Origin of the sequence: Rossellomorea sp. RS05 (assembly GCF_039822645.1) — a bacterium.
Lineage (GTDB): Bacteria > Bacillota > Bacilli > Bacillales > Bacillaceae_B > Rossellomorea > Rossellomorea marisflavi_B.
The window spans coordinates 230686-278264 of record NZ_JBDKWY010000005.1 but is presented as its reverse complement, the minus strand read 5'-3'; the positions used below and the strand labels follow the sequence as shown (position 1 = coordinate 278264).

Sequence of the window (47579 nt, the reverse complement as noted above, 5' to 3'; positions counted from 1 at the left end):
GCCGGAAAGCAGCCGCCGCAGCGAAATGGAACGGTCTGCTTACTAAGAAATACCTGTCCAATGGAATAATAAATCAAGTAGATATTGAGAGAATTTAGTATGGCTACTTAACCAAGCACTTGAGACCCTTACACCATCAAAGAGTGCAATGAAGCGGAGGCGGCTGACTCCTGCGTGGATCAGAGGCAAAATTGAGACCCTGGAGGCGTAAGCCGAAGCGGCTCAAATGTCTCCCCGCCGAAAAGCAGCCTACGCAGCGAAATGGAACGTCTTCCTACTATTACTATTACATACAGACTCCACTCACAGTTCTTAGTACAAAATAACCAACACCACTTTTGACTATCCCCCATCTTGGACAGAATAACACTAATCAAGCTATACTTTTCCTATCTAGATCACTCTCGAAAGGAACGACGCCATGACTGCCATCATCACCATCGTCCTCATCCTGCTCATCTCCACCATCGCCATCCTGCGCTTCTACCCACCACTGGGGAGAAAGCCTTCCAGGACACGCGTGGAATCTTCCACAGCATTCAAGGATGGATCATTTTATAATAAAGAAGAAATCAATATGAGCACCGGCTTCTCCTCCAGCATCGGAATGCTCAAAGACTTCATAAAAAAAGACACGGAGCGGAAGCCTACAGAGGCCATTCCCATGGTCCAAATCAAGCCGGGAACCCATATACACGAGACAGCCATCACGTGGTTCGGTCATTCAGCCACTCTCCTGGAACTGGAGGGAAAACGGCTTCTCCTGGACCCCATGTTTGGAAAAGCTCCCACTCCATTTCCATGGCTTGCCGGAAACCGGTTCAGCAAAGACCTTCCATTCTCCACCGAAGATCTTCTGCCCATCGATGCCATCCTTTTTACACACGATCATTACGATCATCTGGATTATGGCACCATCAAACGATTGAAAGACCACATCCCTCAATTCTTTGTTCCGATCGGGGTCGGAAGTCATTTGGAACGTTGGGGAGTCGAGGCCGGGAGAATAATGGAAGCAGATTGGTGGGATGAACTGGATTGGAAGGGGCTGAAGCTTGCCTTTACGCCGTCGAGGCATTTTTCAGGACGGAGCGTGAATGATCGCAACGCTACGCTTTGGGGTTCCTGGTGCATTATGGGGAAATCAAAGAAAGTGTTTTATTCGGGGGATGGCGGTTATGGGTCTCATTTCAAGAAAATCGGAGAGCACTACGGACCGTTCGATCTGACCATCATGGAGTGCGGCCAATATGATACCCGCTGGAAAGACGTCCACATGATGCCGGAAGAGACCGCTCAGGCCCACCTTGATGTGGGTGGTGATTTCATGCTTCCCGTCCACTGGGGAGCATTCGTCCTTTCATTCCATTCCTGGACTGATCCAATCGAACGTGTATCTGCCTCTGCCCAGCAATTGAATATCCCCCTCCTAACCCCCAAGATCGGGGAGCGACTGGTAGTCGAAAAAGGAGAGAGGGGCACACCCCACTGGTGGAAAGCATAAGGACCTGATCCTTATGCTTTATTTATAAGATGGCATCGGCCAAAAGTTCATACGACCTTTTCTTCGCCTCAAAGTCGGCTATGTTCGTGATGATCATGAACTCGTCCGTCCTGTATACTTCACTGAGCATATCCAGCTCTTCTTTCACCTTCTGGGGAGCTCCGATGAGCATCCGCTTTCGGTTTTCTTTGACCTTCTCTATTTCCGAAGGTCGTAGAATCCTGCTTTCCGCAGATGCATGCGTAGGAATGCGGGTGTCGATGCCCCTTTCAACTTCAAGCAGCCAATGATCCTGTGTCATGGCAAGGCGCTCGGCTTCTTCCTGTGTCGGGGCACAGACGACGAAAATGCACACGTTGCTCTTTGGATCCTGAAGTCCTGCTGATGGCCGGAACTGTTCATGATAAAGATCCATCGCCCTCTTCCCGTTGGCCGGTGAGATGAAATGACCGAAGGTGAACGCTGTCCCGAGCTCCGCCGCAAGCCTTGCTCCCCTGTGGGTGATGCCGAGGATCCACGGAAGCACACGTCCTTCTGTCATGGGGTATGCTCGGACCTTGGATTCTTCCAGGTTCCACAAGTAGGACTGAAGATTCTCTACTTGATGAGGGAATTCGTTCATGCTCTTTTTCACTCCATCCGTAAGGGCGATCCTGGTCTCATACGACCCACCCGGTGATTGACCGATTCCAAGGTCGATCCTGCCGGGAAAAAGCGTCTCGAGGACCTTGAAATCTTCCGCGATCTTCAACGGACTGTATTGAGGCAGGAGGACGCCTCCAGAACCGATCCGGATCCTCTCTGTAATGGACGCAAGATGTGAGATAAGCACCTGTGGAGCAGTCCCCGCCATGCCGTTTGTATTATGATGCTCTGCGACCCAGAACCTTGTATAGCCCCATTCTTCTGCCAGCCGCGCAAGCTCCCCTGTCTGTTTGAACGCCTCCCCCGCCTCTTCTCCTACGGTCCGGACCGTTTGATCCAATACGCTTAATTTCATGAGTCACGCCCCTTTCTTGTTGTATCATTATCCCACTTTCATGAGTGGTTTAACACGGAATTGCTCATATCAGTTCAACCAAAAAAAGGGGTCCCGTACAGTGCGGGAGACCCTTCTTCTTAGATGGTGATCAACTTGATTTTATTACCTGCCGGGTCTTCGGTCAGGAACCCATCTTCGGACACGTCTGCCTTCGCTCCGATTGCCCGGAGGTTCGCTGCCGCTTCATCGAGCGCGGACTGAGATGGATATATGAGCGTATAGGCATCCAGGCCAACCTGGTTCTCTGCCGGACGCGGCGCCCCTGTCCCGTTCCACGTGTTCAGTCCGATATGATGGTGATAGCGCCCTGTCGACATGAAGATCGCCTGGCCCCCGTAGCGGGTGACGACATCGAATCCGAGTCCGTCATGGTAGAACGCCTCGGCTGCCTTCAGGTCGTCTACATGGAGATGGATATGTCCCATGACCGTTTCGGCAGGAAGACCCGTCCACGGCTCGTCATTTGATTCAGCAAGGACGGCTCGTGCATCCACAGGCTCGGTACCCATCCTGACCTGATCGCCGTTCCATACCCAATCGGATGATGGGCGGTCGCGATAGATTTCGATTCCGTTGCCGTCCGGGTCAGAAAGATACAGGGCTTCGCTGACTTCATGATCCCCTGATCCGAGTTGGATGTTGGACGCGAGAAGATGATGGAGACTCTTGCCCAGTTCCTTCCGTGAAGGCAACAGGATGGCAAAATGATAGAGCCCTGTCGTTCTCCCCTGTTTTGCCTGCACTCCTTCCGGCTGGATGATCGTGAGAAGGGGCACCTTCCCATCAGCGGTCAGGACCACCTTATGGCCGCCGTGTTCCAAAACATCAAAACCGATGACCTCTTTGTAAAACGAGAGCGAGCGCTCCAGATCTGTCACCTTGATTGTCACATTCCCAACATACGTATTCGGAGATTCATGAAATCCCATTGCGCTGTTCCTCCTCTATGCTTTCTTCCAGCGATTATCTAATGCAAAAGCAGATTGACTTGATAAAATGAAGTAAACCGACATGGCCAGCAGGGCCACATCCAATTCATAGCCTCCCACAAAACCGGCAGAAAATTTAACCGTCACGATGGCACCGAGCATAACCAAGGTAAATAGGACGGCGATGATTCTTGTTCCAAGCCCGAGGATCATGGCCACGCCTCCCACTAGCTCGATGACTGCTACGATATAGGCCATGAATCCCGGGATTCCCATACTCGAGAAGAAGTCCGCAGTATTGGAGAGCCCTCCCTGAAATTTATCCAGCCCGTGGACAAAAAATGTAAATCCAAGAACGATACGTAAAATGAATGAAGCGATTGAGTGCATAAAGATCTGTTCCTCCTTGTTGTAATAAACCATAAGGTTACTTTATGTAACTTACTTTACTTAAATAACTAAGTTATGTCAAGTAAATAAATTACTAAAAAACTTCAAATGTGGTATACTAGGCATATAGAAGGAGGCGCAAGGCTGTGAAACAATCAGAAATTTGTCCTCGATTCGAGAAAGCGATCGGTATCCTCAGTCAGAGATGGACGACCTTGATCATCTATCAGCTATTGAACGGTCCTCAGCGGAACAGTGCCATCAAAGATGCTATCGGGATCAGCGGACGGCTGCTCTCAGAAAGATTGAAGGACCTTGAGGAAGAAGGAATCATCAAACGCACCGTTTACCCCGAGACACCCGTAAGGATCGAATACTCCCTCACGGATAAGGGGTATTCCCTTGAACCTTTGATAAAGGGGATCGAGGAATGGTCCCAGGATTGGATCCACCTATAAAAAGAGGCTGAGACAAATATGTTTTAGTCATAGTAAAACCCGAATCATTTGCCTACGATAAAGCAAATGATTCGGGTTTTAAATTCGTTTAATGAAAATTAAAATTTCATTGTTTCCAGCGGTTGATCGGAGTGCAAGACGAAGACTCCAGCGGGAAGAGTAGCTGATGTGAGACCCCGCAGGCGTGCCGAGGAGGCTCACGGGCTACCCGCGGAAAGCGAAGTCTTGCACGGAGATCATGAGCGGTAGTAAGATCCTATACTGATCGTGTTCGGCATTAAAGGGGCCTTTTTTAGTTTTGTCCCATCTTCATTGTTTGTCATACAGTTACATAAATTGAAAAGACTTGTTCCAAACATAGCCCTTCCAGTGTATATTTAGAGGAGCGAAATAACGGAAGGAGGTTGCGTATGTGGAAAAACAAAAACGTATGGATCCTGCTGAGCGGTGAGTTCATCGCAGGACTCGGGCTGTGGCTTGGGATCATCGGGAACCTCGAGTTCATGCAGGAAAAAGTACCGTCGGATTTCATGAAATCCCTGATTCTTGCTTCGGGATTGCTTGCCGGTCTCGCCGTCGGCCCCTATGCTGGGAAGCTGATTGACAGGATGAAGAAAAAAACGGTCATGCTGGCTGCAGGTTTCATCCGGGTGGTGAGCGTGGTGTTCATGCTGATCGCCATCCACACCGGGTCCGTCCTATGGATGGTCGTTTTCCTCATGGTGATCCAGCTCTCTGCTGCATTCTATTTCCCTGCGCTTCAGGCAGCGATCCCCATGGTCGTAAAGGGAAAAGAGCTCCTGCAGATGAACGGGGTCCACATGAATGTGTCCACTCTATCAAGGATTCTCGGGACGGCACTTGGAGGCGTGCTCCTGGTCATCATGCCACTCTACATGCTTTATATCCTTTCCCTTTTGGCGTATGCCATCCTATTCGGCCTCACCTGGTTCCTTTCATTCCAGGAAGAAGGGGCATCGACGGTGGCAAAAGGGAAATCAGGTGGATTCAAAGAAGTCTTCCCGGTGCTGAAGAATCTTCCCATCGTCTCCATGACGCTGATCATGACCCTCATCCCCCTCCTGTTCATAGGGGGATTCAACCTGATGGTCATCAACATCAGTGAAATCCAGGACAGTACCGCCATCAAGGGATGGATCTATACGGCTGAGGGCATCTCGTTCATGATAGGTGCCTTCGCCGTGAAGCGAATCGGAGAAAAGATTTCCCCTTACAGAATCCTGTTCACCTTCTCATTCATCATCGGGATTGCCCAACTGGTTCTGTACTTTGCCGGGAACCCGATACTTTCGGTGCTGTCGTTCATCATCTTCGGTTTTGCCGTCGGCTGCTTCTTCCCGACTGCGGCCACCATCTTCCAGACGAGGATGCCGAAAGACTATCACGGGAGGTTCTTCTCGTTCCGGAACATGCTCGACCGGATGGCCTTCCAGGTTGTCCTTCTCATGACAGGACTGCTTCTCGATCTTGTCGGGTTGCCTGTCATGACCGTCCTGTTCGGCGGATTCTCACTGATCATGACCACGATCTTCTACGTGAGATTCAAGGCACTGCAAGAGGAGAAGACTCAAGAAATCAACGTATAAAAAAAGACTGGAGACTCCTCTGTGGGGCTCCAGTCTTTCTTGTTTTTATGAAGCTTCAGATGTTTCCAACTGACGGCCACGGCGTTTCTTTGAGACCCATGCGTAGGCAGCGATTGTGATGATGATGATGCTTCCGCAAACCACGTAAAGGGATGAGTATCCCAGATGGGATGAAACAATTCCGAGAGCAAATGAACCAATGGCAATTCCAAGGTCATACATGATAAAGAATGTAGACGTGGCATGCCCGGTCCGTTCTTTCGGTGCTTTCTGGATGGCCATGGTCTGATAACTTGGGAGCAGTGCCCCATACCCAAGACCAATCAATCCTGCGGAAACCAACAGCAGTCCTGTTGTATGCGTCACGCTGAGCATGAACAACCCGATGGCAAAAATCACAAGGGACGGATAGATGACGGCACTTGGACCTGAGCGGTCGAACAGGCGGCCCGTGAACGGTCTTGATAGCAGCATGACCGCTGCAAATACAACAAAGAACAAGCTGACTGATTCGAACAAACCAAGGGCTTTCGCGTACACCGAGATGAACGACATGATCCCGGAGTATGCAAGGGACGTCAAGAATCCTACGAATGCAATCGGCAATGCCTTGAATTCAAAGATGTCTTCAAGGGTCATACGTCCTTTCGGCGATACCTTCGTTTTCTCCTCTTCTACCACTTCGATTCCGAACGAGCAGGCAAAGCCGATCAGCAATACGACAGCCAGACCAAGGAAAATCATTTTAAACGGAAGGATCTGAAGCAGAGCCAATGATAGGAATGGTCCTACAACGACAGCAAGGTTCATGGACATGGCGAAATAGCCAAGCCCTTCCCCTTTACGCTCTGCAGGTACCATATCTGCAGCAAGCGTCATGAGGACGGTGGAACACAGGGCGAAAAAGATCCCGTGTACAAAACGCAATACCATCAACAGGAAGAAGCTGTTGACGAACGGATAAACGAAGGTAAAGATACAAAATAAAAAAATGCCGGCGAGAAGTACTTTTCTCTTACCGAACACCTCAAGGATCTTACCTGCAAATAAACGGACGATGATAGCTGCAATCAAGAAAATCGTTGTCACAAGTCCTGCCTGTCCTTCATTTCCTTGAAGATCATCCAGCACATATACCGGCAGTATGGTCAACAACGAGTAAAAGACGAGGAACATAAAGAAGTTATTAATGACGGTCATGATGAATGGCCGCGTCCAGATTGGCTTATTCATAACATTTCTCCTAACTTTTATTTAATTTACTAACTTAATTAATGTCATGCTAATTATAACGCGGATTTGTGAATTTGTAAACATAGTTGCCATGACAACTACTTGCGTCTATGATAAAATTACCCTTCCTCATCCACATTTACGTTATGATAGAGGCAAGAATCTACTATTAGCAGGTGATGAAAAATGAACACGACTTTTGATGAATCCATCGGTTTGAATACGAGTCACACGATCCGGAACGTCATCCGGTATCTTACCGTCCATTTGAAGGAATTTGATCTTACGCCGGAGCAGTGGACCGTACTGAAGCGCCTGGCAGCCAACGATGGGATCAGCCAGAAAGCATTGGCTGAGCTTGCCGACAAGGACCAGCCTACCGTCACAAGAATCCTCGATATCCTTGAACGCAAAAATCTGATTACGAAGAAAAAGAATATCGACGATCGCCGCTCCTTCTTGATCCACATCACGGATAAAGGGAAGAACGTCAAGCAGGAACTAACTCCCTTCATTGAGGATGTATTTGAATATCAGATTTTAAAAGGGATTCCTGAAGAGAAGTTAGAAGTTTATAAGGAAGTCCTTCAACTCATCAATCAGAATATGAGGGACAGGACGGACTGAAGGAGGAGACGGAACCTTGAGGAAAATACCTGTTGCACTGCAGCTGTATACGCTGAGGGAGGAAGTGGACAAGGATTTCAAAGGTACATTGAGAAAAGTGGCTGAGATGGGGTTCGACGGAGTCGAGCTTGCAGGTCACGGCGGGCTGGATATCCTGGAGGTTAAGGAGGCACTTCAATCCTGTGGACTGCAGGTCATTTCCAGCCATGTGCCCCTCGCAGATCTGCGGAATGATCTGAAGAAGGTCTTGGAGGAGCAATTGGAGCTCGGTGTGAAATTCATTGTATGCCCATATCTGACTGAAGAAGAGCGTGACTATGCGCTTTTGATCTCAGACTTGAATGCCATTGGCAAACGCTGTCACGAAGCCGGCCTCACCCTTTGCTATCACCATCACGATTTCGAAGTGCTGACAGAATATAATGGACGCCCTGCCCTTTCTTCTATATTGGAAGAAACGAGCGTAAAGGCGGAGCTCGATCTATACTGGCTGACATATGCCGGGGAAAATCCGGCCAAGTGGATCGAACGCTACCATCCTCCCCTTGTTCACTTAAAGGATATGACCACTGATGGGGAACGCTTCTTCGCGGAACTGGGAACTGGTGGTGTTGACCTGAAGCCTGTCTTCGCCCTAGAGGAAAGCGCTAACATCCAGTGGTGGATCGTTGAACAGGATGCCTCGAAGACGAGCCCCATCGAAAGCGTGAGGAAAAGCATGGATTATTTAAAACAGATTGGATTTGCCTAACGAAGAAAGAATTCTGCTTGCACTTCGGCAGGATTCTTTTTCTTTGCCCAGATCCCGTACAATTAAAAAAAGACCCGCGCCTCGGGGGCCGGGTCAAACTTCCTGTCTGTATCTTACTTGATCACTGCCACGATTTTCCCTTTCACATGTCGTTCGGAAAGACGTTTGAGAGCGACTGGTACTTCTTCCAAGCCCACCGTTTCTCCTAGCATGGGATCGATCTTACCGCTTGCCACAAGGTCAAGCAGGGCATCGCCGATGACCGCGAAATCTTTTTCGGCGTGACGATCTCCTGCATGATGACCCGCCTGCAGGGCAATTTCATGGACAGACGGCACGATGGAGAATGGTGATACACCAGAAAGGTCGGGGGCCCCGGCGATGTAAGCGATATGCCCCATATAGGCAAGCATGTCCAATGATTCCGTGGCACTTTGCCTGCTGACGGAGTCCACTACTGCGTCAACTCCACGTCCATCGGTCAGTTCCCTCACCTTCTTCACGACATCTTCCTTTTTGTAGTCGACGACGTAATCCGCTCCAAGGGATTTCACATATTCATGGTTGTGCTCAGACGCCGTGGAGATGATCGTCTTTCCTTGAAGCTTCGCAAGCTGGACGCCGAATCCACCGACGCCGCCTGCTCCTCCGTGAATCAGGATCGTCTGGATGTGATCCAGTGGCAATTTCCGATGAATGGCCTGGTAAGCTGTGTATCCGGCAGTAGGCAATGCGGCTGCTTCTTCGAATGAAACCGAATCCGGAATGATAGATACCGAGTGAGCTTTTACCGTACTGAATTCAGCAAATGATCCTTTCTTGGTCCAATCTCCGTGATAAAGGACGCGGTCTCCTACTTTTGGATGGTCAACGCCTTCCCCAAGTTCAACCACAACCCCCGCCCCGTCAAGACCGAGGATATGAGGATAGCTCCAAGCGGCATTTCCATTGGTACCTGTTTTATAATCAACCGGATTCAATCCTGCCGCATGAATTTCAACCAGGACTTCTCCTTTTCCGGGTGAAGGACGATCCACTTCCTCAACCTTCATCTCTTCCCATTGATTCTTCCCTTTTAACAGCAGTGCTTTCATCTATATTTCCTCCTTTATTTTCATACTATGAACTGATAACTTCTAGGTATAGAATATATACTGTCTAACTATACCGCAAGTAGGCACTATTCTGTGCCCCAGTTACCGAATGGAAACCATACAGGGAGGAGAAACACCATGAAAGAACTTCAGCAAGACTACCACTGTGCCATTGATATGGTCATTGAGTTGATCGGAGGAAAGTGGAAAGTATTGATTTTATGGAATCTGAACGAAGGGGACAAACGCTTTAATGAGTTGAGGCGCTCCATCCCGGACATCACCCAGAAGATGCTCACCCAGCAATTACGGGAACTGGAGGCCCATGGTCTTGTGTCCCGCACTGTATTCCAGGAAGTCCCTCCCAGAGTGGAATATGCCACGACTACCCTCGGCAAAAAGCTTCAGAAAACCCTCTTTGAAATGTGCAGATGGGGAGATGATTATGCAGAGGAAAAGGGCGTCAACATGAACCGCTGCTGGACGACGTATGACTTCATGGAGAAACAGACCTGATTCCAGGCTCGAATACATGACAGCATTCAACACTATTTCCCGGGAAACGGGTTGAATGCTGTTGAAACTAGGCGCGTATGAATGGCAAGGTCATACAGCGGATCCCTCCGCCCCCTTTTTCCAATTCATTCACGTCCACTTCGATGATGCGTAATTGCTTCCGTTTCGGGTGTTCCTTCAGGATGTGCCTGTTCATTTTCGTGGAGACAAGCAAGGTTTCCGGATTCAGATTCAGGAAATTGATATCCGCTACCGTATGGGACACGTCGTCGGTCCAAAGGATGTCATAACCATGCCGCCTCAGGAAATCCCCAAGCATATAATAATGTGATCCCCCCTCATGGACGACCTGTACAGGCAGGAAACGCATATATCCTTTAGCCAGGATCACGCCTTCACCCACCGCATTGAGATTCATATCCAGATGAAGGGTATCGCCTCTCCTCGGGAGATCGATGATGGCGATTTCACTATAGCCTGCGGCAAACATCTTCCCCTGCACGGCTTCGATGCTTTCGATACTTGTCCTTAGACCCGTATTGACGAGGATTGCGTCTTTATTTAACAGCATAAGATCCCCGTACTCCAGTGCCTTCAGTTCATTGTTATCCTCAATCCGGAAAATATCAGGTTCGAACCATTCACTGAAGAGACGGTGGGAATGCGCATACTCTGGTGCCCTCATTGATGTCCCGGCATCTCCGGGGATCAGACGGTCACGAAACACACAAGCAAGATCCCTCACAAAGATCCTGTTGATGAGTTGACGGCTCAGCGCAGCATCATCCTCCTTCAGATAGTCCGCATAATCAATGACCTTGACACCTTCCGACTCCATCGCTGCCTTCATCGCCTGGAAGTTTTCCAACGCGATCTCGTGATCAACAGGTTTTTCCCACTGCACGTAATCGGCTGTTTTTTGATCGGGAACGTCCAGGGTGGAAGGGGAACATACCAGTACGGTCTTCAATTCACCAAATTCATTTTCACATCTCGGCTGTATCTTATCCATGTCTTTGCCTCCATCATTTCATATGCTCATTAGAATCCCCCTTGCATCATCCGAGCATACAAAAAAAGAGACAAGGAACCCTCATCTCTTAGCGGCTTTCAAGCTATTCAAAAATGGACATTTACTAATGGAGGCATCATCATCTCCCAGATAGTATTGTTGCCATTCAAAATTATCTTCCTGACCGTACCACTTCAAACTAGGATGAACCTCTACCTCATCGTACTTCTCAAGGCGATATCTGATGATTTTTTTCATTTTCTGACCAATGGGTGTTCCTGAATTGATTTCTTCGAACACCCATCGCGGCTGAAAGGCCATCATGAAGTAAGGGAAGTGCCGGCTCTTCCGCTTTTGATGAGCAGGGGTCGCACAGAATGCAAAGTACGACTCTCCGTGATGACAGAATTCCCATGAATGATGGGAGGGATCTTTAGAAATGCCTTCAGGCCATGGTACGGGGTCATCTGCGTGAAGCTGATTCAGCAGCGCCCAGAATCGATCCCTGAATCCATCGACTGTTCCTTCCTTCCATTCAAAGAATACGACCAAGGAGGTAAATGTGCCGGCTGACCTCGACATGCGTGTATATTCTGACAGCATAGAAGCAAGTTTTCCACCTGCGGCTTCCGGTTCGCCTGAAGCGAAGCCGTACCTTACCATATCTTTTTGAAAGCCTTGAACTCCTGGAACGCAAGGGTATGGCTGATCACGATTTTCCATCATACCCTTGAAATAGTCGTATGCCTCTTGCTCCCATTCTTTCATCGCGTCCCTGTTTCCTTCGATCCATTCACGATTCAGAATCATTGGTGTCCCCCCTCGGAAATACACCACATGATATGTAACGGTCATGAACTGGGTGTCTGTCTAGGAGAACAATACATCCGCTGCACGGATGGCAAAGTAAATGCCGAAGCCGAACATGACCACTCCAGAGAGTATCGAGATGAGACGCAATGCACCCGGACGGACATATTTCTTGGCGCCCGTGGCAATGAAGGCCATGGTGATATCCCAAATCGTGATTCCGATAAAAATCCCCAGGCTATATAGGAGGACATGACCTGTTCCGTAGGAGGAAGTCGTTTGAGCCAGGATCGAGCCGTAAATCCCAAGCCAAAAAATGATGCTGAGGGGATTGGATAGTGCCATGATAAAACCTGTCCATAGCGATTTTCTCTTGGACTCTCCTTCAGCCCCCTGTTGCGGTTGCATCAGTTCATGGGATTTCGCAATACTTTCAATACCCGTGAAGATCAGGATGAACGCACCCGACATCCACAGGATCAATTGGATGATCGGCGTGTCGATGAACGGTGCGAGCCCAAAGTAAATGGCAAGCATGAAGATGGCGTCGGCTCCCATGCCTCCGACGCCTACGAGCCATGAATGCCAAAACCCATAGCGTATCCCCTTGTCCAACTGAGCCGCATTGATTGGCCCCATCGGTGCAGACAAAGATAATCCCAGGAAGATATAACTGAAGAAAATACTCATGAATGCCCACCTTTACCACGTCTTTCTTCCATTGTATTCAGGCTTGTCTTGAAATAGTCGTGGATATTGTAGTGGGGACCTTCTGCTTTGCATGTAATCCTGCGCAGTGTACATACTAAATGGCGAATGACAGTTTCCAGGAGGGATACACAATGGACCAACAGCCTTTCAACCAGCAACACATGCAGGCACCGCCGAATCATGGCGGGCATGAACTATTTGATGCCCACGAAGTGATTGCAGGAATCATCTCCATGCTTGATCAGTATCAAATGTATGAGCCCCATATTCAGGATCCGGCCCTGAAGGACATCCTTCATCGCCAGTCCTCATTTGTGACAACGCTATATAATACCATTGTCGAAAGCTTCTCAACAGGCAGCAAGCCTCAGGTTCCGACACAGGTTTACGAGATGACGCAGGAGCATCAAACCGTTTATGGCATCAAAGCAGGAGCGCCCAAAAAGCCGAATGCGTCTGTACAGGACCTATCGGACAATGGCTTATCCGCTTACATGCTCGGTCAGACCAAGTCACTCGCCTCCCTTCTTGCCATGACGGCCCTTGAAATGACCAATCCCGTCCTGAGAAGAGTGGTGGCAGACAGCGTGCCGAACTTCATCGAGATGAGCTACGAAACCTTCCTTTATCAGAATAAACATGGGTACTATCAGGTTCCTCAGCTGCAGGCTCAGGACATGGCCCTCATGCTTCAAAGCTATGCCCCTTCCAATCAAACTAAGCATTGATCAAAAAATCCCGTCCTTCGTTTTGAAGGACGGGATTTTTCACATGCCCACCCATCCAGACATATGATGGTTGATAAAAAGGCATGGAGGTGTATTTCGTTGATCCATATTGTCAAGACAGGAGAAACGCTGTATCAGATTGCCACCGATTTCCGTAAGCCCCTTAAGACCATCATCGATGCCAATCCCGGTGTGAGCCCGGGAGCGATTTATCCAGGGCAGCCCATTGTCATTCCTGGCATCCCGAATACCCATACCATCCCGTACAGGATCGAGGTTTCAGTGAATAAACGGTGGCTCCGCCTTTATAAAAATGGAACACTGGTGAAGCAATATCCCATAGCAGTAGGAAGGATGCTCCATGAAACCCCGATCGGTGAGTTCATCGTGATCAACAAATCTCCCAATCCAGGTGGTCCATATGGGACGATGTGGATGAGCTTGTCGAAGCAAGGTTATGGCATCCATGGAACCAACGATCCAAGCTCGATTGGAAAAGCGGTATCGGCTGGATGCATCCGGATGCAGAATAAGGACGTGGAGGAGCTGGCAGGAATCATCCCGGTGGGAACACCTGTCATGATCACCCCTTGATCACCTCACGACCCTTTTGGCCCCGGAAGCATCGAGACCGGCAAACGTGTGGAGCACGTCAGCAGCTCTGTAAATATCCTCCGACCCGATAAGGGCCGTTACCTTTTCCGGATCTTCATGGATGGAAGATACATCGATTCCGGAATCACCAAGAGCGGACCTCACCCCGAACCTCAGAATGTCTGAACCTGGTGATTTCACGATGGTCACTTTTGCCTGCTCCACCTTCTTCGAGAATTCCTGGCCAAGATCGCGCAACAGATGCTCGACGTCGCTGCGGTCAGACGCATCCACCGTCAGGGTCAGATCCTGCCCCTTCCAGTGCAAATCGGGTTTCACGTGGATGACTTCGAGGGATTCCTTGAGAAGGGATTCCAACCCGTAAGCGGCATCCTTCATACTGATGGAGGCGACCTCATCTTTGAACGCAACTCCGACAGGGCCCCGATCAGTGATATGAATGTGGTCATCCACGAGTGTTCCCTCGCCTTTGATCAAGCCTGGAAGGATACGGAATGGAATCCTGCTCTTTTTTGAATGAAAGACGGCCCTGGGATGGATGACAGCTGCCCCGGAATCAGCGAGACAGAGAACCTCACGGTAGGTAAGATGTGGGATTCTCGTCGCAGCAGGGACAACCCGGGGATCGGTCGTATAGATCCCATCTACGTCCGTATAGATATCACAGCGCTCCGCACCAAGGGCTGCAGCAAGGGCCGTCGCCGTCGTATCGGAACCTCCCCTTCCAAGGGTCGTGATTTCACAGGCATCTGTGAATCCCTGGAATCCCGCCACCACAGGGATGATTCCTTTACGGAGCTCATCCTGCACCCGGGATGGGTCGATCCCTTTTATCCTGGCCTTCCCATGGACGCCATCTGTTCTGATGCCCGCTTGTCGCCCAGTAAGGGAGACGGCTTTGAATCCCGCCTCTTGAATCGACAGGGTCAACAGGGCAATGGTGATTTGTTCACCAGTGGATAACAGGAGGTCCATTTCCCGTTTCGGTGGATGGGCCGTGATTTCCCCCGCGAGCTTCGTCAAATGGTCGGTCGTGTCACCCATAGCGGACACGACGACGGCCACTTCTTTCCCCTTTTGCTTCTCACGGATGACATGCTGGGCCATCCGTTTGATTCTTTCCACCGATCCCACTGAGGTGCCTCCGAATTTCTGTACGATGATCTCCACCATGTCCCCTTCTTTCGTAAATAGTTAACGTACCGATGCTTCCCTTTTCAGTCTGGACTCGAGGGGAAGTTCCTTCAAGACAGGATAGGGCTGCAGCCTCTCATCTGCTTGCTGCACTGCGTTCAACTCTTCTTCACTACCTCTGATGAAGAGATACAGGTGGCCACTCAGTGTGATGCGGTCCAACAGATCAAAGCGGTCGACCCATTCCGGCAATGCCTCATCCGGAGTCCTCACCACCCATTCACCATCACGGCCGGAAAGGGATTCGACTCCTATTCTGGCACGCGTCTCGGAAGATGCGTATCTTCCTTCGATCAGTGAGAGAAAATCCTCCACCATCGCACTTCCTGTAGGTAATTTACCCGCTCCCGGTCCTGAAAGAGTGACCCTTCCCACCAGGCTCCCTTTTACAGACACAACGTTTTCAACATTCTCCACTCCATAAAAAGGATGGGATTCCTTCACCAATACGGGTTCCACTACCCCGCTTATGCTTTCCCTGTCCCTTTGAATTGACCCGACATGCTTGAACCGGAGGGAGAAGGATTCAGCGGCCTGCAACCAATCGCTGGTTAGATCCGTGATCCCTTTTTTCGGGACCGCTTCCCAGTCGGGCTGACAATGGAAGGCTGCTCGACTGAGGATCATGAGCTTATAGAAGGCATCCTGTCCTCCAACATCACTGGTGGGATCTGCTTCTGCGTATCCTTTTTCCTGAGCAATAGAAAGGGCCCGCTCGAAGGACAAGCCTTCTTTCCTCATCTGGGAAAGGATGAAATTGGAGGTCCCATTCAATATGCCTTGAATATGTGTGATTTCATTCACATTCAGAAGTTGCCTGATGGCACCGATAATGGGAAGTCCTCCTGCCGTAGTCGCTTCAAATCCGACTGCGACTGCCCGTTCACGCGCACGTGTCAAAAGGTCCTCACCCTTCGAGGCAAACATCGCCTTATTGGCCGTTACAACATGGATCCCCCGTTCGATGGCCTTGGTGAGATAGGTGTAACCAGGTTCTTCCCCGACAATCGCTTCAAACAAGACATCGATGCCCTCATCTTCCAGGATTTCGTCAAAGTCCGTCGTGACCTTGATGCTTGGATCAATCTCTCTTTCCTTTAATGGGTCTTTGATCAAGATGGCACGGATCCGCACCTCTTTTCCCGTGATATCCTTGATCCTTTCGCGATGTGTGTCCAGGGCTTCGTATACTCCCTGACCGACGGTTCCGAATCCGAGTAGTGCTACGTGCAATTCTGACATGTTTCTTCCTCCTAAAGGGTTGAATGACTTGGTTGAAAGATGGCAGGGGAAACAAAAAAGTCCCCTTCTTATGGTTAAGAAGAGGGCTTATCAGGCAGGCTCCTCCCCTTATCTTCCAGATCACCATCGATCTGTAGGAATTGGCACCTTTCATGATTGCAGGTTGCCGGGCTTCATCGGGCCTATTCCCTCCGCCGCTCTAGATAAGAGTGTGTGTTTTTCTGGTTTGTTCAGTCAATAAGTATGAGTAGGATTATATAGGGGATCAGGGCTTTACGTCAATAGGTTTTTTATCTTTTCTGATAATTAGACTCTTTTCGACCCCTTAAAAACAGGGCTAAAAAAGATTTATTTAAAATACCTCAAAATACGTTTTAACCCGCACATGGAGGGAAACAAATGACTACTCAACACCATTCAGAAAGGATCGGGTTACACCATGTTTAAGAAATTCCTGCCAAATGACGTCCAAAAGTACCTGCTCATGTCCAAAAGACAGCGGGCTCACGAAATCCAGCTCACCATCTGGTTCATGCCCTTCCTTTACATCTGCCTGTCCCTGCTGCTTGTGGCATGCACCTTGTTCCTAGATCTGAAAGTAGAGCTGTCTCATTATGTACCAAAGCTCTTCAGCATGAATGCATCGGTCACAAGGACGCTTGTCAGCACCCTGATCGGCGGGGTCCTCACTCTGAGCGCCTTTACCTTGAACTCCCTTCTCGTCGTCCTTACGACATTCAGTGGACAGTTCTCGCCCCGCATGCTGCTGAATTTCATTTCCGATAAAAAGACTCAGCATGCTCTCGGCATCTTCAATGGGAGCTTTGTCTTTGTACTATTCATCTTCCTCTTCATCGGAAGTTCAAAGAAAGAAATGTTCACCGCCGCACCCGTCTTGACCGTCATCGTTGCCTTCATTGCGGCCATCACCTTCATCTTCTTCATCAACCACGCCTCTACGTGGATGCAGGTCCATAATATCACCTACAACATGAAGAAGGTATCCGAAGTCATGATCAATCAAACACTGAAAAAAGATCTGGAATGCCACCGGACAAAGGATGATCATCCCCAGTTCGATCTGGATGAAAGCAAGTGCCTGAATGTCAAAGCAAAGGCTTCTGGCTACGTACAGATTATCGACTTTCATTCCATGATTGAGAAAGCTCGGGAGGATGGGATCATCGTACGTCTGCACTTCAAGATCGGCGATTTCGTCCTCTGCGGCAACGACATTATCTGCCTTTACGGTGCGGATGAAAAAAAAGTCGATATGGAAAAATATCTAGCTCTAATTGAAATCGGACATAAAGAAACGGAAATTCAGGATCTTCAAATGGGAATGCATAAACTGGCAGAGGTGGCCATTAAATCTCTAGGCAATGATGATCCAAAAACAGCATCCAATACCATTCACCAGATTACGGATCTGATGCTCACCATCAATCATCATCTGTCATTCTCTCCTTATTTAATTGACGATGATGAGGATGTTAGGGTCATTCTCGAGATTGAAGACTTTGATTATTACCTGTATCGCGGATTCGGATACGTCAGGCATTATGCCAGGGGCAACCACCTGATCATCACTGATATCGTCAAGGCTCTTTCACGTCTTTCAGAAACCCTTCCGCGCGAACGGCATCAATGCCTGTGGGACTTCGCCGCCAACACCATCGATCATATAGAAGAATCCGTGATCTATGAACTGGATAAAACCTTCTTGCTCACCGAACTGAAAATCCTTGCCAAAATCACCGGTCATACTGATGAGTACCAACACATCCACCATAGATTTTATCCCGATGCCAATCGGAACGTATAACTGATGTTTCTCGTACGAATACAAAAAGAGCCCATTGGAAGCCGTAAAGCCCGCATCCGATGGGTTCTTTTTGTTATGAATTCTTCACGATGGATCCTTCAAGTTCATCAATCTCTTTTTCCACGAACGCCACAAGCCCCTTGATCATATCAGCGGAAAAATCAAAAGATAGTCCTGCCGCTTCATACACATCGGATAGAGAAGCCGTATTCCCGAGACGGAGCGCTTCCTTGTACCCTTCGATTGCCCGAGCGGGGTCTTCTTTGTAGATCCGGTAGAGTTGCAATGCCCCAAGCTGGGCGATGACATACTCGATGTAATAGAAAGGGACCTCAAAAATATGAAGGACAAAGAGCCACTGCTTCTTCTTCACCTCTTCATACCCACTCCAATCCTCTTCCGACGACAGATAGCTGTCTACGATCCTTCCGTACGCCTCTGATCGCTCCTCCTTGGAATGACCAGGGTTCTCGTACATCCAGTGCTGGAACTCATCGACCCTTATTCCTGACGGGAAGAATTGGATGATGTCCCTCAGCATATCAAGTTTGGCCTGACGCACCTGCTCTTCGGAATAAAAATGATCCCAGTGATCCATGGACAATAACTCCATTCCCATGCTCGCAAGCTCAGCCGATTCCATCGGGGTCGCCCGGTCAAAAGCAAGGGGGAGAGTCCGTTTGAAATCATTGTGGATGCAGTGCCCCATTTCATGGATCAGAGTCGTCACATCCCCATGGGTGCCCGAGGCATTCATGAAAATGAACGATAGACCGGAAACAGGTAGCGATTCACAGAAACCTCCCGGGGACTTATTCTTCCTCGTCTCAAGATCCAACAGCCCCTTCGTATCCATCAGGTGGAGAAGTTCAGAAAATCGAGGAGAAATCTCTCCCAATACGCGTCCGGTCTTCTCCACCAGTTCGTCACCTGTCTTGAATGGTCGCAGGGGCTCTTCATCCAGCGGCACGGCCCTATGATCATATGGACGGATGGATTCCACGCCCAACTCTTCTGTTTTTTTGGACAAGATCCTTCCGATTGCCGGCACAACATGCTCACGGATCGAATCCGCCAGCTCCTTGCAGTCTTCCGGTGTATAGTCGAAACGATTATATTTCTTGAACATATAATCCCGGTAGTTCGCCAGACCGCTGTTGGCAGCCTTCTGCTCGCGGATCACCATGAGCTCATCCATGATTTCTTGTAGTTCCTCTTCCACCCCACCGAGGGCTCCGAATAGTTGATCGTAGACCTTTTTCCGTTTCGTCCGGTCCGGATCTTCGAGCAGGGGAAACAGCTGGGGAATCGTCAGTTGCTCTCCTTCCCACTCTGCCGTCAGAGCCCCCGTCAGTTCAAAGTATCGCGTGGCAAGCCGGTCCTCCTTTACTTCAAGATCAATATTTTCTTCCCTGTAGAGTTCTGCAGCCGTTTGTTTACTCCTGATAAGGCGTCCATATACGTTTTTATCCAATTCATGTGGACTCGATAACAACTTTTGATCCAGCTGCGCTTCATACCTCTTAAGGAGGGGCAGCACATGCTCCTGATCGAACTGATACGTTTCCTGAACCTCTGTATCCTGATTGTGGGTCTGGAAATCGATGTAATGGCCATCAAGGGCTTCCCGAAGTTCATCCTGATAATCCGATACCTGTTTCAGCCAGTCTTCCACCTCTTCGGCGTTATGAAACGGAGCCGCCAGAAACTCTTCGAATCTCGTTTTCATCGCTTCTATATTTCTCATATCATGGGTTTCTACATACACCTTTGACATCTTCTCTCCCCCTTTTAACTCTCTTAATTTTACCATTAAAATCCATACACACTCAACTTTTCGGCCGTCCTGGTTTACAAAATGACAGATATGGGAAAAAACAGATCGAAAGAACCAAGTAAAGGTAGTAAAAGGGAAATCATCTTCACTATCACATTTATTCCATTATTAGGATTTATATGGAATCGTTATCCTTATTGATTCCATCTCTCTTCCAAAATCCCAACTTCTTCTTCCTTTTGATGATAAGGACTTTTTTCCTCAATCAAGATCAAGGTGATAGTACCTATTCTTTCATGAGAGAGCAAGCAAAGAATGAATAATGGTGATTGATAGAATTTGGAGATTTCCCTTATACTGTTAAAGGTTCAAACTAGAAAGGAAGTCATAGCATGCAGAAGAAATGGATCTTGGCAGGAACGATCGCCGGTATGCTCGCATTGACCACCGCATGTGGAAACAGCGACACGGCAGCAAAGAAAACAGATGAGGATAAAAAATCCGAACAAAAAGCAGAAAAGAAGGAACAAACCGAGAAAGAGACTTCAGGAGCAAAACTCGAGAAAAAGGATTCCTCTTCCACCCAATCACAATCAGGCTTGATCAATCCTGATCTCGAAGCAAATCTTCCAGACGCCACCCTGGACGTCGTCTATGAAAACGATGAGCCCGGCATAGAATTGAAATCAAATAATATGTCCTTCATGGTAGACCGTTATCAAGTGGTTCACGTCAGTAATGCACCTGCTGGTGAGTTCGATGGAGATGAAGCGTATATCGTATCCATGAATGGAAGCATCGATAATCAAACCAATGGAGATCTCTACTTCAACAACCCGGATATCCTCGGAACGGATCAGTTCGATACGCATATGATGAAGCTCGACTACTCAAGGGAAGTCAGGCTGCACCCGGAGATGGACGGAACCGTTGATGATCCCGCCCACTACCAAAAGGGCGAGAAGCAAGAAGGCATACTCGAATACATATTGACGAAAGAGGAATACGAGACCCTCAAGGATGCCAATGTGAAGTTCCGCGTCGCCCAAAGCTCTGCCGATAAGGACTTCTCGGAGAAAGTCAGCGATGAAAAAGTCTTTGATCTTCCCCTATCGGGAGAAAATGCCGAAAAGCAAACGGCTGTTTCAAAGGAATTCTACCCTGACAGCATCCTGAAAGATAATGTGGCAGAAAAAGAGATGCTAGCAAAAAATGAATCCATCGGTAAAACCGAAACCGGTGAGAAGGTGGACGTCACACTCGATGGCGTGCAGTTCACGAAGCTGACGCCTACGGAAAGCTACCAAGATGCCTTCACAGGATTCGGTGACGAAAACATCGTGGCTGCCACGGTCAAAGTGACAGTGAAAAACAACACAGATGCCGACATTACACTCGACCAGTTCAGCACGTTCCTATCAACCGACAAGGTACAATACCTCGATGAAGGTTCCCTTGCGTTTGATACAGGAAGCATCAAGCCTGGTGAAACCGGTGAGAAGTACCTCGTTTACCTCATGAAGGAAAAGAGCGACTACGGAGAAGCGAAAGATTTCACCTTCCGACTGACCCACCTCACCAATCAAGATGGAAAAGACCTGTTGAAGAAAGAACTTTCATTTGATGTGCCAAAGTAATGAAAAAAGTCACAAAACGAAAAGGGACCATTTACGGACCAACACGATCAGTATAGGTTCTTAATAGCGCTCATGATTTCCGTGCAAGCGCTGGAAACGAAGAACCCGAATTCACTTGCCAGATCCTAAGCAAATGAATTCGGGTTTTTCTATGACAAAAACACTTTTGTCCCAACCTCTTCTTTTCATATCCACTCCACACCCGCCATGGTATAATCATTTTTGTAAGCGTTATCTACCATTTTCAATGAGGAGTGTTTACATGTCGATCAACATTTATCTCAACTTTAATGGAAACTGTCGCGAAGCCGTCTTATTCTATGCAGATGTCTTCCGCACGGAACCCCCACACATCATGACCTTCAAAGAAGCCCCGCCAAGCCCTGATTTCCCCCTCCCGGAAGAAGCAAAGGAATTGATCCTCCATGCCAATATCGTCATCGACGGCGAAAAGATCATGTTCTCAGACACCTTCCCCGGCACACCCTTCATGGAAGGAAATAATATCACGTTAGCCATCGTCAAAGACAATAAGGACGTACTAACAGAACTCTTTGATCGCCTAAAAGAAGATGGCCATGTGGATATGCCTCTGCAGGAAACGTTCTGGAGCCCCCTCTACGGCGGGGTTACGGACAAGTTCGGCATCCAGTGGCAGTTCAACTACGAAGAATGATAGAAGCCTGCTGGCCGATCGGCCAGCAGGCTTTTGATTACCTTATATTCTTTTCATGGACGGAATCTTTTGATGCTTTCACCTTTGAAGCCGATTTAGGCTTCGGACCTTGGTGGTCAGGACGAGCCTGCTCATATACCGCGGCCCCTACAATTTCGGCTACATCCTGCAGCTTCTCTTTGCTGATTTTATCGATTGTATCCTCGGGAGTATGGTACCATGGCTCAAACGGACTGTGGATGAAGGCTCCCGCTGGGATTCCCGCTTCAGCAAACGGAACATGATCGCTCCTACCGCCTTCACCGATCGGCGTCGGGAATCCGTTCAATCGCTCGCTTGCAGCCTGGGATAGCTCCGTTACGAGGTTCGGGCTTCCATCGAGTGTGCGGAGGACCAGATCACCTGCGTCCCTGCTACCCACCATGTCGAGATTGAAGTACCCGATAATCCGGTCACGTTCTGTTTGCGGCAGGGAATCTACATAGTGATAGGACCCCAGCAGACCCAATTCTTCAGCCCCGAATGTAATGAAGCGTATCTCTGTATCTGTCGGTACATTTTTGAACACCTTTGCGAGTTCCAAGGTAACAGCTGTTCCCGACGCATCATCGTTCGCGCCAGGAGCCCCTTCTACTGAATCATGATGGGCCCCGATGATAAGCACATCATCCGTTGCTTTTTTCTTATTGACCGGAGCTTTCGAGGCAATGACATTTTGAGAGGTGCGCTCCGATGTTTCCGCTCCCTCGATCGTCAGCCGGACGGTCTCTCCGATATGTCGGCGCAGCTCTTCTCCTTCGGCCTTGGAAAGGGTGATGGCCGGTATGTAGCGATCATCCGGTTCTCCCAATGTCCCGCTCAGCGAGCCATCCGTATTGTTGTAGATGATGACCCCTGCGGCTCCTGCTTCAGAAGCATTGACGATCTTCTGTGCAAACGTGATTTCCCCTCGCTGGATAAGAACGATCTTCCCGTCTACATCTACTCCATCAAAGTCTCCTACTCTTCCAAGCCCTGCAGAAACGAGCTCGCCTGACACATCACCACTAACCGAGTAAGTGAATGCATCCGGGTTCCACTCGCCTTGCACCCCTGACAGTTCGATTGCAGTAGGTGCCGTGTACCCTATAAAGGTAAAGGGTTGAAGGGTCACGTCATACCCGTACGATTCAAATTGTCGTTTTACATACCTGATGGCATTTGCCTCGGATTCTGTCCCGGCTACCCTCGGTGTTTGTTGAAGATGGTCGATCGTCTGATAGATTCGCTCCGAATCGATTTTCTTGATCAGGTTCCGCTCATGCGGATTTTGCATGAGCTCCTTTCCTGGTTCAGGTGCCCCTGCAATGGCTGGTTGAAGTCCAACAGCACCAAACGATAGGGTCGTCGCAAGAGCAATGGATACGACAGATTTTTTCAAACGGTTTCCTCCTCTACTCATTTGATAGAATAGTAACAATATTTTGTAATTTAATGAAAGAGTAGGAATAACCGGTAAGAAACTACCATTTATAGACCATTGGCATGATCATAGCCGGTGGATTGAACCTGTAAAAGCCAGCTCCGAGTGAAATCAAGGAGTTGTTGAAAGGCCCCTGAAGTTGAGTAAGTATGGGAACCTTTCGGAATGATTGCCTTTTCTACCTCTCCCGAACGCCGATTGGAGAAGCTTGAATGATAGAGGGAGCAGTAATCGACTGAGATTTCTTCATCCTGGTCACCGTGGGCAAGCAAGACATTCCCCTTATACTCATTTGCCCGCCGTATCGGGTCCCACCCTTGAAGGGTCGTGAGAAACTCTCGCTTCAGCTCATAGCCCAAATAATCTGCCTTCCCGTCCCGCAAGATGGCTTCTTCCACATCATCTCCGATAATGCGTCCAAGATCATGCCGGGGAGAGCCGACCGCCGACCAGAGGGCAAGGTGGCGAACTTCTTCTTCGATGGCTGCTTCAAGGGCCACTGCCCCCCCAAGGCTGTGGCCGATCAAGGCAATGCTCTCCGGGTCCACCCCTTTCATCTGCTTCACAAATCCGATGACCGCCTTCGTCTGTGCAATGAAGCGATCTTTTGTATTCAAGCCGTACTCCCCCAGACTTTCTCCGCAACCGTCGTAATCGAAACGTACGACGATGTGTGAGCTGAGTTCATGTGCAGCCTTCACGAATAATCGGTCCACGCCTTCTTTTGAACCGACGAAACCATGACAGATGATGACGGCCGGATGGACGCCGAGACGTGTAGCAGGATACTGTATGGCTGCAGGAAGGTGGGTACCCTCCCATGGAATGGATGTATACCAGCTCATCTTACCCTCTCCTTTTATCTTAGTAGATCTTCCTTACAGTTTGTCCGTGCCTTCGAACACTGTTTCCCCTATGACTAGGCCTCTACATGCGCGCCTTTTAAAATGTATAAATCTGCGCCTCAGCGTTATGACTAATTAATCCAATCGTTTTAATCGGATTTATATACAAAAAAAATCTCCCATAAGGAGATGTACATTACTCTCTCCCCTTATCTGCCAGGCTGAAGTTGCCTGCTGGAATGAGCACCTTCCATTTGGAGGTTGCTGCGGGATCGTTGGACCAGATTCCTTCCCCGACTCTTTATAAGGTAGTATAGATTAAATTATCTTACAATTCACTCTTTGTCAACCATAATTCCTACATTGATACTATGAATTAAAACCCCACTTGACAGGTTGGTTTTGACGCTGTAAGATTGGCTCAACATCTTTACCCCCAATGATCCATATCGACCGAAGGCATATCAACTGCCTCCGGTCCTTTTTTTCGAGAAGTCAGTCTTCCATCTCATATCGCCCGTCTTCATAGATCCTGAATGCCCCGACTTCCCCTGTTCCTCCTTCATCTTTGAGGGTTTGTGATATGAGACGGAGGGTATAATAGGTCCCTTCTTCATCGGTCTGAGGCTTGCCGTCACCCTCATCAATCAGGATATCTCCGTCAGATGCTACGTTCAGCTCATCCTTCAAGAACTCAATGGCGGTTTCCACATCCGTAATGCCTGCAGTAGACCCGGATTCCCCGACTGGTCGTTGCGGTTCAGGAGCATTCCTTGCCGATGATTCGCCATCCTCTGCAGGCCCCTCCGTTTCCTGACTGTCCTGATCTTCCCCGGAAGAGTCCGATGCTTCTTGATCCTCTTCACCGAGTGATACTTGTTCGGATGTTTCATCAGGCTGTTCCGGGGCATCCTTCGTTCCCGCTTCCTCTGCATCCGTTGTATCTGTTGCATTCGCTTCCACCGGAGCCGTATTTCTTGGGGATTGTCCACATGCACTCATCAACAACATGATGGGAATCAACGCGCTTAACAGTTTCCAGCCGTTCATTGCCGTCTCCCCTTCCTCATTTTTCCTCATACCATTATTATTTCAGAAACAGGGTGGCGGGACAACTCTCAACGACAGGAGACGGTCATTCATCATCAGGGCAGACAGACTGAGTATAATCATTGGCTCAACGAGCATCCTATGCCTTACAATCAGCTTATAACCTAATCGAGGAGGAAGTACCATGAAATATACCGTCATTACAGGAGCAAGCTCCGGGATTGGCTATGAGGCCGCTCTGGCATTTGCAGCACGGGGGAAGAACCTGATTCTTGCTGCCAGAAGGAAAGAGAACCTTGAGGAGTTGAAGGACCGCATCCTGAAGGCCCATCCTGATCTGGATATCAAACTTTTCTCCACCGACCTGTCCGTTACCTCCAACGCTCATTCCTTCTATGAAGAGATCAAGTTATTTGAGCTGGAGACGTTTGTGAATAATGCCGGTTTCGGTAATTTTGATCCCGTTGGCGAACAAAATCTGAACAAGATCGAACAGATGATGAGGCTCAATATCGAAGCCCTCACGATCCTCTCCACCCTCTACGTCCGCGACTTCTCACAAGTGGAAGGAACGCAGCTCATCAATATTTCATCAGGCGGCGGCTATACGATCGTTGCCGATGCTGTCACCTATTGTGCGACAAAATTCTATGTGAGTGCCTTCACGGAAGGACTTGCGAGAGAGCTATCCGAATCTGGCGCGAAGATGACAGCGAAGGTTCTTGCTCCTGCTGCTACAGAAACGGAATTCGCCCAGCGCTCCATTGATTCCGATCAGTTTGATTATGAAAAATCCCTGCCGAAATTCCATACAGCGAAGGAAATGGCACAGTTCCTCCTTGATCTGTATGATGGGGATCATGTTGTTGGGATCGTGAATGGTGAAACCTATGAATTTCTCCTTCGTGATCCGGTCTATCCATATGTATCAAGAACAAGAAACTAACATCAATATAGAAAGGGTGTCCCGAAACGTCGGGACACCCTTTTGTTGATTTATGCGCCTGCTTCCACCGGTACTGCCACCCAGTGGCCACTCGACACTTCGACAAGCTCAGATGATTGCAGCCCGTAGCGATCTGCATCCGTTTGTTCCTCCAGAAGGACGCGCTCCTTCTTCTTCTCGATCGTTGGATCAGGAATCGGGATGGCAGATAGCAGGGACTGAGTATACGGATGTTGAGGGTTGGTATAGAGCTCCTCGCTTTCGGCAAGCTCGACGATCTTCCCGGCATACATCACGGCCACCCGGTCACTGATATGCTTCACCATAGATAAATCATGAGCGATGAAGAGGTATGTGAGCCCCAGACGCTTCTGAAGATCCTGAAGAAGCTCCACGATCTGTGCCTGAATCGATACATCAAGGGCCGACAAAGGCTCATCGCACACGATGAACTTCGGTTCCACGGCAAGTGCCCGAGCAATGCCGATCCGCTGGCGCTGTCCACCGGAGAACTCATGGGGATAGCGCTTCGCGTGACCCGGCTGAAGCCCAACCAACTCAAGAAGTTCCTCCACTCGTCGCTTCCGGTCCTGCTTCGTTTTGCACAGTCCGTGGATATCAAGTGCCTGGCCGATGATGTCCATTACTTTGAACCGTGGATTGAGTGATGCATAGGGATCCTGGAAGATCATCTGCATATGCCGCCTCATCGCTTTCATCTCACGCTTCGTCATGCCGTTGACCGACATTCCTTCATATGTGACGACGCCTCCTGTCGGTTCATTCAACCGCAAGATCGCCCGACCCGTCGTCGACTTGCCTGAACCAGATTCTCCCACAAGCCCCAATGTTTCGCCTTCACGGATAAAGAAGGAGATATCATCCACCGCCTTCAAGGTATGGCCTTTTCCAAGGTCAAAATGCTGACGCAGGGACGATACATCAAGGAGTGGCGGCTTGTCTGGTGAACGATCCTTTTTAGATTTTTTCGGTTCATCGAGACGCGGGAGGGCATTCAGGAGCTTCTTTGTATACGGATGCCTTGGTGAGGCGAAGATTTCTTCTGTTGTCCCCCGTTCCACGATTTCTCCTTCTTTCATGACCACGACAGCGTCACACATACCGGCCACCACCCCAAGGTCATGGGTGATGAGGATGATGGACGTTCCGAACCTCTCCTGCATATGTTTCATGACATTCAGGATCTGCTTCTGGATGGTGACATCGAGGGCCGTCGTCGGCTCGTCGGCAATCAGGAGGGTCGGTCTGCAGGCAAGGGCGATGGCGATCATCACGCGCTGACGCATCCCCCCGGAGAACTCATGGGGATATTGACTATACCGCTCCTCGCTGTTGCGGATGCCCACCTGTTTCAGGATATCGATGGCTTCCTTCTTCGCCTGTTCCCGTGTCAGGTCCTGATGTTTCACGAGGCTCTCGGCAATCTGGTTCCCGATCCGGATCGTCGGATTCAGGGATGTCATAGGGTCCTGAAAGATCATGCCGATGTCACGACCGCGTATGGACTCCATCTCCTTCTCGGTCTTCTCCGCGAGATTCTCGCCGAGGAACGTGATCTCCCCTTCCTTCATATACGAGGGTGGCGATGGTAGCAGCCTCATGATCGACCGTGCCGTCACGCTTTTCCCGCTGCCCGATTCCCCTACGATGCCCAGGGTCTCGCCTTTTTTCACTTCAAAACTTACACCGCGCACTGCATCGAATTTCTCTTCCTTTGATTGGAATGAGATATGCAAATTGTCTACTTTAAGAATTGATTCCACTTTTTCCACCTGCCAGGACGATTTGTTAAATTTTCTAAAGTTTACATTGATTTTTCAAGAATGTGTATTTAAAATATACTAAACAGATCGGAATTATGCAATTTGTATTTTAGCAAAGGAGGGCAACGCTTCACATGGAAACGGCGAAAGCTACTGGCACCTATGCACAAACCCCGATGTTCCAAGATACCTATCAAAAGATGCAGCGACGGAATCTTTATCACATCTTCATTCTGATTCTCGGATTACCGGTCCATCTCGCCGTCTTTTTCATCTACCTTCACAGGAAGAGGAACGACCCCTATCAGAAACTCCTTCACGAAATGAAACAGGGACTGATCGAAGAAGGAGTGAAAGCCACTTACGTAACACGCGCCGAAGAAGAACTTCAAAAAAAGAACATCTTCTTCAATCAACAGGCATCATCCTCAGCCATCAAGGCAAAAGCCGAACGACTCGCTCAGGAAAGATTGGATGAAACGGCTGAGGAGAGGACGGTCAAACAGCTCACCCTGCAGGACGAACGGAAGATCACGTATAAAGAAACCTTCGGGTCCCTACTCCAGAACCCGACGTTCTTGATCCTGTCTGCTCTGCCTGCTCTCCCTATGTATCTACTACTGCTCTTATACAGCAATCATTTTGTAAAATACATATTCGAACGCCTTGTCATGAGCTTATTCGTCATCATAGGGGTCGCATTCCTTGTCTTCACCATCCTGTACCTATCCCCGTTCAATCCGGCAGCGAACATACTCGGGGAGACCGCGACAAAGGATCAGATCGCTGCATTCAATGCCATTCACGGTTTGGATCAGCCTTATCTCGTCCAGCTTTGGAATACGATCAAAGGGATTGCCACCTTTGACCTCGGCTCTTCCTTTACGGGAAATGAAGAAGTCGCATCAAGCATCGGGAGGAAGTTCCCCATCACCCTGACACTGGCCATCATTTCACTGGTCATGGCGATTGTGATCGCCATCCCGATCGGCATCGTTTCTGCCACGAAGCCAAGGTCATTCTTTGACTATACGTTTATGTTCGTGGCTCTGATCGGCCTGTCCATCCCGAACTTCTGGCAGGGGCTGATCTTCATCCTGAACTTCTCGATCAAGTTGAAATGGTTCCCGGCAACCTACTCCCCGGGCAACTGGCTGTCGATCGTGATGCCGGCCGTCGTCCTCGGAACCGCTTTGACTGCATCGATTGCCCGGATGATGAGATCATCCACCCTGGAAGTGATCAATGAGGACTATATCCTGACGGCCAAGGCGAAAGGATTGAACAAGCGGCAGGTGCTCTGGAAGCACGCAGTGAGTAACGCCATGATCCCCGTCATCACGGTCATCGGCCTCCTTTTCGGCGGAATGCTCGGAGGCGCCGCCGTGACGGAGAAAGTATTCAACATCAGCGGGATCGGAAGCTACATCGTCGATAAGCAGTTCATCCCTGATATTCCCGCCATCATGGGAGGGGTCGTCTATATTGCCATCACGATCTCCCTCGTCAATCTATTGATCGATATCCTGTATGCGTTCTTCGATCCGAGGATCCGCTCCAAGATGAAACAATATTAAAGCAGGTGCATGTATGACAACCAACGTGGAAGTACCGCATTACAAAAAGAAATTCGCACTGAAAATATCATCTGAATATACACAGTCCACCTTCACATGGGTGCTGTCCCTGGCCATCACGCTCATCTTCCTATTCAACAGTTTCGACCTGTCGGATGGGTCCATGAAGCCGGGTGCATTCACGTTCTTCGCGGCCTATGCATTCTTCACCATCGTACAGCTGGTGATCACGCGGCTGATCAAACGGGACCTGAACAGGGACGGGGTCATCCGAAAGAGCACGAGGCGCCTTGGCTATCTTCAACTTCTCAGCCTGTTGACGGCCAATGTCTTCACCGTCAGTGCCGCCTTTCTACTGATCAAAGAAAAGAAAACGCCCGAATACACATTCTCGGTTTATATGATTCTGACGCAGATCTTCGTCATTGCCGTATCCGCTCTTAATCTATTCAAACCGTACGTATCGGATACGTTCCTGCTGGGGATTTTCCTGCTCCTCGCCATCACGATGTTCCACCTCGCCGTTCTATGGATGGTGATCACGTTCGGTGAACGCCTGCCGAAATGGACCGGCATTGTGGCGGTTCTATTGATGCTCACGGGATTGACGGGCAATCTTTTCGCCATATTCCTCGGGTGGAACCTCCTCATGAAGTCACGGGGAGAACATCATCCCGTCACCGGCACATGGTACCGGGTGTGGGATAAGGTGACCGGCAATATGACATCCATGCTCGGATTGTTCTTCATTGTCTTCCTGTTCTCGATTTCCGTTTGCAGCTACCTGACGTTCGATTATGCCCTCGCCGTAGAGAATAATTACTCGGCGATCCTGCAGACGCCGAACCCTGCCTACCCCCTCGGAACCGATGATTACGGGCGGGACCTATTCTCCCGGATCATCTTCGGAGCACGGATTTCCCTCATCGTCGGGTTCCTCTCAACGTTGATCCCGTTCATCATCGGCGGCATCCTCGGGGCGATTTCGGGCTATTACGGTCAGCGGACCGACAATATCATCATGAGGCTACTGGATGTGCTCTACGCAATTCCAGGAATCCTCCTCGCCATCGTCATCATCGCAGCATTCGGGTCCAACACAACGACCCTTGTCCTCGCACTGAGTGTCGGATCGATCCCGACCTATGCCAGGACAATGAGAGCCAATGTGCTCATGGTATCAAACTATGAATATGTCGATTCCGCCCGCGCACTGGGCACAGGGAATTTCGAAATCATCTTCCGGCATGTGGTGCCGAACTCACTGGCACCGATGATCGTCAAATCGACCCTCACCATCGGGGGGGCAGTGATCGCCACCAGCAGTCTGAGCTATCTCGGACTCGGTATCGAGCCTCATATACCCGAGTGGGGAAACATCCTGAAAATCGGCAGCACGTATCTTGAAACACATTCCTATCTCGCCATCTACCCGGGTCTTGCCATCATCCTCCTAGTCCTCTCCTTCAATTTCCTTGGAGACGGCCTGCGGGATGCCCTTGATCCGAAGTTAGACTAAAACCAACACCTTAGGAGGTCATTCATTTTGAAGAAATCCATTTTCGCCGTGTTCCTTGCGCTTGTCCTGTTTGCTGCAGGCTGCGTGAACACAAAATCAGATGTAGCAGAAGACAGCAAGAACGATGGGAAGAAGCCGACCATTGAAATCCTCGGCATGAGTTCAAGCGAGTCCGATATCAATATCCTTCGCGACCAGCTTGTGAAAAACGGCTTCGATGTGAAGCTGAATGTTCAATCGGACTACGGAAGCTTCAAATCACAGCAGGATGCAGGAAACTATGACGTCGCCCTCTCCAGTTGGACGACGGTGACAGGTAACCCTGACTATGCCGTTCGCTCCGTCTTCAAATCCGGCGGAGATTACAGCACCATCGCCGATGAGAAGGTCGACAAACTGATTGATGAAGCAAGTACGCAAACGCCTGAAGAATTCACCAAAACGTACAAAGCACTGGAAGACCGCCTTGTATTCGAAAAAGCGTACATCGCACCGCTCTATATCTCATACAAAGCACAGGGAATCAACAAGGATGTGCTGAACACCGATACCGTCCGCCTCTCCAAATCCCGTGCCCTTGCGTGGGAAACAATCGACTTCAATGACGAAGCGAAACGCGCTAACGATCCACTGATCATGCAGCAAAGCATCCCGACCCTGACGTCCCTTGACCCGATCAAAGGGAATGATGGTTCCATCAATACGATCAACACGAATATGTATGTAAGGCTTGTGAATCTGACCGATGATGACAATGTCACCGCTGACGGTTCCCTCTCCCGCAACTACACGATCGGCGAAGGAAATTCAGAGTACTATTTCCTACTTCGCGATGATATCAATTTTGCCCAAGTGACAGACAAAAAGGCCGTCGATTCTGGTGAGCGCGTCGGTGCCGACGATGTCATCTTCTCCCTGAACCGTGCAAAGGATAAGGATTCCGTTCCTGATCACCGTACGTACACCCTCCATGAGCATATCAAGGATGCAGAAGTCGTGACCGACCTGAAGGAACTCGACGGGAAGACCAATGACGGAAAAACCATCCGTGAAAGCCTGGAGAATGGCCTTGATCAAAAAATCTCAAGCCTTGTGGACGATAAAAATGACGCCGATAACGGCAGCGGGAAGTACCAGGTCGTGAAAATGACCACGACTGAACCATTCCCTCAAGTATTGAACTACCTTGCCCACCAATCAGCAGGGATCGTATCGAAGAAACAAGTGGAGAGCATCAACACCTATGATGTCGCATCCTTCGACGTGAAGAAAGACATCCCGTACGGTGACCAAAACACCGTCACGGAAGGCGATAAATACGATAACAGCCTTTACGCAAGCGGACCATACATCATGACGTACAAAAACGATTATGAAGCCGTCTTCCAGAAGAACCCTGCCTACATGAAAGGCACTGAAAACGAAGCGAAGATCAGCAACATCAATGTCCGCTTCATTGCAGAAGCCGACAGCGCCCTGTCCGCCCTGCGTAACGGGGAAATCCATTTCTACTACGGAGTCCCTGAAACGAAATACGAAACCGTCGAAAAAGACGACAAACTGAAGCTGCAGCGGATCGAAAGCAACGGCGTATCGTACCTGCTCTTCAATTCCAAAGGCCGTGACGTTTCCAAAAGCGAAGACCTAAGAAAAGCCGTCCTGTACTCCATCAACCAAGATGAGTTCATCGACTACTACCAAGGCAACAAAATCAAAGCCGTCTCCACCGTCAGCCCCCTTGTCGACACTGGCAACGAGCTGAAGGCCGACAGTGATAAAGTGAAGGAATTCCTGAAGAAATATCAAGAGAATAAGTAATCGGAAAGAGCCTGCCGGACGAGATCCGGCAGGCTCTTTAATTGCTTCATTTCTGTTTCCGGTACAGCAGGATAAAGTAAATACATATGAGGATGACGCTATATAAAAGGATCCACCCATAGTTTGCGTAAACAGACGCCGATATGGAAGACAGATCGTCGCCCATACCCATGATATCCAGCGAGCGATAGAGGGGAGGAAGGAACCACATCACCACTGGGGCAATCCATTTCCCCATGGATGCCAACGCCAGGGTGAGGATGAGCACCGAGAGCGTCCCCCACCATGTGTTTAACGGATTCCTCATCCATTCCCTTGTGAAGAGGGCCGACAAGGAGATGGACAAGACGCTCAGTGAGAAATGGGCAAGCACCCCCATTATGACATGATATTGATTCACCCCTTCCCCGAACCCTCCGATGACCAAGGGATACCCGACCGACAGGATGCTGAGGACGAAGCCATTAAGCAGGGCAATAGTATAAAGGGATGCATGATAGCGCCATACCGGCCTCGCATGCATGAGCGTCACTTCTTTTTGACCCTTGTCCTCCGCATGGAAGATGGTGATCGTGATCCACCCCATGATGAAGAACAGGGCGATGGACGTAAAGGAATAGCTGTCCAAAATGGGATTGGGGGTATATGTGTAATTCAGCATCAGGACGAATAGGTATACGAATAAGGGCGGTATAGATTTAAAGGTACGCAGATGAACAAGGAAGGAATAGCGGAACAGCGCCATCATGACTGAACCACCCCTCTTCCCTCGATCATTGAAGCGTCGACTCCTACTTCTTTGATGGACGCTCCTCTTTGCAGAAGTGCCAGGAGCACCCCGTCCATTTCATCCTCACCCAGCATCGCTTCCATGCGCAACCGGTCATCGGTTAGTTCGAGTGATTTTTTCATTTCAAGAAGAGGAGTTACATGATCCAGTTTTTTTGAATGGATATCAAAGACAATTCTGAATTTTTCCTTGAGTAAACGCTCCTCTTTCACCAGTCCCTTGTCTTTTATAACAAAGATCTGATCGGCAAGCCTGCTCAGCCTTCTGGATTCATGACAGGTGAAGACGATTCCCACCCCGGTTCCTTTCAACTTCCCAAACAATTCCTCTAACTCCTGCTGTGCACGGGCATCAAGTCCGGACATAGGCTCATCCATGATAAGAAGATGCGGCTTTTCCAACATGGCCTGCATGATGAGGACCTTTTGCTTCATCCCTTTGGAAAAAGTGGAAATGCGCTGATCATTGACGGACTCCAGCCGGAAATCTTCCAGGAGCCTGGTTATCCGCATTTGAAGCAATCCATCTTCCATCCCGCGGATCTTCCCCATATGAGTCAAGTATTCTTCCGGAGTAAATGGAATGCTCCCCGGCGTAACTTCCGGTACATAACTAATAGTCAAGGGCATCACGTCATGTTTGATGGTTCCATCATCCACCTTGCTCATGCCAGCTATCAATTTCAATAATGTACTCTTACCTGCCCCATTGTCTCCCCGGAGCATGACGATTTGATTGCTGTACAAAGAGAACGATATCCCTCTTAATACTTGGTGTTGTTTATATTTTTTTGAGATATTCACAGCTGTTAGCAGTAGCGACACGCTTCCTACCCTCTTTCATATAAATGGAAATATATTCTTGCTCATTATTACAGAAAACCCGAAAAATTTCCATGAAAAAGAGGACTGCCCTTACATACTGGGCAAGTCTCCTTCATTGCAATTTCAATTATCTATACTGATCATGCGCTGGTCGGAACAAATCCTCTTCCGATTTCCTGACCATGGCGAAATGCTCGACATTATAATGGCCGTGCAGGGTCGCATTGTGATGCGCAATGATTTTTTCCGCAGGCAGTGCCTTAGAGTCGGAGGTCGTGTGCCCATCCTCTACGAGCGTCACGTCAAATCCACTGACCGTCGCCGTTCTTACAGCCGTATCGATGCAGTACTCTGTTTTGCACCCCATCATAACAAGATGACCGATGCCGGCATCCTTCAAATGGGCGAGAAGAGGAGTGCCATGGAAGGCATTCGTCGCTGCTTTATCAAAAATCACGGCGTCCTCCGGGACATGGATATCTCTATGGATTTCAAATCCAGGGCCCTTCCCCTCGGCTACATCCACATCGCGGATGAAGACCATATCGATCTGTTCCTTTTGCGCTTTGGCAATCACCTGATTGATTGTGGAGATGACCCTCTCCTTTTCCCAAACCGGCACCTCGGTTTCGCTTCCGTCCATGAGATCCTGCTGACAATCAATGATCACTAGTGTCTGTTTCAATTTATCTACCCCTTTATGTATGCCATGTTAATCCCTTCTATAATATCACATTATTCAGATATCATTCTTTTTTATCAGACTCGGGATAAACAGGAGGGGATAGAGTAATAGATACAGATTAAATCCCCACCACGCCGCATCAAAGTCCTTCATCCATGCCCAGAAGGCGACCGCCTGCAGACCGGAGCAGCTGGTGAGTACAAGGGAAATCAGGGCAAGGCCCTTCCAAGATGGATTGCCTCTCTTCAGCAGGTAGAGACTGGTTAATCCGGATACAGAAATCAGAAGATCCAGAGGGAGGAACGACCAGTTCCAGGCCACGATATGGGGATCATCATAATCCTTGAACGCCCAATCCTGGGGAATCCACCCCATGAATGTCACGATCCAATAGAGGATGAATCCAATGTCTGTGACGAGAAAAAAACCTTTCATGGCCCTCACCTGTTCGTCTCCTCCCCAATCTGCGGAGCATCTTCCGTACCGTGACCACCAGCCACATTCAGGATCACCACTCCCGCAATGATCAAGATGATCGCCACCGCCTTCAGCCAGGTGATGGTCTCACCGAAGTAAAACACCCCGATGAAAGTGATGATCACAATGCCCATCCCTGACCACACGGCATACGCAAGGGATACGTCCAACCCCTTCAAGGCTAGCGTCAAAAATGACAAACTCGCTATATAGAAAACCATCAATAAGATACTCGGTCCCACTTTCGTAAAGCCCTCCGACGCCTTCATGCTCGACGTCCCCGCGACCTCGAACAATATGGCCGCGATGAGATAGATCCAGTGCATGATAGATCACTCCTTTTTAATGGGTGGGGTGTTTGTGCCTGGCACCTTTCGCTACTTTTGTGCCTGGCACCTTTTCCTCTTTTTGTGCCTGGCACCTATAAGGAAGCTCTTTTGAGTACGAATTACGGAAGTTAAAATTCCCGCTTCAGTAGCTTAATGCATTTTAAAGGGATGACATCTCGATCTCATCATATAAACTCGTAAGGAATGGAAGATCCTCAGGATACTGATGATCGAGTATGCTGAGCTCATCAAACGAAAACCAGGCGGCTTCTTCCACTAACTGATCGGGGTCGTTCAGGGGCCTCGGGCTGTCATTCACCGCTACAAGGAAGTAATGAATGCAGACGTCGTAGCCTTTGACTACGGTCGTTTTCATCTTCAGTTTCTTCAGGATCTTCACGGGGTATCCCGTCTCCTCCATCATTTCCCTTACGCAGCAGCCTTCAGGCGTTTCCCCTTTTTCGATTCCGCCTGACGGGATCTCCCACTTGGTGGATTTGAATCCTCTTACGAGAAGGACCTCATTTTTATCATTGAAGCAGACACCTGCCGAACCATTCCATGTTTGCGTCATTTTACATTTCCTCCGTTTTCAGTATGACTTCTTTCGATGCAGCTCCCGACATCCTGGAGGTAAGGATGCCATAACACAGTGATCCACCAAGACCGATCAGGAGCAAGACGCCGCCCATGTAGACCGGTGACAGCCACTCGCCGACGACGATGAGAAGGGAAGCAATGATCATGGCTCCGTAACCAGTGAGGCTATAGAAGGCCATGTAGGTACTCCTCCCGTTCTCCGGGGCCAAGTCGCCGATCATGGCCTGTTTGATCGGTACATACATCAGCTCTCCGACGGTGCCGAAGAACATGAGGATGAAGAGGAACAGGATATTGTCGGTGACCGCAAAAGCACTGAAGCAGATTGTAAAGACTATAAGGCCAGTAAGCAGGGTGGTCCGGTCTTTCCACTTCCTGAACACGAGCAGAACGAGGGCTGATAGTGCCACGACCAGGAGTGTATTTTCCGTCCGGAGAAAACCAAGGAGCCGGGTCCCGTCGAGTTCAAAGCTTAAACCGAATACGCTTCCTGTCTGCTGCGGAATATCCCGCTCAAAACGGATGCCGATGTAGTTTGTGAGGGACTGTTCCAACGTAAGGATCAAAATGCCCCCCACGATGAAATACATGAACAGCTTATCTTTCAGCACGCTGCTGTAACTGATGGATACAGGAGGTATATCTTCATGGGAATCCTGAGGTGAATAGCTTTCCGAGATGAACAGGATCGTGACCAGTAAAGAAATAAACGTGATGGACGTGACGCCGATGAAGAGTTGAAACAAGTAGTCTTTGAAGAGAAAGGCCCCGACAATACCTCCGATGGCATTGGCAAGATTGGCAAGCCAATAGCTGATGGTGAAGACGGTTTTCCGCGAAGCGGAGTCTGTGACGTCGATGATCATAGCCTGGGCGGCGGGACTGAACAGACCACCAAAGAACATATTGAAGATGAAGAGAAAGGCTGTTAAATAGGGGAGATCGAACCATGGTGAGTTACACAGGGTGATGAAGACATAGGAGACCAGGAGCCCGAGCTCCCCGTACACCATGATCTTCTTCCTCCCAAGCTTATCGGACAAGGTACCGCCGAGGAAACCTCCGGCAATGCCACTCAGGATCACGACCACCAGGACGATACCCGTGATCGCAGCCCCGAGCTTACCGGCAAAATAGATTGCCAGGAACGGCATGACGGCCATGGAGACAAGTCCGCCTAAAAACTGCATCACCAGCCTGAATTTGATGTTGGGATGGATCTCCTTCAGTTTTACCATTTCAACGGACCATCAGTGCGATGATACGGACCGAAGAGGCGTATGGCTTGTATCTTCAATGCTTCCCAGAGTCTGTGATTACTTGGGTCGTCTATGTAGGTGAGGCGCATTCCATTCAACGTGGACATATAGGAGTGGGCCAGTAGGTCATGCGGGTCGGGATAGAACACCCCCATCTTCTGTCCTTCCTCCAATACGGGACTCACCGACTCAATAAAATCGGACACAAAGCCATCCAGCTCCTCGAACAAGGCCGGATAGCGATCGAGCCTAGCCAACACCTGTTGAACAAGGCGGAGGAATTCACTTTTTTCTGAAAAGATCGTGACATGGCGGTCGACCATGGCCGTAATGATTTCCATGGGGTCACCGGTAAACGTCCCCTGGATGTCGAGGAAATGCGGTTTGATCTCCTCAAGCTGTTCCAGAATCACGGTCTCATAGAGCATTTCCTTCGTCTCGAAATAAGTGAAGACCGTTCCGAAGCTTACACCTGCTTCCTTTGCGATATCCGCTACAGTCGTCTCGAAATAGCCCTTTTCGCTGAAGATTTTGCTTGCAGCACGAAAGATCCGGTCGCGTTTAAGCCTCTTCTTTTCCTCCATCGATGGTTTCATGGCGTATCTCCCTTAAAATTGATTGATTGATCAATCAATAATATACACCCAAAGATTTCCACCGTCAACACCTATTTTCAAAAATTCAGAATCAAGAAGACACCAGCCATTCTTCCTTGGTCAATGCATAAATCGCCTGCCTCGCCCCGAATCGCTCCACTTCTTCTTCCACTTTCATCCCGAGATTTTCCAATAGCCTGCATGATCGGTCATTCAACACTTGAGTTTCAGCCACGATGCGTTGGAGCTCGAGCTTCTGAAAGCCATGAGTCAACACTGCAGCCACGGCTTCCTTGGCATATCCCTTTCCCCAGTGCTCCGGTAAAAACTGATAGGACACCTCCGTATCCTGGCCATTATGATGGGTCGAAAGGGATACTCCTCCAAGAAATGTACCGTCCTTCAAATCGCGAACAGCCCAGTGGAGCTGCTGTCCCATCACCGCCATCAACCCTTCAACATCAAGATCAGTCCTGACTCCCCCAAGGTATCGCCTGACACCTTCGTCTGCATATAACCTCCTGATGGACGGAATATCTTCACCTGTCATACGCTCGATTGCACATCTCTCAGCTCTCATCATCTTTCTTACCCCAGCTTTCCCTGATTTCGTTCACGATAACATCCGGACGATTCCAATGAATCAAATGGGATGCCTGAGGGATATCCTTCACAATCGCCTTGGCACCATCTTTAAACAACGTAGCCATATGAATCCGGTTTTCCTCACGATGAGGCGGCAGTGTTGCACGCAAAAGGACGATCCCCCGTGGCAAGCGATGATAATGCTCAAGGACTTCATGCCGGTGCATGGCCATGACGTATGCTACACCCGTTCCCCCCCGTGCGTGCCAGTAATATCGCCCATCCTTCATCAAAGCAAGATCTTCTCCTGCACGGTCAAGAGCATCCGACCTCCGGCTTCCACTGTATACCGCTTCATTCAGAAACTCATCCCATGTACTCCACGAATCCTCAAAATCCTTGCGGTAATACGCGACTTCATCCGCTTCACTTATATTCCCAAGGCTCTTTGCCTGATAGCCTCCGTCAATCAGGATGGAGCCCCCCACCTTGTCACGGTTCTCCAACAGATAGAACAAATGGGCGAAACTTCCCCAGGAGTGGGAGAGAAAATAGAAGTCTTCCAGTTTCAGTGCTTGGATGACCCCCTCCAGCCACTCAGCCATCCTTGGCATTTCATAGTCTGCCGGGTTTGCGAATGGAGCAGACCGGCCATGACCGGGTGCATCAACGGCTATGATCCTGAATTCACCTTTCTAATTCTTCTGCAATTTCAATGAAACTGAGAGCCGTACTGCCCAGGCCGTGCAGGCAGAAAATCACGGGGTGATCTTGTTGCCCCCATTCCGTGATATGTATGGTCTTGTCTATCCAATAATCTTTCATTCCGAACCTCCGATGGCAATATTCTATTATATTTTACCAAAAAAGAATCCAAAAGGAAGGACCTTTTGGACACTCTGGACTTTATACATTTGCATTGATGGTTTCCACGTTTTTCAAGATGAACTCTTTGCTTTTTCCTAGGTAGTGGATACGGCTTCTCTCATTAAAGAAGGACCAAATCGCAATGATCTGGCCCTTCTCACTATCATGGTTTCTTTTTTATTTATTTCTTGAACACCTTATCAATGATCTCATCCGTCGTCATGCCGCTCTCGACTTCGAATGTTCCTGGACGAAGATTGTTCTCGAGTTTACGCTTTTCGACGCGCTTGTAGAAATCGAGTCCGTCTTTGATGATATTAGCTTTTTCAAGGGCGTTCCCTACATCGATGCTGGTCATCCCATCTGAAACAGTCAGGACGGTTTTATATACGATCTTTTCTTTTGCAGGCTGATCGTCAGCTTTTTCTGCTTCCTGCTTCTCTTCATCACCCTTATGGATGGCGAATCCTTTTGAGGTCAGATGCTGGATCATTTCGTCATCCGTCATCTTTTCCTTGACGGTCTTGGTCTCGGGTTTCGCTGTCGTCGTTTTTGCTTCCGGCTGATCGGTGAAAAAGTAGACCCCGCCGGTCACGGTTGCGGCGACAAGAAGGCCAGAGGCAAAACTGCGCAATGTATTGGGTCTCATTGGGCAACCATGCTCCTTTCAGCCTTTTTTGTCATATATGGTGTAAGCATGTGCTCGACTTCTATGGTCGGGAGCTGTTGCTCTGATGCGATGCTTTCAATGGAGTATCCACGCTTATGAAGATCTAACATTTCCCGGAGCACGCGGCGTTCATCGGATGTTGCCGGTACTGCACCTGCCTGCTGTGCGGTAATTTCCGCGTCCAGCTGCATGGCGCGCATCTGCTTTTCCAATTCGTGCACCTCATTCATCACCGAAATCGACATGTGCTCAACCTGTTGTTCGAGCTGAGATTTCGACTGGCTCGTCTTTACAAACGATAAAATGAGCAGCACAACAGCCGCACCAAACAAAATGGCGATTATCCATCCCATCTTATGTTCCTCCTTCTATGTAACAATTTATCAACCTAAATTATACCCTGAACCCTGTCACAATTCGATTTTTATCGACAAAACACGACTTTGATCCTGTACCTATACCATTATATAACAACCTCATTGGGATTTGTATCCTGTTTTTCTTTACAAGTTTATGACGATTCTTTTCCTTATTTCACGAATAGATCATAACAAAATGAAGAACGGCTTCGGTTTCTTCCAGGTTCGAATAGCCATGGGGTTGATCCGCAGGGAATTGGATGGAATCGTATTGTTCGAGGGAATAAAGCCGGTCGCCCACCCTCACCTCCACGCGCCCTTCCATGACGGTGACATATTCCTTCACTCCCGTCTGATGGGCGTCGGCCATATAATGACTGTGCGGCTTAAGGAAAGCCCTGTGGGTTTCAAGTGAACCATAATGAGAGGTGGAAAACATCGGTTCAAGGGTCAAGGAGCCATCAGCACTCAATACCTTGCTTCCTTCATTCTTTCTCGACACCTTCACTTGCTCCTTTTCCATCAGTAAAGAGGAAATCGGGATCGATAGACCATTGGCGATCTTCCAGATGATCGTCAGTGACGGATTGGCCTCCCCACGCTCGATGTTCCCGAGGGTCAGCTTGCTGACGCCGGTCAAATCGGCAAGTGCCTGCAAACTTAAATTCTGTTCCCCGCGTACGTCCCTCAGGATGGTACCGATATGTTTGGCAAGAGATTCAGGATCTTCCCATGTGTTCATACTCATTTCTCCTTCCATTGTCGGAAAATTAATTCAATCAGCCTGTTGTAGGTTCGTGTTCGGTATATTATATTTATCTTATAGTTTACTATACTTAACCGAAGGGTGAATGACTTATGAAAGAACTTCTTCTTGGCATTGTCTCGTCCATGTTCTTTGCCGTTACATTCATTTTGAATCGTTCCATGGAGCTGTCCGGGGGGAGCTGGATGTGGAGTGCTTCCCTTCGTTTCCTGTTCATGCTTCCGTTTTTCCTTCTCATTGTACTTGCAAGGAAGAACATGAAACAAGTCTTTCTTGAACTCAAAGCGAATCCTGGTGGATGGCTGCTTTGGAGCTTTTTCGGTTTCGTCCTGTTCTACGCCCCACTGACCTATGCCGCCACTTATGGACCGGGCTGGCTCGTAGCGGGCACTTGGCAGTTCACGATTGTAGCGGGGATCCTGCTCGCGCCGCTCTTTTTCACCACCGGGCCAGACGGAAGCAAACAGCGCCACCCCATCCAAAAGAAAGCGCTGATCATCTCCCTTCTCATCCTCACAGGTGTAATCTTTATCCAGCAGCAGCAAGCTGCCGAGCTGACACCCATCCAGATGTTGATGGGCATCCTGCCGGTTCTCGTAGCGACCTTTGCCTATCCACTCGGTAACCGTAAAATGATGAGCTTATGCAACGGAAGGCTCGATACGTTCCAGCGGATCCTTGGCATGACGATTGCAAGCCTCCCCTTCTGGCTGGGCCTGAGCGCGATCGCCATATGGAAAGCGGGAGTGCCGAGTGGTGGGCAGGTGACCCAATCCTTTGTTGTAGCGGTATGCTCAGGCGTGATTGCCACCACCCTGTTCTTCATCGCCACGAACCGGGTCCGTCATCATCAAGGGAAGCTCGCCTCAGTTGAAGCGACGCAGTCGACCCAGGTCCTGTTCGTCATGGCCGGTGAAGCCCTCTTCCTGTCAAGCCCGCTTCCGACCGGCATTGCAGCCGTCGGGATCCTGTTGATCATCGCCGGGATCATCGGTCATACGTTAAATATGAAAAAGATGAATGCCCCCCGATCCGTCACCCTTCAGAAGAGCACTCCATAAGAAAAAGCGTCCTTCCCGGGACGCTTTTCTTCATGATGACTCCATATTCTTCTGCACTTTCTTCAGTAAACCCAGCAGCTGTTGCTGCTCCTCGCGATCGAGACCATGAAACTGGGTGGCTTGGACCTGCTCCTGTTGTGGAACCACTTCGTCGTAGAGCTCCCGCCCGCTTGCTGTAAGGGTGATGGTTTTCGTCTTCCACTGCTGTTCACGCTGCACGTATCCGAGCTTCTCCATCTTCGTGATGAGCTGCGTGATATTGCCCTTGGTGACGAACAATTTCTCACCGAGCTCCTTCTGTGTGAGCTTCCCTTGCACCCCCACTTGGGTCAAGCAGTCGAACTGGGCACTGGTGAGTCCCCATTTCTTGAGGTGATCATTGTTTTCCTTGATGCTATGATTGTATACCCGCGAGAGACGGAACCACAGCATCAGGCCAAGGCGCTTTTCCTTCCTGGATAGTGGATTGCTCATTTTCCTTCCTCCCTTCGTGCCTCTGGAAGTGGCTTGATCTTTGATTCGATTTCCTCTCTTCTTTCTTCGAGGAACGGCGGCAGGGAAAGATTCCTGCCGAGACGGTCACGGGTCTCATCGGTTTCGAAGCCCGGTCCGTCAGTGGCCAGTTCAAAGAGGATGCCGCTCGGATCGTTAAAATAGGTGGAGCTGAAGTAATGGCGATCAATCGATCCCGACGTTTTGATCCCTTGATTCTCCAGATGATCGATCCACTCATCGAGCTCCTCCTCATCGCTCACACGGAATGCGACATGATGGACCCCACCGCGCCCTTGGCGTTCTTTCGGTCCATCTTGTTGAAGAAGATGAACCTCGGAGCCTCTCCCTCCAAGACCAGTTGTGAAAGTCTTGTTTTCTCCTTCGGTTCCCGTGTCCTTTTTCACAAACCCCAGAATCTCTTCCAGGAAGCGTTCGGTCGCTTCCGTATCTTTTACCGTCAACTGCACAGGACCGAGGCCACTGATGGAATTCGCTTGAGGAACCGTACTCCCTGACCACGTATTCCTCTCAGCACCCGGATCCGCCAGCAGCTGCATCCGGTGACCGTCGCGGTCCCTGAACCCGAGGACGCTATATCCAGACCGATAGGAAATCCCGTCATGCTCAACTCCGAATTCTTGGAACCGGCTTCGCCAATAGCCCAGTGCTTCTTCTGACGGCACTAACAATGACACAAGGGATATGCTATCCGTACCGGCATGATTCTTAGCCAGATTGGGGATTTCAAAAAAGGTCAGTTCCGATCCCGGACTTCCCGTTTCGTCCCCATAGAATAGATGGTAATAGAACGGATTGTCCTGGTTCACCGTCGTCTTTACGAGGCGCATGCCGAGGATGTCACGATAAAAGGGCAGGTTTACTGCCGCATTGGCTGTAAGTGATGAGATGTGATGGATTCCTTTGAGTTCCATGATGCGTCCTCCCTGAACGTTTCTTGCTTGCATCTTTTCATGTGATTATGTATTATCAGTTTAGTACTAAACTCAAAAACCGTCAAGCATGTGGCCCAGCTACAAACGATACGAAAAAAAAGGAGAGATCTGCTTTGAACCATTTAAAAGGAATCCATCACGTGACCGCCATCACGAGCAGTGCGGAAAAGAATTATGAATTCTTCACCTACGTCCTCGGGATGCGCCTTGTGAAAAAGACCGTCAATCAGGATGATATCCAGACATACCATCTTTTCTTTGCCGATGACAAAGGAAGTGCAGGAACCGATATGACGTTCTTTGACTTCCCTAACATTCCACGTGGGGTACACGGAACGAATGAAATCGCGAAAACATCCTTCCGTGTACCGAGTGATGAAGCCCTTGACTACTGGGTCAAACGCTTCGATCGCCTGAAGATCGACCACAGTGGCATCACGACACGCTTCGGGAAAAAGACCCTTTCTTTCACCGACTTCGATGATCAGCAGTACCAATTGATCTCGGATGAAAAGAATGAAGGCGTCCCTGCCGGCACCCCATGGCAGGATGGACCGGTTCCATTGGAATATGCCATCACCGGTCTAGGACCGATCTTCATCCGCATCCAAGACTTCGACTACTTCAAAAAATTGATGGAAATGGTCCTTCAATTCAAAGAAATCGGTCATGAAGGAAGCTTCCACCTGTTCGAAGTCGGAGAAGGCGGAAACGGGGCACAGGTCGTCGTCGAGCACAACACCGTTCTTCCGAGCGCCCAACAAGGCTTCGGTACCGTCCACCACGTGGCCTTCCGCGTTGAGGACCGTGCCGTACTTGATGAATGGACAAAACGCATGGAAGAGTTCGGATTCCGTACGTCCGGATATGTGAACCGCCACTTCTTCGAATCACTCTATGCCCCTGTGGCTCCACAGATCCTGTTCGAGTTTGCAACAGATGGACCCGGATTCATGGGAGACGAGCCGTACGAAACCCTCGGGGAGAAGTTATCCCTGCCTCCATTCCTCGAGCCAAAGCGCGAGCAGATCGAAGCGCTCGTTCGACCGATCGATACGGTCAGGAGTACGAGAGATATCCAGAAAGAGTATGAGTGACCAAATCTTCATCTGGGATAGATTGTTTTAATCATGGTAAAACCCGAATTCATTTGCCTCCGATATGTATGGCAAGTGAATTCGGGTTTTTAGTTTGTTTCATGACCAAGTTTATAGTGGTTGATTGGAGTGCAAGACGAAGACTCCTACGAGAAGAGTAGCTGATGTGAGAAGGTCTGCCGAGGAGGCTCACGGGCTACCCCCGGAAAGCGTAGTCTTGCACGGAAATCATGAGCGGTATATAGAATTGATACTGATGATGTTTGTATGTAAATCGTACCTTCAGAATGTCACTTCAATCGCTTCATCCTTATAAGGGGAATGAAAGATCACCTTATGGTCGCCGATCCATTCAACATCGTTGATCCCCAGAACGGTCAAATCGTCTTCAAGTCCATCGGTATGCCTGGTCATGATCGACACTGAGTCTCCTTTTTGTTTTTGCACCACCATTGGAATGCTGGTCGACCGGTAAAACGTATAAAAATGAGATGTTTCACCATGTGTAGCATTCCGATATTCGATTGTGACCGTCGCACCTCCATCTGGGGATTGGATATCATGATAGGAATGTTTTAAAAGGAGATGCAGGAAGATGACTACCACTGAAAAAACAAGGAATATAACCGACACAGTAATCATCACATACCTATTGATCTTATACGCCCAGGCTACGATGTATAACGCCACGATCGTAAGGAACCACGGCACCAATAGCCCTGTCGGCTTAAAAAAACGCACGTAATAATTGTACTTGTATAAAAAGATAAGAAGAATATCGATTCCGACGATGGCTAAAAACAGGATCATGGCTATGGTTTTCTTTTTCATTGAATTTGCCCCCCTCCATGTGTGAGCCATCCTTATTTTAACATATCGATCCCACTCAGATTCAAAAGTCTGAAGAATAAAAAATACCTACCAGTTCATACTGATAGGCTCGCAAATTCATGCTTAATCGGCCGGTCTTGGACCAGGCTTTTTACCAGTCGATTCCACTGTCAGGACCGGACGGACAATGGAATCACCTTCGACTCTGATCTGGCAGGACAAGCGAAGGCGATCCTCATACGTCATCTCTGTCTCACCCCACGAAAGCTCACAGAAATCTCCGTCATGAATTTCGACCCTGCACGTGGTACAGCGTGCGTTGCCGCCACATCGATGCAGGATGTCCACTCCGTTGTCCTCCAGGGCCAGAACCAGCTTCGTACCCTTTTCAACCGTATATTTCCCGTAACCGATCACTGTCAACTTTGGCATGGATCCGACCTCCTCATTTTATATAGTGTAACCATTCGCTATTCAATCTTTCCTGTTTTGTATGATGACTGTTAAATTTTATTAATTTTCAAATAATTATTTGACTTCCACATATCAGACGATTATAATTACCCTATGTTTAAAATGTTTTAATTCGAGATATTTAGGAGGAAATCCAATGTCAGTAGATTTTTATGAAAGCCTACAGTCCCGCCGTACGTATTATGGAATCGATAAGCAGGTAAGTGTCTCAGACGAACGGGTAAAGGAAATCGTTGAGTTTGCAGTCAAACATACGCCTTCTGCTTTCAATTCACAGACTGCTCGCGTTGTCGTCCTTACAGGAGACGCTCATGACAAGCTATGGGATCTAACCACTTCCGCCCTGAAAAAAGCAGTGGGAGACGGAGATTTCACTGGAACCCAGCAGAAGATGGATTCCTTCAAAGCAGGCTACGGCACGGTCCTATTCTTCGAAGAGGAAAGCATCGTCAAGTCCCTTCAGGAACAATTCGCCCTCTATG

49 protein-coding genes, 1 pseudogene and 2 riboswitches (1 of these 52 running past the window's edge) are annotated in these 47579 nt (G+C 49.1%); of the genes and pseudogenes, 18 read left to right on the top strand and 32 right to left on the bottom strand.

The annotated features are described in order from the left end of the window. Positions 1-421: 421 nt before the first annotated feature. On the top strand, positions 422-1504 hold the full coding sequence (locus ABJ225_RS15050; RefSeq protein ID WP_347320954.1) for an MBL fold metallo-hydrolase: 1083 nt from the start codon (positions 422-424) through the stop codon (positions 1502-1504). Between the two features lie 22 nt (positions 1505-1526). Here the strand turns inward: ABJ225_RS15050 and ABJ225_RS15045 are convergent, their stop codons facing one another. The 3 genes from ABJ225_RS15045 to ABJ225_RS15035 all read right to left on the bottom strand — a co-directional run bounded on the left by ABJ225_RS15045 (position 1527) and on the right by ABJ225_RS15035 (position 3865). Then, on the bottom strand, positions 1527-2504 hold the full coding sequence (locus tag ABJ225_RS15045) for an LLM class flavin-dependent oxidoreductase (RefSeq protein ID WP_347320953.1): 978 nt from the start codon (positions 2502-2504) through the stop codon (positions 1527-1529). Between the two features lie 119 nt (positions 2505-2623). Further along, positions 2624-3475: a VOC family protein gene (locus ABJ225_RS15040; protein WP_048013311.1), complete on the bottom strand. Its 852-nt coding sequence runs from the start codon at positions 3473-3475 to the stop codon at positions 2624-2626. A 15-nt stretch (positions 3476-3490) separates the two neighbouring features. Beyond that, a complete protein-coding gene (locus ABJ225_RS15035) occupies positions 3491-3865 on the bottom strand; it encodes a DoxX family protein (RefSeq protein ID WP_048013312.1) in 375 nt (124 codons plus the stop codon). Positions 3866-4011: 146 nt separating this feature from the next. Here ABJ225_RS15035 and ABJ225_RS15030 point away from each other — a divergent pair, with 146 nt between their 5' ends. After that, on the top strand, positions 4012-4323 hold the full coding sequence (locus ABJ225_RS15030) for a winged helix-turn-helix transcriptional regulator (protein WP_238282099.1): 312 nt from the start codon (positions 4012-4014) through the stop codon (positions 4321-4323). A gap of 410 nt (positions 4324-4733) precedes the next feature. Further along, a complete protein-coding gene (locus ABJ225_RS15025; protein WP_347320952.1) occupies positions 4734-5930 on the top strand; it encodes an MFS transporter in 1197 nt (398 codons plus the stop codon). Between the two features lie 45 nt (positions 5931-5975). Here ABJ225_RS15025 and ABJ225_RS15020 read toward each other — a convergent pair whose 3' ends face one another. Continuing rightward, positions 5976-7163: an MFS transporter gene (locus ABJ225_RS15020; RefSeq protein ID WP_218246562.1), complete on the bottom strand. Its 1188-nt coding sequence runs from the start codon at positions 7161-7163 to the stop codon at positions 5976-5978. Positions 7164-7349: 186 nt separating this feature from the next. On the opposite strand from ABJ225_RS15020, the gene ABJ225_RS15015 reads away from it, so the two are divergent. Together ABJ225_RS15015 and ABJ225_RS15010 are read left to right on the top strand one after the other, a co-directional pair. Next, complete coding sequence (locus tag ABJ225_RS15015; RefSeq protein WP_347320951.1) at positions 7350-7790, top strand: MarR family winged helix-turn-helix transcriptional regulator; 441 nt, start codon at positions 7350-7352, stop codon at positions 7788-7790. A gap of 16 nt (positions 7791-7806) precedes the next feature. Next, positions 7807-8541, top strand: a complete 735-nt coding sequence (locus tag ABJ225_RS15010) for a sugar phosphate isomerase/epimerase family protein (protein WP_347320950.1) — start codon at positions 7807-7809, stop codon at positions 8539-8541. Positions 8542-8654: 113 nt separating this feature from the next. On the opposite strand, the gene ABJ225_RS15005 is transcribed toward ABJ225_RS15010, so the two are convergent. Next, positions 8655-9635 (bottom strand): zinc-binding dehydrogenase, encoded by a 981-nt coding sequence (locus tag ABJ225_RS15005; RefSeq protein WP_347320949.1) that lies wholly within the window; start codon positions 9633-9635, stop codon positions 8655-8657. A 138-nt stretch (positions 9636-9773) separates the two neighbouring features. On the opposite strand from ABJ225_RS15005, the gene ABJ225_RS15000 reads away from it, so the two are divergent. Further along, on the top strand, positions 9774-10151 hold the full coding sequence (locus ABJ225_RS15000; RefSeq protein WP_347320948.1) for a winged helix-turn-helix transcriptional regulator: 378 nt from the start codon (positions 9774-9776) through the stop codon (positions 10149-10151). 67 nt (positions 10152-10218) lie between these two features. On the opposite strand, the gene ABJ225_RS14995 is transcribed toward ABJ225_RS15000, so the two are convergent. The 3 genes from ABJ225_RS14995 to ABJ225_RS14985 all read right to left on the bottom strand — a co-directional run bounded on the left by ABJ225_RS14995 (position 10219) and on the right by ABJ225_RS14985 (position 12663). Further along, positions 10219-11163, bottom strand: coding sequence for an arginine deiminase family protein (locus tag ABJ225_RS14995; RefSeq protein ID WP_218246557.1), 945 nt, complete (start codon positions 11161-11163; stop codon positions 10219-10221). An 81-nt stretch (positions 11164-11244) separates the two neighbouring features. Continuing rightward, positions 11245-11973: a YqcI/YcgG family protein gene (locus tag ABJ225_RS14990; protein WP_347320947.1), complete on the bottom strand. Its 729-nt coding sequence runs from the start codon at positions 11971-11973 to the stop codon at positions 11245-11247. 60 nt (positions 11974-12033) lie between these two features. Continuing rightward, positions 12034-12663, bottom strand: a complete 630-nt coding sequence (locus ABJ225_RS14985) for a LysE family transporter (protein ID WP_079515621.1) — start codon at positions 12661-12663, stop codon at positions 12034-12036. A gap of 152 nt (positions 12664-12815) precedes the next feature. On the opposite strand from ABJ225_RS14985, the gene ABJ225_RS14980 reads away from it, so the two are divergent. Continuing rightward, positions 12816-13412: a spore coat protein gene (locus ABJ225_RS14980; RefSeq protein WP_056540914.1), complete on the top strand. Its 597-nt coding sequence runs from the start codon at positions 12816-12818 to the stop codon at positions 13410-13412. Positions 13413-13511: 99 nt separating this feature from the next. Beyond that, positions 13512-14006: a L,D-transpeptidase family protein gene (locus ABJ225_RS14975; RefSeq protein WP_053429252.1), complete on the top strand. Its 495-nt coding sequence runs from the start codon at positions 13512-13514 to the stop codon at positions 14004-14006. Here the strand turns inward: ABJ225_RS14975 and ABJ225_RS14970 are convergent, their stop codons facing one another. Further along, the gene (locus ABJ225_RS14970) at positions 14007-15197 is read right to left on the bottom strand and encodes an aspartate kinase (RefSeq protein ID WP_347320946.1); all 1191 of its coding nucleotides are present in this window, start codon (positions 15195-15197) and stop codon (positions 14007-14009) included. A gap of 24 nt (positions 15198-15221) precedes the next feature. Beyond that, on the bottom strand, positions 15222-16463 hold the full coding sequence (locus ABJ225_RS14965) for a homoserine dehydrogenase (protein WP_347320945.1): 1242 nt from the start codon (positions 16461-16463) through the stop codon (positions 15222-15224). A gap of 105 nt (positions 16464-16568) precedes the next feature. Beyond that, positions 16569-16673, bottom strand: a riboswitch (SAM riboswitch). Between the two features lie 229 nt (positions 16674-16902). Between ABJ225_RS14965 and ABJ225_RS14960 the strand changes: the two genes are divergently transcribed. Beyond that, complete coding sequence (locus ABJ225_RS14960) at positions 16903-18288, top strand: DUF2254 domain-containing protein (protein WP_218246552.1); 1386 nt, start codon at positions 16903-16905, stop codon at positions 18286-18288. 73 nt (positions 18289-18361) lie between these two features. Here ABJ225_RS14960 and ABJ225_RS14955 read toward each other — a convergent pair whose 3' ends face one another. Then, positions 18362-20065: a M3 family oligoendopeptidase gene (locus tag ABJ225_RS14955; RefSeq protein ID WP_347320944.1), complete on the bottom strand. Its 1704-nt coding sequence runs from the start codon at positions 20063-20065 to the stop codon at positions 18362-18364. Positions 20066-20457: 392 nt separating this feature from the next. On the opposite strand from ABJ225_RS14955, the gene ABJ225_RS14950 reads away from it, so the two are divergent. After that, on the top strand, positions 20458-21702 hold the full coding sequence (locus ABJ225_RS14950; protein ID WP_218246550.1) for a DUF5068 domain-containing protein: 1245 nt from the start codon (positions 20458-20460) through the stop codon (positions 21700-21702). A 262-nt stretch (positions 21703-21964) separates the two neighbouring features. Continuing rightward, positions 21965-22378, top strand: coding sequence for a VOC family protein (locus ABJ225_RS14945; RefSeq protein ID WP_347320943.1), 414 nt, complete (start codon positions 21965-21967; stop codon positions 22376-22378). Positions 22379-22415: 37 nt separating this feature from the next. Here ABJ225_RS14945 and ABJ225_RS14940 read toward each other — a convergent pair whose 3' ends face one another. From ABJ225_RS14940 to ABJ225_RS14930, 3 genes are all read right to left on the bottom strand, one after another. Beyond that, complete coding sequence (locus ABJ225_RS14940; protein ID WP_347320942.1) at positions 22416-23798, bottom strand: M28 family peptidase; 1383 nt, start codon at positions 23796-23798, stop codon at positions 22416-22418. Positions 23799-23887: 89 nt separating this feature from the next. Then, positions 23888-24685, bottom strand: coding sequence for an alpha/beta hydrolase (locus tag ABJ225_RS14935; RefSeq protein WP_347320941.1), 798 nt, complete (start codon positions 24683-24685; stop codon positions 23888-23890). Positions 24686-24891: 206 nt separating this feature from the next. After that, a riboswitch (SAM riboswitch) is annotated at positions 24892-24995 on the bottom strand. A 185-nt stretch (positions 24996-25180) separates the two neighbouring features. Then, positions 25181-25735 (bottom strand): hypothetical protein, encoded by a 555-nt coding sequence (locus ABJ225_RS14930; protein ID WP_347320940.1) that lies wholly within the window; start codon positions 25733-25735, stop codon positions 25181-25183. Positions 25736-25919: 184 nt separating this feature from the next. Between ABJ225_RS14930 and ABJ225_RS14925 the strand changes: the two genes are divergently transcribed. Then, positions 25920-26681 carry an SDR family NAD(P)-dependent oxidoreductase gene (locus ABJ225_RS14925; RefSeq protein WP_347320939.1) on the top strand — a complete coding sequence of 254 codons (762 nt, stop codon included), beginning with the start codon at positions 25920-25922 and terminating at the stop codon, positions 26679-26681. Between the two features lie 50 nt (positions 26682-26731). On the opposite strand, the gene ABJ225_RS14920 is transcribed toward ABJ225_RS14925, so the two are convergent. Then, complete coding sequence (locus tag ABJ225_RS14920; protein WP_347320938.1) at positions 26732-28465, bottom strand: ABC transporter ATP-binding protein; 1734 nt, start codon at positions 28463-28465, stop codon at positions 26732-26734. Between the two features lie 134 nt (positions 28466-28599). On the opposite strand from ABJ225_RS14920, the gene ABJ225_RS14915 reads away from it, so the two are divergent. From ABJ225_RS14915 to ABJ225_RS14905, 3 genes are read left to right on the top strand one after another with little or no spacing between them, the layout of a single operon-like run. Next, positions 28600-30042, top strand: coding sequence for an ABC transporter permease (locus tag ABJ225_RS14915; RefSeq protein ID WP_481900627.1), 1443 nt, complete (start codon positions 28600-28602; stop codon positions 30040-30042). Between the two features lie 13 nt (positions 30043-30055). After that, positions 30056-31561 (top strand): ABC transporter permease, encoded by a 1506-nt coding sequence (locus ABJ225_RS14910; protein WP_347320937.1) that lies wholly within the window; start codon positions 30056-30058, stop codon positions 31559-31561. 24 nt (positions 31562-31585) lie between these two features. Further along, positions 31586-33379 (top strand): ABC transporter substrate-binding protein, encoded by a 1794-nt coding sequence (locus tag ABJ225_RS14905; protein WP_347320959.1) that lies wholly within the window; start codon positions 31586-31588, stop codon positions 33377-33379. Positions 33380-33425: 46 nt separating this feature from the next. Here the strand turns inward: ABJ225_RS14905 and ABJ225_RS14900 are convergent, their stop codons facing one another. From ABJ225_RS14900 to ABJ225_RS14840, 13 genes and pseudogenes are all read right to left on the bottom strand, one after another. Beyond that, positions 33426-34127: an ABC transporter permease gene (locus tag ABJ225_RS14900; protein ID WP_159129991.1), complete on the bottom strand. Its 702-nt coding sequence runs from the start codon at positions 34125-34127 to the stop codon at positions 33426-33428. Then, entirely contained in the window at positions 34124-34972 is an 849-nt protein-coding gene (locus ABJ225_RS14895) for an ATP-binding cassette domain-containing protein (RefSeq protein WP_347320958.1), read from the bottom strand. The genes ABJ225_RS14900 and ABJ225_RS14895 overlap by 4 nt, the downstream gene beginning before the upstream one ends. 148 nt (positions 34973-35120) lie before the next feature. Continuing rightward, complete coding sequence (locus ABJ225_RS14890; RefSeq protein WP_347320936.1) at positions 35121-35678, bottom strand: isochorismatase family protein; 558 nt, start codon at positions 35676-35678, stop codon at positions 35121-35123. Between the two features lie 54 nt (positions 35679-35732). Further along, positions 35733-36122, bottom strand: a complete 390-nt coding sequence (locus tag ABJ225_RS14885) for a DUF5360 family protein (RefSeq protein WP_079515604.1) — start codon at positions 36120-36122, stop codon at positions 35733-35735. After that, positions 36119-36481 carry a DMT family transporter gene (locus tag ABJ225_RS14880; protein ID WP_347320935.1) on the bottom strand — a complete coding sequence of 121 codons (363 nt, stop codon included), beginning with the start codon at positions 36479-36481 and terminating at the stop codon, positions 36119-36121. Before ABJ225_RS14880 ends, ABJ225_RS14885 begins: the two co-directional genes overlap by 4 nt. A gap of 163 nt (positions 36482-36644) precedes the next feature. Beyond that, a complete protein-coding gene (locus ABJ225_RS14875) occupies positions 36645-37058 on the bottom strand; it encodes an NUDIX hydrolase (protein WP_347320934.1) in 414 nt (137 codons plus the stop codon). 1 nt (position 37059) lies between these two features. After that, on the bottom strand, positions 37060-38274 hold the full coding sequence (locus ABJ225_RS14870; RefSeq protein ID WP_347320957.1) for an MFS transporter: 1215 nt from the start codon (positions 38272-38274) through the stop codon (positions 37060-37062). Positions 38275-38315: 41 nt separating this feature from the next. Further along, positions 38316-38939, bottom strand: a complete 624-nt coding sequence (locus ABJ225_RS14865) for a TetR/AcrR family transcriptional regulator (RefSeq protein ID WP_347320933.1) — start codon at positions 38937-38939, stop codon at positions 38316-38318. A gap of 91 nt (positions 38940-39030) precedes the next feature. Further along, complete coding sequence (locus tag ABJ225_RS14860; RefSeq protein WP_347320932.1) at positions 39031-39489, bottom strand: GNAT family N-acetyltransferase; 459 nt, start codon at positions 39487-39489, stop codon at positions 39031-39033. A 19-nt stretch (positions 39490-39508) separates the two neighbouring features. Beyond that, positions 39509-40349 (bottom strand): annotated as a pseudogene (locus ABJ225_RS14855) (alpha/beta hydrolase). A gap of 223 nt (positions 40350-40572) precedes the next feature. Then, positions 40573-41040 carry a hypothetical protein gene (locus ABJ225_RS14850; RefSeq protein WP_290032127.1) on the bottom strand — a complete coding sequence of 156 codons (468 nt, stop codon included), beginning with the start codon at positions 41038-41040 and terminating at the stop codon, positions 40573-40575. Continuing rightward, on the bottom strand, positions 41037-41414 hold the full coding sequence (locus ABJ225_RS14845; protein WP_347320931.1) for a beta/alpha barrel domain-containing protein: 378 nt from the start codon (positions 41412-41414) through the stop codon (positions 41037-41039). Before ABJ225_RS14845 ends, ABJ225_RS14850 begins: the two co-directional genes overlap by 4 nt. A gap of 181 nt (positions 41415-41595) precedes the next feature. Further along, on the bottom strand, positions 41596-42162 hold the full coding sequence (locus ABJ225_RS14840) for an XRE family transcriptional regulator (protein ID WP_347320930.1): 567 nt from the start codon (positions 42160-42162) through the stop codon (positions 41596-41598). Between the two features lie 116 nt (positions 42163-42278). Here ABJ225_RS14840 and ABJ225_RS14835 point away from each other — a divergent pair, with 116 nt between their 5' ends. Continuing rightward, on the top strand, positions 42279-43247 hold the full coding sequence (locus tag ABJ225_RS14835) for a DMT family transporter (protein ID WP_347320929.1): 969 nt from the start codon (positions 42279-42281) through the stop codon (positions 43245-43247). Positions 43248-43277: 30 nt separating this feature from the next. On the opposite strand, the gene ABJ225_RS14830 is transcribed toward ABJ225_RS14835, so the two are convergent. Both ABJ225_RS14830 and ABJ225_RS14825 read right to left on the bottom strand, forming a co-directional pair. Then, positions 43278-43721 carry a MarR family winged helix-turn-helix transcriptional regulator gene (locus tag ABJ225_RS14830; protein ID WP_347320928.1) on the bottom strand — a complete coding sequence of 148 codons (444 nt, stop codon included), beginning with the start codon at positions 43719-43721 and terminating at the stop codon, positions 43278-43280. Further along, positions 43718-44674 (bottom strand): ring-cleaving dioxygenase, encoded by a 957-nt coding sequence (locus tag ABJ225_RS14825; RefSeq protein WP_347320927.1) that lies wholly within the window; start codon positions 44672-44674, stop codon positions 43718-43720. The genes ABJ225_RS14830 and ABJ225_RS14825 overlap by 4 nt, the downstream gene beginning before the upstream one ends. 134 nt (positions 44675-44808) lie before the next feature. Here ABJ225_RS14825 and ABJ225_RS14820 point away from each other — a divergent pair, with 134 nt between their 5' ends. After that, positions 44809-45792 carry a ring-cleaving dioxygenase gene (locus tag ABJ225_RS14820; protein ID WP_048014567.1) on the top strand — a complete coding sequence of 328 codons (984 nt, stop codon included), beginning with the start codon at positions 44809-44811 and terminating at the stop codon, positions 45790-45792. A gap of 282 nt (positions 45793-46074) precedes the next feature. Here the strand turns inward: ABJ225_RS14820 and ABJ225_RS14815 are convergent, their stop codons facing one another. Together ABJ225_RS14815 and ABJ225_RS14810 are read right to left on the bottom strand one after the other, a co-directional pair. Then, positions 46075-46623 carry a hypothetical protein gene (locus tag ABJ225_RS14815; RefSeq protein WP_347320926.1) on the bottom strand — a complete coding sequence of 183 codons (549 nt, stop codon included), beginning with the start codon at positions 46621-46623 and terminating at the stop codon, positions 46075-46077. 123 nt (positions 46624-46746) lie between these two features. After that, on the bottom strand, positions 46747-47055 hold the full coding sequence (locus ABJ225_RS14810) for a 2Fe-2S iron-sulfur cluster-binding protein (protein WP_079515595.1): 309 nt from the start codon (positions 47053-47055) through the stop codon (positions 46747-46749). A gap of 178 nt (positions 47056-47233) precedes the next feature. On the opposite strand from ABJ225_RS14810, the gene ABJ225_RS14805 reads away from it, so the two are divergent. Further along, positions 47234-47579, top strand: the 5' portion of a protein-coding gene (locus ABJ225_RS14805) for a nitroreductase family protein (RefSeq protein WP_056540827.1). 254 nt of this gene lie beyond the right edge of the window; the window shows 346 of its 600 coding nt (coding positions 1-346); the start codon lies at positions 47234-47236; the stop codon falls past the right edge of the window.

Bases quoted from the DNA above. Each gene is read 5' to 3' on its own strand.
- ABJ225_RS15050 (WP_347320954.1), top strand. From the start codon at position 422: ATGACTGCCATCATCACCATCGTCCTCATCCTGCTCATCTCCACCATC.
- ABJ225_RS15045 (WP_347320953.1), bottom strand. From the start codon at position 2,504: ATGAAATTAAGCGTATTGGATCAAACGGTCCGGACCGTAGGAGAAGAG.
- ABJ225_RS15040 (WP_048013311.1), bottom strand. From the start codon at position 3,475: ATGGGATTTCATGAATCTCCGAATACGTATGTTGGGAATGTGACAATC.
- ABJ225_RS15035 (WP_048013312.1), bottom strand. From the start codon at position 3,865: ATGCACTCAATCGCTTCATTCATTTTACGTATCGTTCTTGGATTTACA.
- ABJ225_RS15025 (WP_347320952.1), top strand. From the start codon at position 4,734: ATGTGGAAAAACAAAAACGTATGGATCCTGCTGAGCGGTGAGTTCATC.
- ABJ225_RS15020 (WP_218246562.1), bottom strand. From the start codon at position 7,163: ATGAATAAGCCAATCTGGACGCGGCCATTCATCATGACCGTCATTAAT.
- ABJ225_RS15015 (WP_347320951.1), top strand. From the start codon at position 7,350: ATGAACACGACTTTTGATGAATCCATCGGTTTGAATACGAGTCACACG.
- ABJ225_RS15005 (WP_347320949.1), bottom strand. From the start codon at position 9,635: ATGAAAGCACTGCTGTTAAAAGGGAAGAATCAATGGGAAGAGATGAAG.
- ABJ225_RS15000 (WP_347320948.1), top strand. From the start codon at position 9,774: ATGAAAGAACTTCAGCAAGACTACCACTGTGCCATTGATATGGTCATT.
- ABJ225_RS14995 (WP_218246557.1), bottom strand. From the start codon at position 11,163: ATGGATAAGATACAGCCGAGATGTGAAAATGAATTTGGTGAATTGAAG.
- ABJ225_RS14990 (WP_347320947.1), bottom strand. From the start codon at position 11,973: ATGATTCTGAATCGTGAATGGATCGAAGGAAACAGGGACGCGATGAAA.
- ABJ225_RS14985 (WP_079515621.1), bottom strand. From the start codon at position 12,663: ATGAGTATTTTCTTCAGTTATATCTTCCTGGGATTATCTTTGTCTGCA.
- ABJ225_RS14980 (WP_056540914.1), top strand. From the start codon at position 12,816: ATGGACCAACAGCCTTTCAACCAGCAACACATGCAGGCACCGCCGAAT.
- ABJ225_RS14965 (WP_347320945.1), bottom strand. From the start codon at position 16,463: ATGTCAGAATTGCACGTAGCACTACTCGGATTCGGAACCGTCGGTCAG.
- ABJ225_RS14960 (WP_218246552.1), top strand. From the start codon at position 16,903: ATGTTTAAGAAATTCCTGCCAAATGACGTCCAAAAGTACCTGCTCATG.
- ABJ225_RS14955 (WP_347320944.1), bottom strand. From the start codon at position 20,065: ATGTCAAAGGTGTATGTAGAAACCCATGATATGAGAAATATAGAAGCG.
- ABJ225_RS14950 (WP_218246550.1), top strand. From the start codon at position 20,458: ATGCAGAAGAAATGGATCTTGGCAGGAACGATCGCCGGTATGCTCGCA.
- ABJ225_RS14945 (WP_347320943.1), top strand. From the start codon at position 21,965: ATGTCGATCAACATTTATCTCAACTTTAATGGAAACTGTCGCGAAGCC.
- ABJ225_RS14935 (WP_347320941.1), bottom strand. From the start codon at position 24,685: ATGAGCTGGTATACATCCATTCCATGGGAGGGTACCCACCTTCCTGCA.
- ABJ225_RS14930 (WP_347320940.1), bottom strand. From the start codon at position 25,735: ATGAACGGCTGGAAACTGTTAAGCGCGTTGATTCCCATCATGTTGTTG.
- ABJ225_RS14925 (WP_347320939.1), top strand. From the start codon at position 25,920: ATGAAATATACCGTCATTACAGGAGCAAGCTCCGGGATTGGCTATGAG.
- ABJ225_RS14915 (WP_481900627.1), top strand. From the start codon at position 28,600: ATGGAAACGGCGAAAGCTACTGGCACCTATGCACAAACCCCGATGTTC.
- ABJ225_RS14910 (WP_347320937.1), top strand. From the start codon at position 30,056: ATGACAACCAACGTGGAAGTACCGCATTACAAAAAGAAATTCGCACTG.
- ABJ225_RS14900 (WP_159129991.1), bottom strand. From the start codon at position 34,127: ATGATGGCGCTGTTCCGCTATTCCTTCCTTGTTCATCTGCGTACCTTT.
- ABJ225_RS14880 (WP_347320935.1), bottom strand. From the start codon at position 36,481: ATGCACTGGATCTATCTCATCGCGGCCATATTGTTCGAGGTCGCGGGG.
- ABJ225_RS14875 (WP_347320934.1), bottom strand. From the start codon at position 37,058: ATGACGCAAACATGGAATGGTTCGGCAGGTGTCTGCTTCAATGATAAA.
- ABJ225_RS14870 (WP_347320957.1), bottom strand. From the start codon at position 38,274: ATGCAGTTTTTAGGCGGACTTGTCTCCATGGCCGTCATGCCGTTCCTG.
- ABJ225_RS14865 (WP_347320933.1), bottom strand. From the start codon at position 38,939: ATGAAACCATCGATGGAGGAAAAGAAGAGGCTTAAACGCGACCGGATC.
- ABJ225_RS14860 (WP_347320932.1), bottom strand. From the start codon at position 39,489: ATGACAGGTGAAGATATTCCGTCCATCAGGAGGTTATATGCAGACGAA.
- ABJ225_RS14850 (WP_290032127.1), bottom strand. From the start codon at position 41,040: ATGAGACCCAATACATTGCGCAGTTTTGCCTCTGGCCTTCTTGTCGCC.
- ABJ225_RS14845 (WP_347320931.1), bottom strand. From the start codon at position 41,414: ATGGGATGGATAATCGCCATTTTGTTTGGTGCGGCTGTTGTGCTGCTC.
- ABJ225_RS14840 (WP_347320930.1), bottom strand. From the start codon at position 42,162: ATGAACACATGGGAAGATCCTGAATCTCTTGCCAAACATATCGGTACC.
- ABJ225_RS14835 (WP_347320929.1), top strand. From the start codon at position 42,279: ATGAAAGAACTTCTTCTTGGCATTGTCTCGTCCATGTTCTTTGCCGTT.
- ABJ225_RS14830 (WP_347320928.1), bottom strand. From the start codon at position 43,721: ATGAGCAATCCACTATCCAGGAAGGAAAAGCGCCTTGGCCTGATGCTG.
- ABJ225_RS14825 (WP_347320927.1), bottom strand. From the start codon at position 44,674: ATGGAACTCAAAGGAATCCATCACATCTCATCACTTACAGCCAATGCG.
- ABJ225_RS14815 (WP_347320926.1), bottom strand. From the start codon at position 46,623: ATGAAAAAGAAAACCATAGCCATGATCCTGTTTTTAGCCATCGTCGGA.
- ABJ225_RS14810 (WP_079515595.1), bottom strand. From the start codon at position 47,055: ATGCCAAAGTTGACAGTGATCGGTTACGGGAAATATACGGTTGAAAAG.